Here is a 57,671-nt window from a genome sequence, read left to right on the forward strand (position 1 = left end):
CACCACCGTATACTTTTGCAAGTACGTTAGTGATTGCTGCAGTTAGGGTAGTTTTACCGTGGTCAACGTGGCCGATAGTACCAACGTTAACGTGCGGTTTCGAACGTTCAAACTTTTCTTTTGCCATGACGGAACCTATAAGTTTTGTGTATCTAGATTACATATAAAAATAATCCACACGCCACAACGGCGGCAGACTAAAATTATTAAGTACAATTATAAATGTTTTTATGACAAATCAAAGGAAGTATTTAGGAAGATCCGAAGACTGGTGCTGATAGGCAGATTTGAACTGCCGACCTCACCCTTACCAAGGGTGCGCTCTACCAACTGAGCTATATCAGCACACCAGAAAACTGGAGCGGGCAGCGGGAATCGAACCCGCATCATCAGCTTGGAAGGCTGAGGTAATAGCCATTATACGATGCCCGCTTTAGGAACCTGTTCTTAACTACCTCTAACCGTCAAGAATAAAGTGGTGGAGGGGGCTGGATTCGAACCAGCGAAGGCAGTGCCGTCAGATTTACAGTCTGATCCCTTTGGCCGCTCGGGAACCCCTCCACGTCAAAAAATTCTTGTCTAAAGCGTTGCTGTTTAAAAACTGGTGCCGACTATCCGAGTCGAACGGATGACCTACTGATTACAAGTCAGTTGCTCTACCAACTGAGCTAAGTCGGCACTGCTTTAGTACGGGGCGAGATATTAGAGGAATGGCCGGGACTATGCAACACCCAAAGTAAAAAAAATCACAGATAATTGTTTAAATGGTCACATTTACAGCAAAAACTTGTATTGCAGGCAAATTATTATGCAAACTGCTGATATTTACGCCAGTACATCAGGCCCTGCAGCACTAAAATATCGTTGTACACACAAGGGCGTGTTAAATGCTGTTGCATTAATTCACCATATCCGCCTGCACAAACAATCACAGGGTTGTCGTCAGACTGGCCCAAATAGTATTCCAGTGCCCCCAGGGTTGCGACCAGGGCACCATTTTTGACCGCGTTGGGTGTATTAGTACCCAACTCAGGCAAAAACAAACTGGCGTCATCACTGAAAACTTTCTGGGTATTGCTGACCAGGCTGCTGATCATCATATCCAGGCCAGGCAAGATCCAGCCGCCCAGATGCTGTCCGGCTTTATTAAGCACATCTATTTTGCTGGCGGTGCCACAATCGAGTATCACGCAGCTTTGTTGCGGATAAAGGTGATAACAGGCCACCACCGTCAGCCAGCGATCGATCCCCAGGTTCTCAAATTGCGGATAGGCACATGTTAGCCCACCCAATGTTGCACTGGTCTTAGCCTGATAATATGGAATAGCCAGTTGCTGCGCACGCGCAATCAGTGGTGCAACTAACGCACTCTTACCTACTTGCGCAATCAGCACTTCTTCTATCTCTGACCAGGGAATATCTGCTTCAGGCACTAAGGTGATAACCTCCCCTCCCAGCGTTGCCGTTTTCAGTGCCGTATTGCCCACATCTACCAGCAATTTCATGATGCTTCCTTACGCACTGAGATTTCGCCGCCATAATAGGTTTTTAGTTCACCATCCTGACGCAGCACTAGTCCACCTTGCAGATCTATGCCTTCACAAATACCCCGCCATTGTTTTTGACCTGTGGTTAAAGTCACGGCCTGCTCACGATGCACATTCAGTGCATTCCATTGCTCTGTCATCACGCTCAGCCCGTGGCGCTGATAGATCTCCAAGCGCTTTTGCAGACATAAAGTCAGCACAGCCACCAGCTGATTTTTATTCACCGCGTTTACGTGCTGGCTCAGATCCGTCCAGGCCTGGTCGATTTGTCCGGCGGCGCTGTCCGGCATCGCGACATTGAGACCAATGCCAATCACCAGATGGCAAGGGCCTTCAACCTGACCGTCCAGCTCAACCAAAATGCCCGCCAGCTTTTGCTCATTCAGATACACATCGTTTGGCCACTTCAACTGCACATCCAAATCAAACAAGGCTTTAAGCGCATCATGTACCGCCAGCCCGACGGCAATCGACAACCCCATGGCAGCCTGCATACCTTCATCCAGCTGCCAGTAACAGCTGTAATATAAGTTGGCACCAAATGGAGACTGCCACTGACGACCACGCCGACCTCGCCCGGCCTGCTGCATTTCCGCAACCAGCACTTGCCCTTTGGGAATAGACTGGTGGGCCTGAATACGACGCATCAGCTCGCTGTTCGTCGAATCAATAATAGAATGTACTTCTATCTGACATGGCGTGTCACTGAGCTGCGCCCAGCTCTGACGGATCTCAGCTTCTGCTAATAGAGGTAAACTGTTATTAAGTCGATAGCCCTTACCCGTCACTTTAAAAATGTCGATGCCCATTTGCTGTAATGATTTAATGTGCTTAGACACCGCCGCCCGGCTTATCCCCAACTGTTCGCCCAGTGCCTGTCCGGAGACAAATTCGCCGCACTTCAGGGCATGTAAAATGGCCCGCTTATTGCCATCGGGTGCTTTAACCATAGTGCGCTTCCTGTATTGTAATTTCCCCCTGCGGGCCTATCAGCCTGACCTCATGCTCCAGCACAATGTCAAAATGAGTGAGTATAGTGTGCTGAATATGGCTGATCACCGCCTTAAGGTCCTCACCATTGCTGTGGCCTTCATTGACCAGCACCAGGGCCTGGCGCTCATACACTCTGATCCCACCCCGCTGATAGCCTTTAAGCCCGGCGCGTTCAATGAGCCAGCCAGCGGCCAGCTTGCTATGCTGCGCATCGACCGGGTAACTGGGCAGGTCGGGATAACGATTGGCCAGAGCGTCGGCTTGTGCTTTGTCGACCACCGGGTTTTTAAAAAAGCTTCCGGCATTTGCCAGCACCTGAGGGTCGGGCAGTTTACTGCGTCGGGTTGCCATCACTTGTTCAGCGACCGCCTGAGGGGTCACCGTCTCGCAGCAGAGTGTTTTTAGCGGGCCATAATTCAGCACAGGCTGCCACTGCTTAGGTAGATGCAGAGTCACTTCAGTAATGATAAAACGATCTTTCAGCGCATGTTTAAACACAGAGTCGCGATAGCCAAGCTCACAGGTCGCTTTATCCAGGGTCTGCATGGTTCGACTGGCAATATCAAAGCCCCGTACCTGATACAATACATCGGCCAGCTCCACGCCATAAGCACCGATATTCTGGATTGGGGCTGCGCCCAGAGTGCCCGGGATCAAGACTAAGTTCTCCAGTCCGCCAATCCCTTGTGCCAGCAGGTGCATCACCAGTGCATGCCAGGATTCGCCGGCTGCAGCGCGTACAACATAATGAGTAGCTTGTTCTTCGATTGCCACCCCACGATTGGCCATTTGGATCACTGTGCCCTCATAATCGCTCAGGAACACACTGTTACTGCCCTCACCTAAAATATAAAACGGCGTACTAAAATCGTGATCATAAAGCTGCGCCGGATCGGTAATACGCAATAATGTGCGGCACGATGCCGGTAGCGAAAATGTGTGTAATGACTGCAAAGAGTACACGCCCAAACCCTGTAACAAATGCAAAATTGCCGCTAGTGTAGCTTATCCTAAGCTCCAACGCATCAAGGTGTCATTTTGGCACTTAAGTGGTATAACAGCGGCTCTACTCACATCATGAGCAAGGATAATAATGAAACTTTCTGCCCTAACCTTTGGTCTTGCCTTAGCAGGCTTGTCACATACCGCGCTGAGTGCTCAGGCGGTGGACGAACACACCTATGCCAACCTCAACGACGTGATCAGTACACACCTTCATCTGGATCTGGATGTCGACTTTGCAGACAAACAGCTGGAAGGTTTTGTGGAACACACGCTGGCATGGCAAAACAAACAAGCCAGAACCCTGGTGCTGGACACCCGTGACCTTGAAATAGACAAGGTGATGTACCAGGGCAGTAACGGCAAATGGTATCCTGCCTCTTTCACCCTTGCTAAACGCGATGATGTGAAAGGCGCCAAACTGACTATCCGCTTTAAGCAACAAGCGAAAAAAGCGCGCATTTACTACAACAGCTTGCCACAGGCATCCGGTCTGCAATGGCTGACGCCAGAGCAAACCGCCAGCAAGTCGCACCCATTTATGTACAGTCAGTCTCAGGCTATCCATGCCCGCAGCTGGATCCCCGTCCAGGACACCCCTGCGATGCGCGTGACCTACTCTGCGCGTGTTAATACACCCAAAGATGTGCGTGCAGTCATGAGTGCCGACAACAGTGGCGCGTTAATCAAAGATGGCGACTATTGGTTTGATATGCCGCAGGCCATTCCACCTTATCTTATCGCCATCGGTGCCGGTAACCTCGAATATAAAGAGATGTCGCATCAAACCGCCATCTTTGCCGAACCACAGATATTAGATGCCTCTGTTGCTGAGTTTAATGACACCCAGGCGATGATAGATAAAACCAACGCCATGTACGGCGAATATGCCTGGGGCCGCTATGACTTACTGATGCTGCCGCCGAGCTTCCCGTTTGGTGGCATGGAGAATCCACGCTTATCCTTTATCACGCCTACTGTGGTTGCGGGTGACAAAAGCCTGGTTAACCTGATCGCCCACGAGCTGGCGCATTCCTGGTCGGGCAATCTGGTCACCAATGCCACCTGGGAAGACCTGTGGCTGAACGAAGGTTTTACCTCTTATGTCGAAAACCGCATTATGGAAGAGGTGTTTGGTCGTGAGCGCGCGGTCATGGAGCAAGCATTGGATTCCGCCAGACTACGCACCGTTGTTGAGGAGTTGCCCGCACCAGATACCCGCCTGAACCTGCGTCTCAATGGTCGCGATCCGGACGATGCATTCAGCACCGTTCCTTATACTAAAGGCCAGCTGTTCCTGATCTACCTGGAAGAAAAATTTGGTCGTAAAGTGTTTGATGCCTTTGTTAAAGGCTACTTTGATGCCTACGCGTTTAAATCGCTGACCACCGCCGAGTTTGTTCAGTATATTGAGAAGCACCTCATCAACAAACATCCTGGCATTGTCAGCATGGATAAGGTCAATGAGTGGATCCACCAATCGGGATTACCGGCCGATGCACCGAATCCGACCTCAGATGCATTTGACAAAGTAGATGCCGCGACAAAGGCCTGGTTAGCTGGAAACAGCACGCTTAGTGCCATTCCCACCACCAGCTGGACAGTGCACGAGTGGCTGCACTTTATTAATAACCTGCCGCGCGACCTGGCACAGGATAAAATGGCAGCGCTCGATCAGGCGTTTGGGCTGACCAACTCAACCAATGCCGAGCTGGCCTTTGCCTGGTTTATGCTGGCCGTTGGCAATGGCTATGACGCCATTTACCCGGCCCTCGACAAGCACCTCAGTGGCATTGGCCGCCGTAAGCTCATCGTGCGCTTGTACAAGTCACTGGTTGCCAATGGCAAACGCGACTGGGCCTATGAAGTGTATCAAAAAGCCCGCCCGGGCTATCACCCGTTAGCACAAGGCACCATAGATGCCATCTTTGCTAACTAATTGATACCGGTAATAGTACGGCCTCATTGAGGCTGTACTTTTTCTAAAAACGCCGCGCGCTGAGCCGGGCTAGCCTGTTGCCACCAGAACTCCAGCATCGCCGCTGCATCGGGCTTACCAGCCTGAGGCGCTGCGGGTAAAGCGTCAGACAAAGCAGGCTTACTAGCTTGAGGCGCCACAGGCGGTTCGACAGGTAAAGAATCAGCGTAACCTGACTTAGTCGCCGGGGTGTTAAGCCTTTCTGCCACCTGCGGGACAGAGCGGATCCGCAGTTGCTCAGTCAGCGTTTTGACTGGTGTACGTGTCCCATCTGGCACTTTAAGCCACAGCTGTGGCTGCTTTGCAAACTGCTTAGCGGCTTTGAGTGTATCGGCCCGTTCAAACTCCACGTGATAACTTCCCTGCTCACTCACCTCAATAGTGATCCAAAAAGGCTTAGACTCAATCACTTCATGGTCGTCATAGCCGATTTCATATAAGTCCGTATACTTGACCCGGATCTGATGCATCCCATTGGAAAGCGTCAGATCTCGCACTTTGTTAAAAAATGAATGCTCTATTTCCTGCTGCCCGACCTGTAACGGCAAAAGTTCTTCCGGAAAATGCAACTGCGCCGCCATAACACGCCCACATAACAGGCTGACGCACAGAAAGTAAAAAATGCGTATTTTCTTCATAATTCCTCTTTATTTTGTTGTTAATGTGGCTGACACTTAGCTGTGAACCTAAAATAGCCACAGAGTAATTAAGCGTCCTGTTCGGACTAAAACACTCATTCACCGGAGATTGGTATCCGCTTGTCGAGTGACTAAACTCTGAACAACACTTTTCGCTTGTATCTTACTCTTTGCACGCTATGCTGATCAGCTAAACTTTCGTATACAAGGAAAAATAATGAGCCAAGAAACAATTTTTACCAAGATAATTAATCGGGAAATTCCCGCCGATATCCTGTTTGAAGATGAGTTGGCCCTGGCGTTTAAGGACATCAATCCGCAAGCACCCTTTCATGTTCTGGTGATCCCTAAAACACCGATCGCCACCATGAATGACATTAATGAAGAAAATGCACACCTGGTTGGGCATTTGTATCTGGTAGCAGCTAAACTTGCTAAAGAACACGGTTTTGCAGACGACGGCTATCGTGCGGTTATGAACTGCAATAACGATGGTGGCCAAACGGTTTACCACATTCATTTACATGTACTTGCAGGAAAAGAAATGGGCTGGCCTCCATACCAGGATAAGAAAAAAGTAGTAGGCTAAATTATTCTTTGTTAATGAATGTAATTTACTAACATATTAGCAAACAAAAAAATAAGAACATAAATATCAAAGCCTTAAGGTTTTACCTGAGGCTTTAATTCGACAACAAGATCAGAAATGCCACAATATATAGCAGAACAATCTATTTATTGATGATATTTCTAATACAAAAGGTCTGAGTCCCGTGATAGCATTGCGTAATCAGACAGAATGAGAGTGTTTTCCACATGAGCAGTACTGCATTTTTATTGCTAGACAAAGAACCTATTAACACCATAGGCGTCAATGTATTACAACCATTGCTGAAAACTCAGGGGTTGGACGTAATCACCGGGACAGATATTTCAGAAGTACCAGAGAACACTCGTTTACTCTTCATTGAAACGGCTGTCAATGATGCCTGGGGCAAGTTAAAAGAGCAGCTTGTCAACCTCAAGGTCAGTTGCGACATTGTGTTGTTTAACCTTGATGAAAACCCTGAACTGGCTAACCGTGCCTTGCTCAGTGGTATCCGCGGCGTCTTCTATACCACGGATAATGCGGATGTACTGATGAAAGGGATCCGCCTGCTGATGGAAGATCAGCTCTGGTATCGTCGTGAGATTATGTGTAATGCACTGAACCGCATGCTGCAGTTTAACAAAGACGCACTACACAAACTGACTGAAGGTGATATTGAGCCGGTTAAACTCACCAAGCGTGAAAAGGCTATCATTACCTTAATGAGTAAAGGGTCAAAGAACAAAGAAATTGCGGAAGATCTGAACATCAGCCCACACACAGTGAAAACTCACCTGTACAGTGCATTCAGAAAAACCAAGTGCCGTAACAGGATTGAATTATTGTCCTGGGCGCAACAAAATATCCCGGACGAAATCCGCTAGTTTACGTCTCATTGTGAATGTGCCGATGCTAACTCGGCACATTTTACCTTTTAGCACCGCTTTACTGATCCTATTCTTCCTTTTATGCTAGCAAAGTTCATTTATTGCTAGAGCGCACCATGCTGGATCCTAAAACTCTATATGTTACCAGCGTCGTCATGACTGCCATGATGACCCTTCTTAACTACCTGACATGGCGTGCGAATAAAGACACTCCAGGCACACTGGTCTACATTTTCTATCCTATGGTGTTGTTTGCCGGTATCATCGGCTTTGCACTTCACAGCCACTTTCAGCAGTGGCAAACCATAGGCATCGCTAACGGTCTGCTCTTTGCCGCCTCGATACTTCATTGCTGGGCAATTAGTCAGTTTCTTGGAGTCCGTGATAAAGCCTTTCAATTTTATCTAATCGTCACCGGTGTTTTATTTTGTGCTCTGGTCTATTTCAGCGCCATAGCGCCGGGTCTCAGGCAACGTATTCTGATCTCCGATCTCCAGCACATCGCCGAAGCACTGCTATTGCTGTACTACTTTGTCCGCTATGCCCACCCTTTATATCCTAACGGCAGCATTGTATATCTCATTGTGCTGAGCTTTATCCTTTGCGTTTTTACCGGTCGTACTGTGCTCATGGGGGAAATCCATCATGGTAACCTGCTCGACAGCCCCTGGTTTACCATTACCCTGTTTTTTAATGGCGTACTGGCACCTATCTTTTATGCCACCGGTATGGCTATTTTATGTAATGAACGGCGCGAACATAACCTTAACCGCCTGACAGAAAAAGCACAGCAAGACCTGGAAATCCGGGGCTTATTCCTGTCCACGGTCAGCCATGAGATCCGCACCCCACTCAATGGCATACTCGGCAGTGCTCAGCTGGTACTCAATCGCATTGGGGATCAGGCCAGCAAGGCATACTGCGAAGCCATTATTAATTCAGCTGAGTCTCTCAACCTCCTCATAGATAAAGTACTTGATTACGCCAGCCTGGAGCAAAGCGACGAAGTACTGGCCGCCGAGGACATTGAGTTTAAAAGCTGGCTCAACAATCTGTGTCTGCTAATGACGCCTATGGCAGAGCAACGCGGGCTAACCTTTACCTTGGTATACGATATGCCTGAGCAGGTTTGCTACTACTGTGATCAGCAAAAACTTCGTCAGATCCTGTTAAATCTGGTAGGTAACGCCATCAAGTTTACCGATCAGGGTGAGGTAAAGGTCTGTGTTGAGATGATCAAGGAAGGCAATATGGCTCACAGGGTACGTTTCAGTGTGATCGATACCGGCCCCGGCATTGAAGAGGAAGACATCGAGAAGCTCACCGAGCCCTATGTGCAAAGCAGTGCCGGTAAAACAAAAGGAGGCACCGGGCTTGGACTTGCCATCACTGCGCGACTGCTGGATAAAATGGGCAGCCAACTGGAAATCCTCAGTGAGCTCGATAAAGGCAGTTCATTTAGTTTTGATTTAACGCTGACAGTCGGAGAGCTCAGCCTGGTCGAGAAGCGCCATCATAATGTCGACTATGCCACCGGCCTGGACATTTTATTGGTCGAAGACTTGGATCTGAACCGTAAGATTGCCATTGAATTTATGGCCAGTGACGAACACAGGATAAAACTGGCCAACGATGGCGAGAGTGCCATCGAGCAGCTTACCGAACATACATTTGATGTGGTATTACTGGATATGAATTTACCTGATTTAACCGGTCAGGAGGTACTCAAGCGACTTAAAAACATTGAACACAAGAATCGGCGCACCCCATTTTTGGCCTTTACCGCCAGCCTCAGTCCGGAAGAAATCAAAGAGTATCTGGCACTGGGGATCCGAGATGTAGTCGGTAAACCCATCAAACAAGATAAGCTGCGTCAGGCCATCAGTAATTCGCAAAAAGCGCAAAAACCAGATATCAGTGTCGAACTGAGCGATACCCTCTATGATGAAAGCGCTGTAGGCTCACTCAGCGGCTTCAGCGAAGATGAAGTCTCATCCATCTATAACGAATTTGTTTTGTCTGCCCGGACTAAATTACGCCACATTCAGCAACTGCTGGATGAAGATGATCAACAGTGTATTAAGCTCTTGCATCGCCAGGCCAGCACCGCGCTCCAGCTTGGTTTTAATCGCTATGGTTTAATGCTTAAAAAAATCGAGCGCAGGCTTTTGGATAAAAAGCGCTGCGATGAAGAGCTATCCGATGCCATGGTGTTATGGCAGCAAAGCCTGGAAGCCTACCTGCAGTATGTGCGTCATCACACGCTCAACTAGGCAGCTTCATGCAAACGCGCAAAGCATTACTTTTATCGCCAGAATGTCGACTTTATGGGAAAAGTTAGTCATTCTAGCTGACACAGGGTGCTGTGCTACCCAAATAACAAGAAATCTGAAGGAAATTTCATTATGACACTACTTAAATCACCGCTGGCCATTGCCATCGGTGCGGCCATGATCGGCCTCAGCACGCCCTCAGTGGCGGCAACCACAGATAAAGCTGAACAAGCCAGTACTAAAGAGTGGAACGTGCTGACTCCCCCGGGTGACAAGCAAACCATTACCATAGACACCAACGAGACCACCTGGAGTAACCTGGATGTCAGCCCGGATGGCAAGTCCATTATTTTTGACATGTTGGGTGACATTTATGTGATGCCAATGAGCGGTGGTAAAGCCACAGCGATCACCAGTGACAGAGCCTGGAACTTCCAGCCTAAATTCTCTCCCGATGGCACAAAAATCGCCTTTATCTCGGACCGTGAAGGGGCAGAGAACCTGTGGGTAATGGACGTCAATGGCGACAACATGCGCAAAGTCTCTGATGAATCTCATAACCTACTGCATAATCCAGCTTGGTCACCAGACGGTCAGTATATCGCGGTTAAACAAGGTCAGGTAACGGGTCGTACGATTCCGGGTGGCTCAATCCGCATGTACCATATCTCAGGTGGTAAAGGTGTGGTGGTAAGAGATCGTTTGCATGGTGCTAAGTCGCAGAAAAATATCGCTGAACCGGCTTTCTCAACCGATGGCAAAAAACTGTATTACTCAGTCGACGCCACACCTGGTGTCACCTGGGAATACAACAAAAATGCCCTGGGATCTGTGTTCGAGATCCGCTCATGGGATCTGGCCACTGGTGAAGAAGAAACTGTGATCCGTGGCTCCGGCGGCGCGATTCGCCCAACACCGAGCCCGGATGGTAAATCATTGGCGTTCGTTAAGCGTATTGAAAATGGCAAGGTCATGCAAAGCGCCTTGTATATTAAAGATCTGAAATCAGGTATCGAAACTGAGATCTTTGCCGGTCTGGACCGGGACCTGCAAGAAGCCAATGGTGCACAGGGTAACACCCCGGCATTTGCCTATACACCGGATGGCAAAGCCTTAGTCTTCTGGGCCGGCGGCGTATTCCATAAAGTCGATATTGCCAGTAAACAAGCCAATGTGATCCCGACTCGCGTTGTTGCAGAGAAAGAAATCACACCTGCACTTAAATTTGCCGTCGACGTGGCACCGGATACTTTCAAAGTCAAGCTGGCGCGCTGGTCACAGATTTCTCCGGATGGTAAAACGGCGCTGTTTCAGGCATTGGGTCATTTGTACACCAAAGACATCGCTTCAGGTAAAGTACGCCGTGTAACAAAGCAAAACGACCACTTTGAGTTCTACCCAAGCTTCTCACGTGATGGCAAATACATCGTATACACCAGCTGGGACGATCAGGACCTGGGTGCCGTACGCATAGTATCAGCCAGTGGCGGCACAGGCCGAGTGATCACCCAAGACCCAGGTCACTATATCAACCCGAGCTTTTCACCAGATGGTAAACACGTCTTGTATCGTAAAGTGACTGGGGGCTACCTGCTCAGCGGTGACTGGTCGATGGAACCGGGCATTTACCTGACCAGTGCCAAAGGTGGTGAAGCCAAGCGCATCATCAAACATGGTGACAACCCCCACTTCGGCGCAGAAAAAGACCGTATCTATTTCAGCGTCATGAGCGATGGTACACACCGTGAACTAAAATCTGTTGACCTCACTGGTGAAAAAGAGCGTTCACACTTCAAGGGCGACTACATTTTTGACTACCGTGTTTCTCCTGATGGTCACTATGTTGCCTTCATCGAAAACTTCAACACCTTTGTGGCGCCATTTACCAGCACAGGTAAAACCCTGTCAATTAACAAAGGGACTAAGTCGTTCCCAGTGCAACAAGTCTCAAAATATTCTGGTGACTTCCTGAACTGGAAAGCAGACAGCAGTGCGTTAACCTGGGCTTTTGGTCCTACTTTGTATCAGCGTAAGCTCACAGATACCTTTGCGTTCTTAAAAGGCGCAGCAGCCGAGCCGGCAGAACTGACGGCGCAAGGCATTGATCTGAGCTTTGAGAAAAAGGCCGACAAGCCAGAAGGTATATTGGCCCTGGTTGGTGGTAAAGTTGTGACTATGCGTAACGCAGACGAGCAGCAAGAAATCATCGAAGATGGGGTGGTACTGATTGAAGAAAACCGCATTATTGCGGTGGGCACTCGTGCCGATATTGAGATCCCAAGTAAAGCCAAAGTGATGGATATCACTGGCAAAACTGTGATCCCTGGTCTGGTAGATGCACACGCCCACGGCAGCTATGGCAGCCATAACCTGCAACCGGAACAAAACTGGAATCAGCTATCCAACGTCAGTTTTGGTGTTACCACAATTCATGATCCATCCAATGACTCGAACGAAGTCTTCTCTATGGCCGAATTACAACGTGCAGGTTTGACCGTCGCACCGCGTATTTACTCGGTAGGCCGTATTCTTTACGCAGGTAATGCTCCGGGATATAAAACCCCAATCAGTAATCTGGAAGACGCACAATTCCATGTTAAACGTCTCAAAGATGCGGGGGCTATCACAGTGAAGAGTTATAATCACCCACGTCGTGATACGCGTCAGCAAGTGCTCGAAGCTGCCAAGCAAATGGAAATCATGGTGGTACCGGAAGGCGGTTCGAAGTTCCAGCAGAACATGAATATGATCATCGATGGCCACACCGGTCTGGAGCATGCGCTGCCGATCCCGAACATCTATTCAGACGTTACACAAATGTGGAGCCAGACCAAAGCCGGTTTCACCCCAACGTTTAACGTGGCCTATGGTGGTATCAAAGGGGAAGATTACTTCTACGACACCACAGATGTATGGAAGAACGAACGTCTGGCCAGCTTTGTTCCAGACTACATTCTGAACCCGCGTTCAGTGCGCCGTGAAAAGGCACCTGAACACCACTATAACCATATCAACGCTGCAAAATCCGCGAAACAACTGCGTGATAAGGGCGTAACGGTACACATTGGTGCACACGGTCAGCGCGAAGGTCTGGGTGCACACTGGGAGCTATGGTCAATGGCGCAAGGTGGCTTTACGCCATGGGAAGCGCTGCGCAGTGGTACCATCGATGGTGCCAAATATCTGGCAATGGACCACGACATTGGTACCATTGAGAAAGGCAAGCTGGCAGACTTAGTGATCATTGATGGTGACGTACTGAACGACATCCGCGAATCAGAAAAAGTCGCTTATACCGTTTTGAATGGTCGTATCTATGATGCTGCGACGATGAACGAAACGGGTAACTATAATGTGCAGCGTCAGCCGCTGTTCTTCGAAAACGGCAGTAAAACGCCAATGCATCCGGCAACGGAAGCGTATATGGAAGAAAAAGCACATAAATATCACTGGAAACACTAAAACCAGATCATTTCATTGCTAAAGCAGCCGAAAGGCTGCTTTTTTTTCGCCTACCTCTCTATCTGCGCATTTATCTTCTGGCAGCAATGCCTTACACACCTCAACTTGTCCCGCTCTGTGCGCTGGATATTGTCGAGAACTGTTCTAAACTGTGTCACTGAATAGGATACTCTGTCGTCAGGCTCATGCTATGATGGCGGCGCAGCGAGGCCGCGTTTACAGGCGCCACCAGCACAGCCTCACGGGTATATCAGCTAATACAAGGAGCAGGGAGCATGTCTGATCTCAGCCACTTCTTTAAGTCACTTAACCTGACACAAAAATTGATCTCGGCCTTTCTCTTGGTCGCCCTGATCCCAACCGCCATCGTCATCACTATGGCCCTGATGCAAGCGTCCGATGCTATGACCCGACAGGTCTATGCCCAATTGGGGGCGGTCGGTGAAATTAAAGAAAGCGCCATTGAGCGTCATTTCAATGGCGTGCAGGATAAACTGGTATCGCTGGCGGTGAACCCCTATGTCAAGCAAGCTGCCAGGGACTTCATCCGGGCCTATGCCGAAGTCGATAATGCCGTTGCAACACCCGCCAGCCTGACGCGCTTTTATCGCGAGCAGTTTGCGCCACGCTTTAAATCACTCAATGAGCAAGCCGCACCGCCCGCAATATTACTAGACGACTTGTCTCCTCAGGGGATCACTTTACAAACCCGTTACCTGGCCGAGAACCCGCATCCTTTGGGGGAAAAGCTTAACCTGCTCAGTAGTCCTGTTGACGACACATACGATCAAGTACACAGGCAATACCATGAGTTTTTTACTAAAATTGCCGACGTTTACGAGTTTTACGATATTTTCATTGTCGATAATCTGAATGGCAATGTTATCTATTCGGTCTATAAAGAGAGCGACTTTGCCACCTCACTGCTCTACGGCCCTTACTCAAAGAGCAATATTGCCAAAGCGTTTCTCTCAGCCCGCGAGTTAAGCCAGGAAGGCGATATGGCGTTTGTTGATTATGAGCAGTATTTGCCTTCTTACAATGCCCCCGCCAGTTTTGTCGCGGCCCCGTTAGTGATTGATGGTCAGGTATCAGCCACATTAATCTTCCAGCTCTCGATAGACGCCCTGAATACCATAATGACAGAACGTCAGGGACTGGGAGAAAGCGGAGAGACCTATTTAGTTGGTCCGGAAGGCCTGATGCGCTCAGACTCTTATCTGGACCCGGTTCATCACTCAGTCACGGCCTCATTTCGTCATCCAGAAAGAGGCACAGTGAATACCGAAGCATTCAAACTGGCTATGCAGGGACAACAAGGACAGAAAGTCGTACTCGACTATAACGGCAACCCCGTTTTGTCGGCCTATACCTCAGTAGAGGTGTTTAATGTGCGCTGGGCGCTGCTGGCTGAAATCGACGAAGCCGAAGCCTTTGCGCCAATCAATACCTTGCGCACCCAGTTACTTATGGTGCTGGCGGCCTGTATTATTATGATTATTCTGGCCGCGTTCTGGTTCGCTCGTACTCTGACTCGTCCGGTCCACGCGCTGGTAAATACCATTCGCAAAGTGGAACAAGAGGGTGACTTTGCTTTACGCACTGAGATAAATACTTTGGATGAAATTGGCCGATGCGGCCAGGCGTTTAACTCCCTGCTGGACGCGTTGCAGCTATCTATTTCAGAGACAAATCGAGTAATGAACCGCATGGCCGCAGGTAGATTTGACGACAGGATCAGTGTGCCGTGTAAAGGGGAGCTGGATACCCTGAAGCGTGCTACGAATGACTGCGCGCAAAGCCTTCAAGCGGCATTGAGTGATGTGGGGCAAGTGATCCATGCAATGTCAGAAGGTCAGTTTGACAAGCAGCTCCAATCCGAAATGAGTGGCGACCTGGCAACCCTCAAACAGCATATCAACACCTCTATGCATTCTATCAATTCGACTATGACAGAAATTGTCAGCGTGATGTCAGAGATGGAGCAAGGTCACTTCCGGGGGCAAGTACAAGTTGAGGCGCAAGGTAGCCTGCAACGGCTAAAAATAAGCGTAAATAACTCAGTAAGCAGTGTTGCCGGGGCCATTGACGGGCTCGCCGCTATGATGAGTGCACTGCGTCAGGGCGACTTTAGCCAGCGTCTTGAGTTACCGCTACGCGGCCAGCTTGAGGAACTCAAAGACGACACTAACTCCAGCGTGGAAAATCTCGCCGCCATTATCGAAGACATCGGTCACACTATGGCTGCCGTCAGCGAGGGAGACTTCAAACAAACCGTATCAACGCCAGCTCAGGGGCAGCTCGGGGAGCTCAAGGAACACATTAATGTCTCGGTACGCAGTGTCGATGAGGCCATCAGTGAAATTTCATCGGTCATGATGGCAATCAGCCATGGTCGCTTCGACCGCACTATCAATTCTCCTATGTGCGGTCAGCTGGATACACTCAAAGGCGATATCAACCACTCAGTGAATAATCTCAGCCGCGTCATAGAAGAGCTGGCCAGCGTCATGTCGGCGATGAGCCAGGGAGATTTTACCGTCCAGATTGGATCCGACTTGCAGGGCCAGTTATTGCAGCTGAAAGAAGACGTCAACGCCTCCACAACCACTGTATCTGACGCCATCAATGAGGTCACACGGGTATTGGGCGCGCTGGCTAAAGGACAGCTGAATGAACAGATCAATGGCCACTACGAGGGCGTATTTGAAACACTGCAACGCGATGTTAATGCCACCATCGCCAAGCTAACTGAAGTGATTGAAGGGATCCAATATGCGGCGGGTCAGGTGACCCAGAGTGCCGGAGAAATAGCAGCCAGCAACACAGAGATCAGCCAGCGTACCGAAGAGCAGGCGGCCAACCTGGAAGAAGCCAGCGCCAGTACCAGCCATATGCTCGAGGAGCTGACTTTAGTCGCCAAACAATCAGGCACCGCAGTGGAGCTGGCAAGTAATGCGGAAACCATAGCCAAAGAAGGCGGCTCTCTGTCACAGGATACCGTGGCAGCCATCGGTGAAGTGAACCGGGCCAGCAAAGACATCAATGAAATTGTGTCAGTGATCGATGCGCTGGCTTTTCAAACCAACTTGCTGGCACTCAATGCCGCCGTAGAAGCAGCACGGGCAGGTGAAAATGGCCGGGGTTTTGCGGTGGTTGCAAACGAAGTGCGTGAGCTGGCGGGTCGCAGTGCCGCTTCTGCCAAGCAAATCAAAGAGATAATTGCCAATAGCAATGAGAAAGTGGAGCAAGGCACGCAGCTGGCCAATCATTCGGGTGAGAAGCTTGATCAAATAGTCGAAGCCGTCGCCGATGTGAGCCAAAACATAGTGAAAATCAATCTGTCGACCACCACACAGCAGCAATCGATCAAAGAAGTGGATATCGTTGTGCAACGCCTGACGGACTTAATTCAGGAGAACTCGGCTATCACGGAAGAGACGATGGCGGCAGCACGACAAATGTCAGAGCAGGCCAATGCGATGCGTGAATTACTCGGTTACTTTGAAGTGAATGCGTGTCAACAGAGCGCCCTGGCGTCACCTGAACAGGAGCTGCTGATCCACAGCTATAACGCCTCTTAAATCTGCACAGAGGTCCATCAGTGTATGTACAGCGCGGTTTAGGTTTCACCGCGCTGTATCTGGTTTCTTATTGCAGGGCAAATGAGTCCGCATCCAGATGCGCAGGAAAGCCCAGCTTGAAGGACTCCAGCAACGCCCTATCCAGGCTGACCACCAGCACGTCGGCTTTATCATCCGCGATACCCGCCAGTAGGGCACCGGTGTAATCATATGCGGCTGTCCCACCATTGTGTGCTGTGCCATAGCCATCCTCACCAACCCGGTTACAACCCAGCACATAACACTGGTTTTCAATCGCTCTGGCTTGCAATAACGTATCCCAGATGCGACGTCGGGCAGCAGGCCAGTTTGCCACATTGATCATCACATCATAGTCATTGCGATTACGCTGAAATACTGGAAAGCGCAGGTCATAACACACCTGAGGTAAGATCCTGAAGCCATTTATCTCGAATACCACACGCTCCTCTCCGGCAATGACATACTCCCCTTCTTTGCCCAGACAAAACAGGTGGCGTTTATCATAGTAGCGCACTGTGCCATCCGGCCAGCACCAGTAAAAACGATTGGCTTTCTTGTTACCTTGCATCACCAGTACGCTGCCCGCCACAACTGCCTGCCAGCGCTGCGCCTGCTGTTGTAAAAAAGCTAGGGCCTTACCCTCCAGGGGAGGTTCTGCGCAGGGTTCGGCCAACGCAAAGCCTGTCGCGAAGGTTTCCGGCAAAATGATTAGATCACAGCTGTGTAATTGATCCTGTTGGGCTTGCAGCTGAGTATCCAGCTGAGCAAAGTTATTCTGAGGTGCCAGCCAGTCAATCGACTGCTGCACCAATGCAACGGTTAAAGTTGACATAGGCGCTTCGCAGCCTCCTGTAAGGTGCTGTCTTCTTTGGCAAAGCACAAACGGATCACCTTATCTGTACTGCCGCCGGCATAGAATACACTGAGGGGGATCGCCGCAACTCCGACTTCCTCCGCAAGATATTCGCAAAAACGCACATCGTCCAGTGACGAAATGGCACTGTAGTCCAACAACAAGAAGTAGCTGCCTTCACTGGGCAAAATGGTAAATCGGCCCGGCTGAAGTGCTTCAACCAGCAGATCACGCTTATGCTGATAGAAATCAGACAATGCATCGACATGTTCCGGCTCCTCTTTGAGCATATCAGCCAGCGCCAGCTGCGCCGGGGTAAAGCAAGAGAAGGTGACATACTGATGGATCTTACGAAACTCATCACTGAGCGCCTCAGGTGCAATACAGTATCCCAGCTTCCAGCCGGTGCAATGAAAGGTCTTACCAAAACTGGCCACCACCATGGCTCTGGCTGCCAGATCAGGGTCCCGCAACGCACTCATATGCGGCTGAGCATCAAAGGTAATATGCTCATACACTTCATCGCTGATCAGATACAGGTCATGCTCATTTACCAGCGCCTTTAGCGCTGTCATGTCCGCGGCCTTGAGCGTTTTTGCACTTGGGTTATGCGGTGTATTGATAATAATCGCGCGCGTTTTTGCTGTCACCGCGGCCGCAACCTGTTGCCAGTCAACCCGATAATCAGGTGCCTGTAGCGCGATATGCACACTGGTACCGCCGGCCAGCTCAATGGCTGGATGATAAGAATCATACGCAGGATCGAACACTATCACTTCATCACCCGGGCGCACCAGCGTCTGAATGGCAACAAACAGTGCCTCTGTGGCACCTGCTGTCACGGTTACCTGAGCGTCTGCCCGGATCTTGGCCCCGTATTTTCGTTCAACCAGTGCGGCAATTTGCTGTTGCAAAGCAGGCATGCCGGGTGAAGGCGCATACTGATTCATACCCGCCTGAACATACCGGGCCAGTCCGAGCTTGAGCCGCTCAGGCGCATCAAACTCAGGAAAACCCTGAGACAAATTGAGTGCGCCATGCTGATTGGCCAGCGCGGTCATTTTTGAAAAAATACTGGTGCCTACATGAGGTAATTTACTTTCCACGGCCAAGTCCTCGTTTGCGTGTGGTGTAACGGCCCAAGCGATGCTATCATTGCTGTAAATAGAAGTATAGCCGTCTAAAATCATCCACGATATTACTCGTGAGAGGTAAGCGTATGCAATCAGCACAAGCAAAACATGCCCTGATAGAAGCCGGAGGCTGGCTCAGCGAACAAGGCTGGGTACCGGCAACCGGAGGCAATTTCTCCATTAGAACAGAGCAAGGCTTTGTTGTCACGGCCAGTGGTCATGACAAGGGCGCATTACAACCTGAGCATTTTCTGGAATTCGACATCGAGGGCACACAAACAGCCGGCACTGGTAACCCCTCGGCTGAAACCGAGCTACATCTTGCGCTTTATGCACTCAGCCCTCGCACCCATTGTATCTTACATACTCACTCTGTTGCCGCCACAGTCTTGTCACGCCTGACAGCACATCACAGCCTGGACATCACTGGGTATGAAATGCAAAAAGCCCTGCATGGCTATACCAGCCACCTGGAAACTCTGGCCATTCCGGTATTCGATAACGATCAGGATATTCCCGCCCTGGCTGGTCGGGTAGCTGAATATCATTCCCATACGCCTATCCAACACGGCGTGCTGATCCGCGGGCATGGGTTGTATGCCATGGGCGGTGATATCACCGAAACCCGTCGCCATATTGAAGCACTGGAATTTTTGTTTAACTGCGAACTGACGCGCCGACAACTGGAAAAAAACGGATGATCAAAGCAATTCTAACCGACATCGAAGGCACCATTACGCGCATCTCTTTCGTTAAAGAGATTTTGTTTCCCTATGCCGCGAACAACCTGACAGATTTCGTCACTCAGTATGCGCAACAACCCGAAGTCAGTGCGCAATTGGACGCCGTGCGCGCTGAACTGGGCGAGCCACGCGCTTCGCTGGAGCAGGTTATTCAGGCGCTACTTAGCTGGATCGCCGAAGATAAAAAAATAACCCCGCTGAAGCAATTACAGGGCATGATCTGGCAGCATGGTTATCAGAATGGCGACTTTACTGGCCATATTTATCCGGATGCCTACCAGTTTTTGTGCACAGAGCATGACGCCGGCAAGGCACTTTATGTATATTCATCCGGCTCCGTTCAGGCTCAACAACTGCTGTTTGCGCATTCAGACTATGGCGATATGCGACCTATGTTCAGTGGCTATTTTGATACCCGGGTGGGTGCCAAACAACAGCCTGAAGCCTATCAAGCCATTGTCAGTCAGTTATCTTTTGCGGCGCACGAAATTCTCTTTCTAAGTGATGTCGTGGCCGAACTGGATGCCGCCAAAGCAGCCGGATTGCAGACCTTACAGCTGTGGCGCGATGCACAGCCACGTGCACAACAGCACAAATATATTGAAGATTTCAGCCAATACCATGCACAGGAGTCGCTATGAGCCAGTTGACCGTTTTCCACGACCAGCACCAGAATAAAATAGAGTTCCAGAGTGAAGCACATCACCAGATAGCCGCCCAACTGAGTAAAGTAGGTGTACGTTTTGAACAATGGCAGGCCGCTTATGATGTCGCTCAGGCCACCTCTCATGACGATATTCTTTCGGCTTATCAAGCAGATATTGCGCGACTAACAGCACAAGATGGATATCAAACGGTAGATGTGATCTCCTTACCCAAAGGTCACCCCGACGCAGCCTCACTGCGTCAGAAGTTTCTCTTTGAGCATACTCACAGCGAAGATGAAGTCCGCTTCTTTGTGCAAGGACAGGGGCTATTCTGCCTGCATATTGGCGAGCGGGTGTACCAGGTGCTGTGTCAGCAGGGCGACCTGATCTCAGTCCCTGCCAATACACCTCACTGGTTTGATATGGGCAGCGATCCTGAGTTTACAGCGATCCGGCTATTCAACAATGAACAAGGCTGGGTAGCACAAAGTACCAGCAGCCCAATCGCAGAGCGCTTTCCGTTACTGGATTAAAACGCCCTTACGGCACGGGTCTTCTCATACCGTGCCTAATACGCCAGCTGCAACCTCTTGCGGATAATATACCCCGGTATCGAGTACCCAGGCCGTGACTAACGCGGCAGGCGTGACATCAAAGGCAGGATTGTACACTTTCGCCTGCTCCGGCGCCCACTGGCAACGACCAAAGCTGCCACTCACTCCTGTGACTTCTGTCTCTGCGCGCTGCTCAATAGGAATGTCCTGCCCGGATGCACAGCTGCTGTCCAGCGTCGTCACTGGTGCTACAACATAGAAAGGGATCTGGTGATAATGCGCCAGTACAGCCAGGTTATAAGTCCCCACCTTATTAGCAAAATCGCCGTTAACCGCAATGCGATCTGCGCCGACGAGAATCTTATCGACTTTGCCCGCAGCCATAAGGCTGGCTGCCATATTGTCGCAGATCAGCGTGTATGGGATCTGCCACTGAGCCAGCTCATAGGCCGTCAGGCGTCCCCCCTGTAATAAAGGCCGGGTTTCATCAACCCAAATATGAATATTCGAGTGTTGCCTGGCTGCATGATGGATAACCCCTAATGCCGTACCAACACCTGCAGTAGCCAGTGCCCCGGTGTTACAGTGAGTGAGAATATTGTCTCCGGACTCAACCAGTTCAGCTCCGAATGTGGCCATTCGATCGCACAAGGCACAGTCTTCCTCAAACAGACGCTCCGCCTCAGCAACCACGGCCTGCGCATACTCAGGTTGTTGCAGCGCCTCGCGCAGTCTGGCCATACAATGCATCAGGTTTACTGCGGTTGGACGCGTAGCGGTCAATTCATCAATGGCGTCGTTCAATTGCGCTTTACTGCTGCCCTGCTCTGCCAGATAAGCCACCAGCAAGCTGGCCGCCAGGCCAATCAAAGGCGCCCCGCGTACTTTAAGTGCTAAGATCAGCGACTTCATCTGCTCCACATTTTCGCAGTGATGCCATAGTTGCTGATGTGGCAGCAGATACTGGTCCAGCACTTGAACCATGCCATTTTGATATTTAAGACTGCGTGCGATTAACTCTTTCAACCTTGCTTCCCCCGGCTTGCTCCTGAGTAATGCCAATCATCAACCAGACCTGCTCGTTCAGCGTGATCCCATAATGAAATGGCTGGCAACTATTCTACATCAAGATCTAAAGATGTATAGACTTCTAAACGTTCGAAGGTATAGAATGCTGATCTAATTTTATTCTATGTGGATGATCCGGATGAGTGCTTATCAGGCGTTTGACAATGAAATGGCCATTGAATACATCAATAACCTGGGGGGGATCTTCCCGCCAGACGCCCAGCTGAACTGCTATGAGTTTGGCGATGGCAACTTAAACCTGGTGTTTAGGGTCACGGATCAACACAACCACAGTGTGATCCTGAAACAGGCACTCCCGTATGCCCGCTGTGTTGGTGAAAGCTGGCCATTGACACTGGACAGGGCGCGTATTGAAGCCAACGCATTGCTCCGCCATGGTAAGGTCTGCCCGACGCACACCGTTAAAGTGATACATCATGACAGTGTGCAGGCCGTCACCATACTCGAAGATTTAGGCCACCTGCGCATATTGCGTGGGGAGCTCAATGCCGGGCGTACCTTTGCGAATCTGGGGAGGGATGTTGCCCGGTACCTGGCCACAGCCAGCTTTTATCACAGCGATTTCTACCTCAGCGCGACCGAAAAAAAATCCCTGGTACAGACTTTCACTAATCCGGAGCTTTGCGCCATCACGGAGGAGTTGTTTTTTGATGACCCTTATCAGGACTCTGAGCGCAACCACTATCCCGATGCGCTGAGCCCTGAAGTCAGTAAGCTTCGTCGCAATAAAGCGCTCAAACTGGCCATAGCGCAGCTCAAAACGCGCTTTTTGTCTTCGCCCCAGACACTGTTGCATGGTGATGCCCACAGTGGCAGCCTGTTTGTTGATGACACAACAACCAAACTTATTGACCCGGAATTTGCCTTTTTCGGCCCCATTGGGTTCGATCTGGGGTCTTTCATCGGCAATTTGCTGTTGAACTTCTGCGCCCAGCATGGCCGCATCAGCGAGCCATCGAAACGCCGCGATATTCATACATATTTGCTGCGCACCATAGATATCTGTCTCAACGAGTTTGAGCAGCAGTGGCTCAGTTTGTGTAAACAACAGGGTAAAGACAGCACTTTGCTGGTAGCAGGATATGCTGAACACTTTTTACATGAAGTCTTTCAGGATGCCATCGGTTACTGTGGTTGCGAAATGATCCGACGGACAATAGGTCTGGCCCATGTCAGCGATCTGGATGAAATTGAGGATGAACAGGCTCGTCTTCGCGCCCAGCGCCTGGCTCTGGAAGTGGGTGAACAACTGATCCTGCACGCCCGTAGCTGTCACAGCAAAGAAGCTTGCTACCAGCTGATCATCAGTGTATTGCAGTAATTCAGAGCCGCAAGCAATGCAGATCAACCCACAATTGCGGATTGATCTGCATGTGGTTTAGCGGGTTTGATCCGCTTGTTGCGCCGATGCAATATAGTTATCGATCTGGGATTCCAGCACGCTTAATGGTACTGAACCATGACGCAGGATCTGATGGTGGAACTCACGAATATCGAAGGCATCACCTAATGCCGTCTCGGCTTTCGCACGTAGGCGCTTAATAGTCAGCTCTCCAACCTTGTAAGACAGGGCCTGCCCCGGCCAGGAAATATAGCGATCGGTCTCGGTTTTAACATTGTGCAGTGACAAGGCGGTATTATCGCGCATAAAGTTCATTGCCCTTTCGCGGCTCCAGCCGTACATATGCATGCCGGTATCCACAACCAAACGGGCCGCCCGCCACATTTCATAGGTCAGACGTCCAAAGTTACTGTACGGATCCTGATAGAACCCGGCTTCCAGGCCCAGGTACTCCGCGTACAATCCCCAACCTTCACCAAATGCCGAAATATAAGAATCGCGACGGTAGTCAGGTAAATAATCTAACTCCTGATTCAGTGAAATTTGCAAGTGATGCCCAGGCACAGCTTCATGCAAAGTCAGTGCTTCAAGTACATACAAGGGACGTTTATCCAGGGCATAAGTATTCACCCAGTAGTAGCCTGCATCTGTATCCTTGTCCGCGCCCAGATAGCGACCTGTGGTGTACTTAGGTGCGATCGCATCTGGTACCGGGGCCACACCATACGGGCGGCGCGGCAGCGTATGGAAGAGTTTAGGTAGCTGAGCGTCCATTTGCTTCGCAATATACGCCGCTTCCTTAAGCAGCTCTTCGGCACTGTTGGCGTAGAATTGAGGGTCTGTTCTCAAAAACTGCACAAATTCGGCAAAGCTTCCTTCAAATTCGGTTTGCCTGATGATTTGCATCATTTCACCTTTGATCCTGGCAACCTCTTTAAGTCCCAGTTCGTGGATCTCTTTGGGTGTCATTTGCGTGGTAGTGAAATGTGCAGTGCGATTACGATAAAACTCGACACCATTTGGTGTACTGGAAATACCGATGTCATCCCGTGCACCCGGTCGATACTCTTCGACAAAAAACTTTAAATACTCGCGATACGCGGGAATAACCTGCTGTGCCAATACCGTTTTTGCCCGCGCCTGGATCGCGGCAAACTCCTGCTCAGGCAAATTATGCTGATTGACAGCAAAAGGCCTGAAAAACTGCGATTGCGTTACATCATCGACAATAAACGCTTCAATAGACGATTCATATCCTGTCAGCACCGCTTTGGGCTGAGTCAGCCCCACTGCCAGCCCCTTGCGCATCCAGTCAATATTTTGCTGGAAATAACGTGGCACTTCAGCGAGCTTATTCAGATACACCTCATATCCCGCAGGCCTGCTCAAATCCACATCATTAAACAGCCAGGGCAGACTACTGTGAAATCCACTTTCAGACTTGAGCGGCATGTAATGTGCGTTGAAACGGTAGCGATCGACCTGATCCTGGATTTGGGCGCGCAAAATCGTCAGATTGATACGGTTGTCTTCACTTAAATTTCCCGTGTTTAGTGCGTCTAATCGCTGAAGAAAGCGTTCACGCTCCGTATTTTGAGTCGCCAAAGCGGTCGCACTTAGATCGGGCAACTGAGTTTTAATCGTGTCTCGATTGTCGTTACGAAACGTCATAACTTGCTCAGCCAGACTGGTAAATTGCTGATCGGCACTGACCTGAGTCAGCTCACACCCCGTCAGTCCCAGTGCCAAAGTCACAGCGCACACAGTGCGAGATAGAGTGGTTTTCAGTGAAGCGTTCACGCGAGTGATCCTTTAACAATAATGTGAAATTTACGCAACACCTAAACATGCCAGTAAGAGGCTTGCAACTTAAAACGACCAGTCACTGATTGACGCCTGTCAGGGTTCAATCAAGCAGGCCCCAAGAGACCAAGGAAAAAGTGATTACTAATTCATCAGCCCTGAAGAAAAGCAATAAATTTGCCTCTGAACATTGAATTTTGCTTTGCAAAACCCGGAAGAGCGATTAATGTAGCCGCAACGAAGCTGGCACCTCAGAGGTGCGATATCAGACGCTTCGGCAATTCGTACAACAGCAACTGATTATTGTGGTAAGTGAAATGATGTTCCATGATTCCATGGCAATGGCACAAGAAAAAATGACTAAAGTTTGTCAGTTTCTGGAACAGAATCAGTTGCCCCCTACGCCATTGAATTACCATATAGGCTATGTCTATATCAGCCAGACCAATCGTGACCTGACCGAACGTCTGGATCGGGACATTCGTAACCGTGTTGCTATAGATAGCATTTACATTGAGCAGCTCTATTATGAGTACCTGCAAAAAGAACATCAGACTGAAGCCAATCTAATCCAGCAAGTCGGCGGTATGATCGATCAGCTCAATGACTCAGCGCAACAGTCACAGCAAAGTCTGATCGGCTTTGCTAAGCAAATCAATCACTGCCTTCATAATCTGGATGAACACAATGTCGTGAAAACCCGGGCTGCCCTGAAGGATTTTGGTGGGCATACCGAGCAACTACTGAAACAACACCAGCAGTTTAAAAATGCCTTGCGAAGAGCACGTGAAATTCATGAGAAGCAGCAACAGCAGTTACTGAAACTGCGTAAGCAGCGCATTTTAGACCCGCAAACCGGTCTTTATAAACGCCATTATCTGGGGCATAAAACGCAACTGTGGCTAACTCAGGATAAATCAATCTGTGCCATTTCAGTGCTGATCGAAAATCTGGATGCCTTCAGCCAGGACTTTGGTGAACTGGTTGGCGAAACGGTGCTGCAACGTGTCGCTAAACGGATCCAGAAGTACGTGCTACAAAGTGGCCTGCCGGGCAGAACGGGTAAACAAGAGTTCACCATTGTACTGGCTGACTGTGAAGTCGACACTGCGGTGGTGGTGGCAGAAAAAATACGCCGCGGCGTGACCCGACTCAAGTTTGTCAGTGCCAAAGGTGATGTGTCGTTTCCGGATATCGATTTGGCCATTGGGATTGCACAACATCAACCGGAGCATGATTTCAACACCCTGTCACAACGTGCCGCCTTTGCCGCCAAGAAAGCCCAGTCTCTGGGTCAGAATTATTATATATCCGCGCCCAATTAGTAACGGCGAGCAGGCCACCAAAGTGCAATAGGACATCTACACCTGGGGTTATTGATTAATCTGGTTAAATTGCTGACACCGATTGCGCTCACTGAGTGCGATCAAGTACACTATTGACACCCAGATCCGGCACAAATAACGCACATGAAAGAAGCAAATCGCGACACCACACACTTTGGCTATAAAACAGTAGCAACGCAGGAAAAGGCCTCCATGGTGGCTGATGTTTTCCATTCCGTGGCTGCAAAGTATGATGTGATGAATGACTTGATGTCATTTGGGATCCATCGCTTATGGAAGCGCCAGACCATTGCGTGTTCAGGTGTCCGTCAGGGCCATAAAGTTCTGGACCTGGCCGGTGGTACCGGTGACCTGACCGCGAAGTTCAGTGAACTGGTTGGTGAATCAGGTCAGGTTATCCTGGGTGATATCAACGACTCAATGCTGCGCGTTGGACGAGACAAACTGCGTGACCTCGGTCGGGTCGGTAATATCGAATATGTGCAGATGAATGCCGAAGCCCTCCCCTTCCCGGACAATAGCCTGGATGTGATCACCATTGCTTTCGGACTACGTAATGTTACCGACAAAGACAAAGCACTACGCTCCATGTATCGCGTATTAAAGCCCGGAGGCAGACTACTTGTTCTTGAGTTTTCAAAAACAGACAACGAGGCACTGTCCAAGCTCTACGACTTTTATTCGTTCAACATTCTGCCAACCATGGGCAAATTGGTTGCCAACGACAGTGAGAGCTATCGCTACCTGGCTGAGTCCATTCGTATGCATCCGGATCAGGAAACACTCAAGTCAATGATGGAAGAAGCCGGTTTTGAACAGGCAAGCTATCAAAACCTCACGGGCGGTATCGTGGCACTCCACCGAGGCTTTAAATTCTAACTCCGGGGAACAAAGGAAACTGTATGTGGATCACGCTGCTCACAGCCGTTGCCGAAAGCGCACTGGAAAAACTGCTGGACAAAGAGCCGTCTCTGGCCGTTCAGCTTTCCTCTGTAGAACATAAAACACTGGCCATTACCTTAACGGATCTGGGGTTGTGTTGTGCGCTACATTACGTAGGGGAGCAACAAGGTAAGCCGTGCTGTTTCGTCTACGGTCATTATCAGGATCAGGCTGACTGCCACATCACCACGACCTTATCGACCTTAGGTGAAATTTCCGATCCAAGCCAGCTAACGCGCCTGATCCGTGAAGAAAAGCTGGACCTGGATGGCGATCTGCAATTGGCACAAAGTTACAGTAAAGCTTTTTCTGGGTTACGTATTGACTGGGCTGAACACTTGTCCGCTCACCTTGGCGATGCGCCGGCACAACTGCTTGTAGAACGCTTTAATTTAGCCACCCAAACCGGGGCTGGCCACCTCAAAACACTGCAACGAACCTTTGCTCAGTTATGTCAGGATGAGCTTAAAGTGGCCGTTCATCCACTTGAAGTTCGTCAGTTCAAATCCCATACGCGACAGTTGGCGCAACAGCTCGCAGCACTGGAACAACGTATTAACGCCTTAAGCGAATTATAAGGAGCTGGATTTGTCCATCGCTCGTCTGTATCAAATCGGTAAAACGTTTCTCAATTATGGCCTTGACGACTTGCTGCCAAGGCAAAAACAGCCTTGGTATGCCCGGGCAATAAGGCGCAGTCTGTTCTGGCTGCCAAACCAGCATCGCGACAAACCCCTCGGCGCGCGATTAAGACTGGCACTGCAAACTTTGGGGCCCGTGTGGATCAAGTTTGGCCAGATGCTATCCACACGCCGCGATCTGCTGCCGCCGGATATTGCTGAAGAGCTCGCCCTGTTACAGGACAAAGTCGCTCCCTTCCCCGGCGATCAGGCACAGTCTTTAATAGAAAAAGCTCTGGGGCTGGACACCATTAGCGACGGTTTTGTTGAGTTTGAGCAAACACCACTGGCATCTGCCTCCATCGCACAAGTTCATTGCGCCAAACTGGTGGTTGATGACGAGCTCAGAGAAGTGGTGGTCAAAGTGATCCGGCCAAATATTGAAAAACAAATACTGGCAGACTTGTCGCTGATGGAACGTTTTGCCCGCTTACTGGCTAGCCTGATCAGCGCTGGACGCCGATTGCGACCCGTGGAAGTGGTCAGGGAATATCGCAAAACCTTGCTGGATGAATTGGATCTGATGCGTGAAGCTGCCAACGCTATTCAGCTGCGCCGCAACTTTGAAGGATCTGACTCACTGTATATTCCTGAGGTATACAGTGACTATTCCAGACGTAATGTGCTGGTAATGGAGCGTATTTACGGCATTCCAGTTTCAGATACTGAGTCGCTGCTGGCGCAGGGCACCAATATGAAGGTACTCGCAGAGCGAGGCGTCGAAGTGTTCTTTACCCAGGTGTTCCGCGACAGCTTTTTCCATGCCGATATGCATCCGGGCAACATCTTTGTCTCTCGGGAAGACCCCCATAATCCGAAGTATATTGGCATTGACTGTGGCATCGTTGGCACTTTGAATCGCGAAGACAAACGTTATCTGGCAGAAAACTTCATTGCTTTTTTCAACCGCGACTATCGCCAGGTAGCACAATTGCATGTCGATTCTGGCTGGGTACCTGCGGATACGTGTGTTGAAGAATTCGAGTTTGCCATTCGCACAGTGTGTGAGCCAATCTTTAACAAGCCTCTGGCCGAAATCTCATTTGGTCATGTACTGGTCAATCTGTTCAATACAGCGCGACGCTTTAATATGGAAGTACAACCACAGCTGGTACTGTTACAAAAAACCCTGTTGTATGTAGAAGGTTTGGGTCGCCAGCTATACCCGCAATTGGATCTATGGAAAACCGCCAAGCCCTTTTTAGAAAAATGGGTGCAGGATCAGGTCGGTCCGCTGGCTGTTGCGAAAAAACTCTATACTAATTTGCCGTTCTGGGCAGAAAAAATGCCAGAACTGCCGGATCTCATTTATCAGAACCTGAAACGCAGTCAGCGCCAGAGCACGCCAATTGCACCCAGTCAAGGCAGCGATACGCGCGCACTGCTGCTTGGCATAGCCGCTGCTGCACTCACTATCGTGGCTGGTTTGTGTTTTATTGACGAACGCCAGCTCGCCAGCGGTGTCTGCTCAGTACTGGCAATCGCAATATTTATCAAAGCTTGGCGTAAAACAGGGTGATATTTTACACACTCGGCGTATAATCTTTATTAATTCAATAACACAATAAACGGAGTAAACATGGGTTTTGGTGGTATCAGTATTTGGCAATTGCTTATCATTCTGGCCATTATTGTGCTTTTATTCGGCACTAAAAAACTACGTGGCATCGGCAGTGATTTAGGCAACGCAGTAAAGGGCTTTAAAAACGCAGTTGCAGAAGACGAAGAAGAAAAAAAGTCGGATAAAGCTGAAAATAAAGAGCAACTTACCGATCAAGCGGCACAAGCTAAAACAGCCAGCGAAAAAGAAAAAGACAAGGTGTGATCTGACATGGGGATGTGGGAACTCGTTGTAGTGATGATCGTTGGCCTGATAGTGCTTGGGCCTGAACGCTTACCTGTTGCAATCAGAACAGTGAGTCGCTGGATCAACACCGTCAAATCTGTCGCCAACTCTGTTAAAGCAGAGGTGAACGAAGAATTGCGCGTACACGAGTTGCATAGCAACCTTAAAAAAGCCGAAGAGCAAGGTCTGGATAACATCGCGCCGGGCCTGAAGCAATCGGTGGAGGAGCTACAACGCGCGGCAGAATCAGTGCGTCACAGCTATGGCAAGTCTCCAGATTCGTCAAAAAACGACAAAGATCCGTCCTCTCCAAACTAACTGTCTACGAGTTTTTGCATGTCAGATATGACAAACAGTGGCTTTATTGGCCACCTTATTGAGCTTCGAAATCGTCTGATCAAGGCGCTGCTCAGTGTCCTGATTATATTTGTGTCTTTGGTTTATTTCGCCAATGATATTTATGCCTTTGTGGCGGCTCCGCTGGTTGAAAGTTTACCCGCTAACAGCACCATGATTGCGACGGATGTTACGGCTCCTTTCTTTGCGCCATTTAAGCTGACGCTATTCGTGTCACTGTTTTTGGCGGTCCCCATGATACTGCATCAAATTTGGGGATTTCTGGCACCCGGTTTGTATCAGCATGAAAAGCGTATGTTGATGCCTATTTTACTGTCCAGTATCTTGTTATTTTACGCCGGCATCGCTTTTTGTTACTTCGTTGTGATGCCCATTATACTTGGCTTTTTTACGGCCGTCGGCCCGGATATGATGACCCTCTCTCCGGATATCAGCAGTTATCTTGGCTTCATTCTGAAACTGTTTTTTGCGTTTGGCGTCGCATTTGAAATCCCGGTAGCCATCATGTTGCTCTGCTGGAGTGGTGTCACAACCACCGACAGCCTGGCACAAAAGCGCCCCTACATCATTGTTGGTGTCTTTGTGATAGCAATGTTCTTAACGCCACCAGATGTGTTGTCGCAAACCCTGCTAGCCGTGCCCATGGCACTGCTTTTTGAAGTCGGTTTGCTGCTAGCAAGACTCTATAGTAAAAAACCAGCAACAGAGGAACAAAGCCATGAATAACCCCCAACTGATGCTGGCGATCACCTGCATATTATCCACGGTACTAAGTATATTTCCCGCACAGGCTAAAGGGCCATTACTGCATAAAGTGAAAACATGTAGTCAGCTCGAAGCAGATACACAGCGTCTGGCCTGCTACGATAAACTGGCCGCGGATATTGCCGCCAGGCCACACCCTGCACCTCGCCATACTGAGACCAACAGTAAAACCGCATTTGGACTGGAACACAAAAAAGAAGGCGACCAAGAGATCAGTGCCACGCTTTCTGACGTCAGTAAGTCACCGAACGGGCAACGCCGCTTTACGCTGGACAATCAACAGCGTTGGCAACAAATTGGTACCCAGGCATTTTTTGCGAAAGAAGGCGATGCTGTGGTTATTCGCCGCGGGTCATTCAATTCTTTTATCATGCAGAAAGTGGGCTCAAACCGCACAATTAAAGTGAGAAGAGTCGACTAAATGCATACGTTAATAGACGCCGGTGTTAACTTAACCAGTACACAGTTTGATGCCGAGCGTGACACCATAATGACCCGGGCCGCCAACCAGGGTATTGAGTCTATGTTGTTGATTGGCTGCGACTTACAAAGCAGTGAACACAGTCAAGCTCTGGCAATGCAATATGGTCAGTATGCCACTGCGGGGGTTCATCCTCATGACGCCAAAGACGTACCTGACGATTTTATTGTGCAATTACGCAATCTGCTCACGCAAGAACGGGTCGTAGCCGTTGGCGAGTGTGGACTCGACTTTAACCGTGATTACTCCCCGCGTCCGGTTCAGCAACTGATCTGCGGGGTACAGCTGGAACTGGCTGAGACGCTGAATATGCCTGTCTATCTGCACGAACGCGACGCCTTTGACACATTCAGTGCAATGCTGGATGACTTTTCTTTGCGTGGAGTGCTGCATTGCTTTACCGGCGATAAACGTGCACTGCGTCATTACCTGGATTATGGCCTCATGATTGGTCTGACCGGCTGGTTATGTGACGAGCGCCGCGGTGAAACCTTACGGGAGCTGGTACGTTACATTCCCGAAGATCGGATCCTGCTGGAAACCGATGCGCCATTTTTGCTCCCCCGAACACTCAAGCCTAAGCCAAAATCGCGTCGCAATGAACCTGCGTATTTACCTGAAATCGCACATCATGTTGCCGCACTCAAAGACGTCTGTGTATCGGAACTGGCGCAACAAACCAGTAAGAATTTCAAAACGTTGTTTTTAGCTAACGGGATAACTGGCTAATGCTGTGGCGCTTGGTATTACTCGTGATTCTGCTGTCAGGCGCCGCTCAGGCACTGGAGGTTTCAGCTGAGTTCAAGCAACATCAATCGCTCTCGTATCAATACACCTACAGCCAGGCAGAAAATATTCAGGCTTTACTGCTTAGTCAACCACAGTGGCAGGCAGGTCGAATCCAGCCCTTAAAGCCGCCAGCCAACACCCATGCCTGGATCCGAGTTGCTCTGCATAACCCAGGCTCCATAGAGGTGCCCCTGTTGCTGAGTATAGATAACAACTTACTGGACAAGATCACAGCGTATATCCGTCATGACGAGGCATCCTTTCTCACCCTTGCCTTAGGTGATGCGCTCCCGCTAATGCAACGCCCGGTTAAACATGAAGCGCAGTTGATCCCCCTGGAACTGCCGGCCCACAGTCATAGTCAGGTGTATTTGCAGATCAGCCATCATGGCGCCCTGAACATGCCGCTGAGCCTTTGGCACCCTATTGAATATTTAAAGTATAAGAGTAAATTTAATCTCTTATACGGCATTCTGGCCGGATTTATCCTGGCTATGATTGCCATTAATTTCACCCTCTATAGCTTTACCCGCCGGCGATACTTTTTACATGGTACGGTGATTATCGGGCTATTTTGGCTGCTTATTGTGCATCTTTATGGATTTAGCTATCGCTATCTGTACGGAGACAATGTCTGGTTGCAGCAATACGGGCAAAGCTTGCTGGTGATGCTTTCGACCCTGGCCCTGATCCCCATTCAGCGCAGCAAAGCCTTGCCGAACCTGCTACAGGCAAAACACGACAGTAAACTGACCCGATTGCTGATCCTGGGTGTGATACTGACTTTACTCAGTCAACTACTGCCACTGCCTATGGCCACCTTTGCCGCTTATGGTATGGCGCTTACTTTGGTGCTGGGCTACATCATTTGCACAGTACGAAGCCGGTATCGTCGCACAACCAAAATGACCGCGATACTAATTTACACCATTATGCTGGTCACGCTGAGTTATCAATTTGGTTTTGAGTTAGGAATCTTTGGCGGCGTACAGCTGGACCGCCCGGTGACCTATGTCTGCTACCTGGGACTGAGCCTCTATCTCAGTTTCGTTCTGACCCGCCAGTTCATATTAGAGCGCGAAAAGCACATAAAGACCCAACAACATAAACTGGCCCGTACTCAGGCAGAAGACGCCTTACTCAAAGAGAAGCTGAAACTACAAGAACAGGCACAGCAGGAGCTGGAAAACAGCATAGACGAGCGAACTTTTGAACTACAGGTCACACTTCGGGAACTCGAGGAAAAAAACCATGAGCTTGAAAAGCTCAACATGGAAGATCCGATGACCAAAGTGAAAAACCGCCGCTACTTTGATAAACGCCTGATGATGGAAGTTCGTCGCTCACGCCGTGAGCAAACCACGCTGAGCCTGATCATCCTGGATATAGATTTCTTCAAGAAAGTGAACGACAACTATGGTCATTTGGCGGGGGACCACACCATTTGTGCCTTTGCGCGCCTGATTGAACAACACCTGAAAAGACCCCATGATGAAGTCTTTCGCTATGGTGGCGAAGAGTTTGTGATCCTGCTGCCCAACACCTCACAGGACGGCGCCCTGGAACTGGCTGAGCAGATCCGACTGGCGACTGAAGCACATGAGCTAAAAGTGGCTGGCCACCATATTAAATTTACTACCAGTGCAGGGGTTTACAGTGCCATTGCACAGGACACCGGCAACCCCACTCTATTTACCGATTTGGCTGATAAAGGCTTATACATGGCCAAACAGCAAGGCCGCAATCGGATCTGTATTTACCAACCTAAGCAGGAGACTTAACGTGGCTCAGTCAGGACTGGATCTTTTTCCTTATACGCGCATGCGCCGTATGCGTAAAAACGACTTTTCTCGCCGTATGATGTGTGAAAACACACTAACGGTAAACGATCTGATCTATCCGGTATTCGTTCTGGAAGGCAAGAACCGCAAAGAAGCCATTCCTTCTATGCCAGGCATTGAGCGCCTGTCAATCGACCTACTGGTGGAAGAGGCAAAAGAACTCGTAGCATTAGGCGTACCAGCCATTGCGATTTTTCCGGTTACTCCGGCCGACAAAAAATCCTTGCACGCTGAAGAAGCCTATAACCCTGAGGGACTGGCTCAACGCACCGTACGCGCCCTGAAAAGTGAATGTCCCGAACTAGGTGTGATCACCGATGTGGCACTGGACCCGTTCACCACCCATGGCCAGGATGGCATCATCGATGATGAAGGCTATGTGATCAATGACATCACGACGGAGATACTGGTTAAGCAAGCGTTGTCTCATGCCGATGCAGGTGCGGATATTGTCGCCCCATCAGACATGATGGATGGACGCATTGGCGCCATTCGGGATGCACTGGAAGAAGCCGGACATATCCACACCCGTATTATGGCTTACTCCGCCAAATATGCCTCCAGCTATTACGGCCCGTTCCGTGATGCGGTCGGTTCAGCTGGGAACCTTAAAGGGGCAGATAAGAAAACCTATCAGATGGATCCAGCCAATTCAGATGAGGCACTGCGCGAAGTTGCACTCGATCTGCAAGAAGGTGCCGACATGGTCATGGTTAAACCGGGTATGCCCTACCTGGACGTCGTACGTCGGGTTAAAGATGAGTTTGGTGTACCCACTTTTGCCTACCAGGTCAGTGGCGAATATGCCATGCATAAAGCAGCCATAGATAATGGCTGGCTGGCAGAAAAACCGATCGTCATGGAATCATTACTCGCATTTAAGCGTGCTGGCGCCGATGGCATTTTAACCTACTTTGCGAAGCAAGCCGCTATCTGGTTGAATGACAAATAAATAATAGGTAATTATTAAAAAAGGAGCAATAAATTGCTCCTTTTTTGCATTTTTCTGATTAACATTGTGTCATTTTTGTGTAACATAGCCCCCGTAAGCTTATGTACCCATTTGGGTTTAAACTACACACGGGAAAAAACATGATAAAAACAAAATTCACTCCACTGGCACTTCTTGTGGCCGCAGCAACTGCCCCTGTGCAGGCTCAGGTCATCATGTCAGAGTACATTGAAGGTAGCTCAAACAACAAAGCAGTTGAGCTTTTCAATACTTCAGAAAACGCAATATCGCTCGATGGCTACACACTGAGTTATTATTCAAATGGTGGTACCGATCCATCTAATACGATTGAGCTAAGCGGTGAAATTGCTGCAGGCGGCACCTATGTTATTGCTAACAGCAGTGCAGTCGATACTGTGCTCAACGCTGCCCAGCTTACTATTGGCGGCAGCTGGTACAATGGCGACGATGCAATTGTACTGCGCAATGGCGACACCGTGTTAGACAGCTTTGGGCAGGTTGGCTTTGACCCTGGCAGCAAGTGGGAAAATAACGGCGTTGCAACCCAAGACAAAACACTGCGCCGCAATATCGAAGTAACAACAGGCCGAACAACATTTGATGCCGAGTTTGATCCTAGCGCCGAGTGGGTACAGTTCGAAAAAGACGATTTCAGCGGCCTGGGTAGCCATAGTGGCGACGCTGGCGGTGGTGACGGCGACGATGATAAGCCAGAGCCGTTGGTTTGTGGCGACGCAAGCACAAAAATTAATGAAATTCAGGGCAACACAGATGAAAGCCCGCTAAAAGATCAGGTTGTGACGATTGAAGCCGTTGTAACAGCTGATCTTCAGGAAGACAACCAGCTTAAAGGCTTCTTCGTCCAGTCACTGGCAGCGGATATGGACGAAGACAGCATGACCTCAGAAGGTCTGTTTGTATACTACAAAGATGTCGATGTTAAAGTAGGCGATCAGGTTCGCGTACAAGGTACCGTTCAGGAATTCTACAACGCAACGCAATTAGGCAATGTCACGCAACTTGAAGTATGCGGCAGCGCCGATGTTCAGGCACAGATGCTGACTCTGCCTGTGAAAGAAGTAAGTGATCTGGAAGCGGTTGAAGGCATGCTGGTTAGCCTGTCTCAGGATATGGTCGTAGCGGATACATACAACCTGGGCCGTTACGGTGAAGTTGGCCTGGCAACAGAGCGTCTTTACCAGGGCACACAGGTGGCAATGCCTGGCGATGCAGCCAACGCATTAGAAGCTGAAAACACCAAAAAATTCCTACTGATGGACGACGGCTCTACTGTTCAGAATCCAGAAATGATCCCTTACCCAAGCACAGGTCTGGATGCCTATAAAACAATCCGCCTGGGTGACACAGTCACTAATCTGGAAGGGGTTATTGCCTATAGTTTTGGTCAATACCGTCTAAACCCAACAAAAGCGCCGACTTTCAACAACACCAATGAGCGTACTGAAGCTCCTGAGCTCAAAGGTGAAGGCGATCTGCGTATTGCCAGCTTCAACGTATTGAACTATTTCAATGGCGACGGTCAAGGTGGTGGCTTCCCAACTCCTCGTGGTGCAGATACAGCTGAAGAGCTGGTACGTCAGGAAGCGAAACTGGTCTCCGCAATTACCGCGCTGGACGCTGACGTGATAGGTCTGATGGAACTAGAGAACGACGGTTTCGGCGAGCATAGCGCAGTCGCAGACCTGGTGAAGGCCATTAATGCTGAATCTGAGTACACCTATGCCTATGTCGACTTTAACGCCTCTCAGATTGGTACAGACGACATTACAACCGGTATTATCTATCGTACTGACACGGTTGAAGAAGCGGGCACAGCCAGCTTTACCACTGCAGCGCCATTTGACTATAGCAACCGCCCACCAACAGCACAGAGCTTCCGTAAGTTAGACAACAACGAAGAATTCACGGTTGCGGTTGCGCATCTGAAGTCTAAAGGATGTGGTAGTGCAGAAGGTGACAATGCAGACCAGGGCGACGGTCAGGGCTGTTGGAACGCTATCCGTACCGAAGGCGCCAATTCATTCGCAGATTGGCTTGCAACTAACCCTACCGGTAACGACGATGCTGATGTGATTCTGGTTGGCGACATGAATGCATACGCAATGGAAGATCCAATGCGCGCATTCGAAGACAAAGGCCTGAGCAATGTCATAACGCACCTGGATAGCAATACACTCGGCTATTCTTACAACTACTCTGGTCGTCTGGGCAGCCTGGACCATGCCGTTGCTTCTCAGTCGTTACTGAGCAAAGTAACCGATGCAACAGATTGGCACATCAATGCCGATGAGCCGCGTATGCTGGATTACAACACGGAATACCGTACCGACGCACAAATCGCTGAGCTGTATGCCGACCACGCTTATCGAGCATCAGATCACGACCCAGTGATCATCGAAGTGAAAACCGTTGCAGGCGAACCGCCGGTCGATCCTCGCCCGGTCATTGCTGAAGGCCAGCACTTCACTGTTGATGAGAATACACAATTACAAACAGTTATTGGCATGCTGGACTTCTCTGATGCAGATTCAGCAGTCACGCCTGTAGAACGCTTTATTGTCACCGGCACCAATGTCATCACAGTAAACGCATCAGGCCAGCTGCTTGTAGCAGGTGAGTTAGACTACGAGTACGATAATCGTATCGAATTTATGGTTCAGGCACAGGACAGTGCAGGCAATCTGTCAGAGGCAGTTGAAGTGGTCGTCAATGTCAGAGACGTCAAACAAGGCGATGACAACGACGATGATGATTCAGGTAGTTTCGGCTGGCTGGCGCTGTTTGCTGCGCCTCTGGCATTACTGCGTCGTCGCACTAAGTAACCCGACACTGTAAATAGACAGACTTAATCATCAGGTTAAGTCTGTACTATAAAAATAGAAAAAATGCGCCAGAAGGCGCATTTTTTTGTTTGCTCTCAGTTTTTACACCAGGTCACCTTGTGTGGTGATTTGGTATGTTCAAGCTTTAACTTGGTTGCTATTTTCCAATATCGGAACAGATAGCAGCTGAGCAGCTTTTTGCAGCTCAACATCATCAATAGACCAGTAGGGAAATGCTAATTTTCGGTTGTTACTAAGCACAACCCTTAAACAACGCAACGGACCCAGCTTTTGTCGCTCGAGTGATACTATTTCATCTGCGTGCACATACTGTGTTTTCATCCATGTGCGATAACAAATTCCTGCTTTATCGATATGTACAAAGCGCTTATTGGTGAGTGTCGACACTACAACCAATGCAACAACCAATAGCGCCAAAACCATCAATGACGACGCAATCCCATTTAGGGCGACCAAAGTCATCATCCCATAACACAGTGAAATACCACACAAAGTGGCTAACACGGCAAACCAGCTGATATCCAAATCTATGGTTCTCATGAGTACCTCCCAATTTTACTCAATTACAGGCAGAATCAACAGAATCTGAGTTCTAATGATAAAGTTGCAGAGTTCCTAAATCAAGTCCATTTGTGTTATTTTTAGCAATAATTAGCGATTAATTTCCACGCAGGATGGGGGGTATGATTTTATTTATATTTGTGCCCAAGTAGCATGCGAACTATTTAGATGAGTGATAAGGGGAGTTTTGGAGTCACGGGATTCAACACGCCGCATCTTACAGTAACAAGCATTAAAAAGGCCGCAAATGCGGCCTTTTTTCAGAAATCAGTCTACTAATTACTTAGCAGCTTTTTTCTCTTTCTCTGCTGCAATGACTGCGTCAGCAACGTTTGCCGGGCAAGGTGCATAGTGAGAGAATTCCATTGAGAACTGACCACGACCAGACGTGATAGTACGCAGGTGACCAATGTATCCGAACATTTCAGATAGTGGTACTTCACCTTTGATACGTACGCCAGTTGCGCCAGCTTCCTGGTCTTTGATCATACCACGACGACGGTTAAGGTCACCGATTACGTCACCTACGTTGTCTTCTGGAGTGAACACGTCAACCTTCATCACAGGCTCAAGAAGCTGAGGGCCTGCTTTAGGGATTGACTGACGGAATGCGCCTTTCGCTGCGATTTCGAACGCGATTGCTGATGAGTCAACTGCGTGGAAACCACCGTCGAACAGCTCAACTTCAACGTCTAGTACAGGGAAGCCAGCCAGAACACCTTCGTCCATCATCATCTTGAAGCCTTTCTCAACTGCTGGCCAGAATTCCTTAGGAACGTTACCACCAACAACTGAAGATGAGAAAGTGTAGCCAGAGTTAGGCTCACCAGGCTTGATGCGGTAGTCGATCTTACCGAACTGACCAGAACCACCAGACTGCTTCTTGTGCGTGTAGCTGTCTTCGATTTCCTGTGTGATAGTTTCACGGTAAGCAACCTGAGGCTGACCAACGATTAGGTCTACACCGTAAGTACGCTTAAGGATGTCAACTTTGATGTCCAGGTGAAGCTCACCCATACCTTTAAGGATGGTTTCGCCTGAATCTTCATCAGTTTCAACCTGGAATGACGGATCTTCTGCAACCATCTTACCAATCGCGATACCCATCTTCTCGTTACCACCTTTATCTTTAGGTGCTACCGCGATAGAGATTACCGGATCAGGGAAGATCATCGCTTCAAGTGTACATTCGTGCTTAGGATCACACAGCGTGTGACCAGTTTGAACGTTCTTCATGCCCACAACCGCGATGATGTCACCCGCTTGTGCTTCAGTCAGTTCGTTACGCTCGTCCGCCTGCATTTCAACCATACGGCCGATACGCTCTGTTTTACCAGTTGCAGAGTTAAGTACAGTGTCACCTTTTTTCATGCGACCAGAGTAGATACGGATAAAGGTCAGGGCGCCGAAACGGTCATCCATGATCTTAAACGCAAGCGCTTTAAGCGGCTCGTCAGCATCTACAGTTGCTACTTCACCAGTAGGCTCACCTGTTTCTGGATCAGTCAGAGGCTGAGGGTCAACTTCTGTAGGCGCAGGCAGGTAATCAACAACTGCGTCTAGTACCAGCTGAACACCTTTGTTCTTGAACGCTGAACCACAGTAAGTTGGGAAGAACGCCAGCTCACGAGTACCTTTACGGATACACTCTTTGATTTGCTCTACAGAAGGCATTTCACCTTCCATATACGCTTCCATCAGGTCGTCGTCTTGCTCAACCGCAGTTTCGATCAGCATTTCATGGTACTCTTCAACTTTGTCAACCATGTCTGCTGGAACGTCTTGCACTTCGTAATTTTCTGGAAGACCAGTGTCATCCCATACGTATGCTTTCTTAGAAAGTACGTCTACAACACCACAGAACTCGTCTTCGATACCAATTGGCAGCGTCATAACAAGTGGGTTAGCAGCAAGTACATTTTCAACCTGACCTACTACACGGTAGAAGTCTGCACCCATACGGTCAAGCTTGTTTACGAAGATAACACGTGCAACTTCTGATTCATTCGCATAACGCCAGTTAGTTTCTGACTGAGGCTCAACACCGCCAGATCCACAGAATACACCGATACCACCGTCTAGTACTTTCAGTGAACGATATACTTCAACTGTGAAGTCAACGTGTCCAGGAGTATCGATAACGTTTAAACGGTGGCCTTTCCACTCACAAGTTACCGCTGCTGATTGGATTGTAATACCACGCTCAGCTTCCTGCTCCATGAAGTCAGTAGTAGACTCACCGTCATGTACTTCACCCGTTTTGTGGATTTTACCAGTAAGCTTTAGAATACGCTCAGTGGTGGTAGTTTTACCCGCATCAACGTGCGCGAAAATACCAATGTTTCTGTATTTCGATAAATCTGCCATTGTTTTACTCTATTTAAAGTAGAAAAATTATTCGGCGGGAGTATATCACCTCTTTAGGCGAACATCATCCTTCACGTCGTCTAAAATGCAATCAATTTGAGAAAAAAGTGGTTTATCGTGGAATGTATTTTGCTTATGGGGCTTTTGTATGCTCCAAAACACCGTCAGATAAAGGCTGCCCCTGTTTTAATGGGTAATAAAAGCCCCGCGAATAGCGTAAATAAGTGGCCATTTCGATGACTTAAATGACCTGCTTACTCCACTCTTACTTACCCAAATCAGGGGCTAAACGACTCAATACGGTTCAGGCAAAAACGCCTGCCTGCAAGTCATTTAAAACCAAATAAATAGCCCGAGAATAAGCCCCACACCTAATAATGGAACCAGCACCGTCAGTACCGCTAATGGCCAGTACGCATCCTGATGCTTCTCTCCGCAAATTGCACGAACGGTCGTCACAACATAGCCATTGTGTGGCAAGGTATCGAGCGCCCCAGAGCTGATAGCCACCACCCGATGCAGCTGATTTGCATCAACGCCCAAGTCCAGATAGTGCGGCGCAACTAAGGGCAACGCAATAGCCTGCCCGCCCGATGCCGATCCCGTCAGTGCCGCGATTACACTCACTGCAATGGCAGCGCCAAGCAGTTCATTGCCGGGGATACTGGTCATCAGAGCAACAGCTTCATTAAACGCCGGCGTGCCTTTGGCTACCGCGCCAAAGCCCACCACCGCAGCCGTATTCCCGATTGCTACCAAAGCGCCGGTAGTGCCAAGATTGACCGCCTGAGATAAATTGCGAAAGTGCTTAAAATTAATCGCTAAAATAGTGAGTACCCCACCCAGCAGAGCAACGATCAGCGCATTTTGTTGCAGTGCACCATGCAAGGTAAAGGACAATATAAGTACGACCAGTAAAGGTAATAAACCCGTGATTGGATGCGGCAAGCACCTCTGAACCTGCTCGGGATCATCCTGGCGGGCCACAAAACTTTCACCGTTCGCCACTGCGCGACGGATCATCCAGCTCAGCAGCATATAACCTAATCCCGCCATAAAAATGGCTACAACCAGACTCTCCTGCCAGGCTGCATAGGGCGATGTACCCAGGTACTTAATAGGGATCCAGTTTTGGATTTCAGGTGAGCCTGCAGAGGTCATCGTAAAGGTCACGGAACCAAATGCCAGTACGGCCGGGATAAAGCGCCGGGGCAGATTTGCATCTTTAAACAAACTCAAAGCCATGGGATAAACGGAAAAAGCCACGATAAACACACTGACCCCCCCATAAGTCAGTAGCGCGCAAGCCAGTACCACGGCAAGTACCGCGTACTTCATCCCGATTTTGCCTATCACGTAATGGGCAATGGCATCAGCCGCCCCAGTGTCTTCCATGAACTTGCCAAACAAAGAGCCCAGCAGGAACATCAAAAACCAGGCTTGCAAAAATCCGGCAAATCCGGCCATATAAAGAGACACAAAGGGTTGTCCCGAGGTGCCATTGAAAATGGCAATATCACTGGTCAGGGCCACAATCAATGCACACAAGGGCGCAGCGATAAATAAGTTGACCCCGCGCAGGGTAAGGCCTATCAGTAATGCCAAAGCACCAATTAAGCCAAGCAAACTTAGCATAAATATCCTGTTTATTTTTTGTTATTTAAGGTTAGTTATACGGCAATTTGGCACTGGGATCGAGCACCCATCATGGAATATGTCTGACACATACAGTCGACGGTAAAACAATCAATAAGGAGTCTAACAATGCCTAAGCGCCACATCTTTCTCGGTTCGATACTGGCACTCACAACCAGTGTTGCCATTCAGGCATCTGAACGCGCAACCTGGCTGTGGAAAAAAGGGGGCGACCCGCTGGGTGCTTCCTCTATGATCACCGCACAATCTGAACAACAAACCTTGATTGATTTACTGCAGCAACAGAATATTTCTGTTGTTTATGGTTCCTACGGGCAATATACATCGACTCACCCTCAGGCCGTCGCACAGTGGAATCAAACACTTGCAACACAGGGGATTCAGTCACACTATTTGATGGCACAAAACACCTGGGTTTTTCCGAGCAACCATAGCAAGATGCTGAGTAAGTTGCAGACCCGTTTTATCGACTATCAGCACCATGCTGCACCAGATGCCGAATTTACGGCGCTTCACCTGGATATAGAGCCCCATGCCCTAAATGAATGGAAGCAAGGCACAGCCCAGTCACGACAGGCTTTGTTGTGGCAACTCATTGATACATTTAAAGCAATCAGAGCCTTACTCGATACTCAGGAGATGGCACAGATAAAACTTTATGCTGATATTCCAACCTGGTATGACAGCTCAACCAATATCAACTGGCCAGATCGGGGAAGCGCTTTTTTTACGGAACTGGCCAATGTGCTGGATGGTATTTCAATTATGGCCTACGAGCGGGATAGCAGTGATTCAATCATGAATGCCACAGCTGATGAACGTGCACTGGCCTCGCCAGCATTTTCTGTGAGGCTTGGCGTGGATGTCAGTGAAACCTGGGAAAATCCGGCACATTTACACCAGGTCATTAACCAGCTGGAAGCCGCGCAGCAGCGCGTCGATATTCACGATGCCACCGACTACTATTACTGGTTGCAGACTAACTAAAGCTGCGGTTTTTGCTCACCCTGATGATCGCATGTCAGTGTTACACGCACATGCGATGCCCTGGTCTGTGCCCGCTCTTTACAGTAGTAACCCGCTTTTTGGGTAAAGTGATGCAGTTCCTGTTCATCATCACGCTGATCCGCATCATTCCAATCTGTCTCATAGGTCACCGAGAATGAGGTGGGGCTGAGCGCGGAAAACTGAAAGTTGGTGTTCGTTAAACACGTGCTTGGAGATGTATCGTAATTACATGCACTCAAAGGCATACCGACACCAGATTCAGACATGTTCATGACGATGACTAAGTCAAATACATTTAAGTCGTGTGACGCTAGCTCTTCAGGCGTTACGTCTGTTTCAAGCACCAGAGTTGCAGCATTGTAATTAAACGGGCATCCTTTATCAGCATAGTCACAAGGCAACACGTGCGTCTTAGTTGATACCCCAAATGCACCTTTTGACATTGCCTGTTCAAAATCTCGCACTACCTGCCTCTGAAAGCGCTGACTTTTGCACGACGCATCAGCGCATTGCGCCCAAAAGCGCAAACGTATCTCTTGTTCTGTACGAGACACAGGTTCAGCATCCAAATAAATCTTGTAGCTCTGTGAGCCGAATGTAAGCAGCTCAGCTTCTATATCAAAGTACTCTGTCGCAAACACCGGCAGACTAACTGCCGCAATTATGGCTCCCGGTAAGATAATGGTATTCAATTCATAAGTTCCTTTTAACTGTACTAACAAGAAGCAGAGTAACACCTCTCATCATGTTAAAAAAGTGTACATTATGAGTAAATTAATAAAACACATAGTACGAACCAGCAAAAACACAAATGAGAATTATTTTCAAAAGTAATTGACAGGCACACAAATCTAATTGATAATCAATCTCAACAAAGTGACGTGACGGTTCATTTTGTTACTCTAATTGTTTCTCGACCCTGAAACGCGTGTTGCGCACGATAACAGCACTGGTTGTTGCTGAGTTACATTGACGCCCCTTGGTGTAACTCAACAACCGCCTTATATTTTACTTGCTACATTGCTCATATCGGTGACGGTAGATATGAACTCAAAAAGCCCTCCTCAGGGCTTTTTTCATTTCCGGATTAAAAACAGCTCACTCCAGAGTGCTTTTCTGCACACATCACCTAAAGCACAGCGCTGAAAGATGGCATGACAACGAACTACGTTGAATTCACAGCCCAAACTAAATGAGAATTATTTTCAAAAAAGAATTGACAGGCACAAAGATCTAATTGATAATCAATCTCAACAAAGCGGGATTGACGGCTCACTTTGTTGCAGTACATATTTTGTTTCTCGACCCTGAAACACGTGATGCACACGTTAACTGCGCAGGTTGCAGGTGAATAACATTAACGCCCCTTAATGTGGTTCACAGGCAACTAACTCACTATTTTACTTGCTACATTGCTCATATCGGTGACGGTAGATATGAACACAAAAAAAGCCCTGTACAGGGCTTTTTTTATGCCTGAAATTTACCAAATTAGCGATCTGCCACTAACGCAAATGATAATTAATTTCAAATGAGTGTTGACAACCGGAAAGATCTAATTGATAATCATTATCAACAAAGCGAGATTGACGACTCATTTTGTTGTAGTACTTAATTTGTTTCTCGACTCAGAAGTACGTGTTGCTTACGCACAAAGCTCTGGTTGCAGGTGAAAAGCATTAACGCCCCTTGATGTGGCTCACAGGCAACCAACTCACTATTTTACTTGCTACATTGCTCATATCGGTGACGGTAGATATGAAATCAAAAAGCCCTGCCCCGGGCTTTTTTTATGCCTGATTTTTGCTCACCCAGCAGGGATTAACGACGATTTTTCCGTGCACGAGCACGACGCTGGCGCTTTTCTTCCTCTTTGGCCGCCTTTTTCGCTTCTGCCGCCTGACGCAGTTGCGCAACCATTTCTTCCTCTTCATCACGCATTTGCGGGGTTTCCATGGTGATGCGACCTATGATGGCATCGCGGAGCTCGTTGATTAGGATCTCTGACATTTTGTGCGTATCCACCTGGTTGCCACCACGAATACACCCCCGCTTTCGCCCGGCCATTTCAATAAAGGTCCAGTCGCACTCAGGCAACTCATCAATTTTATATCGAGCCTGTAAAAGCTGTGGATATGCCTGCAGCAGATATTCGGCGGTGTAACTGGCCACTTCTTCATAGTTGATTGCAGTATCACGAATGGCACCGGTTGCAGCAAGGCGATAGCCCGAGTTTTCATTTTCAACTTTTGGCCATAACATGCCCGGTGTATCGTACAGCATTATGCCGTCTTCGAGCTTAATGCGCTGCTGGGCTTTCGTCACCGCGGGTTCATTGCCCGTTTTCGCGACGATACGCCCTGCCAGAATATTGATCAGTGTCGATTTGCCGACATTAGGAATGCCCATGATCATCGCCTTGAGCTGCTTATCCTGACCGACTTTATGCGGCGCCAGCTTTTTACATAACGCGTTAATACGCTGAACGTCATTGCCTTTGTCATGGCCAAATGCCAGGGTTTTCACCCCATCTTCACGTTCAAAATAGTCCATCCAGGCCTGTGTCAGTTCTGGATCGGCCAGATCGGCTTTGTTCAGGATTTTGATGACCGGCTTGTCGCCACGCAGCTGTGCGACCATAGGGTTTTCACTGCTATAAGGAATGCGGGCGTCCAGTACCTCAATAATCACATCCATCTGCGGCATGATCTCTTTGATCTCATTGCGCGCCTTGTTCATATGTCCGGGGAACCACTGGATACCTGTTCTGCTCATCGTTTTCTACCTTATTAAATCTGCTTGTGTCGGGTTCAATGGCTCGAAAAACACACTATTTAGTTTGCCCAGCCGCACGACACATGAATAACGCATAGTGTACTATAAACCGCGATATTGGGGATAGAATAAGCAGCCACACATCTCTGGCAGTAAGGAGTATGTATTTTGAACGGTAACTGGGCCAGTGCGGCGTTAAAAAGTGTTTTTTACACTGGCCTGCTGCTCTTGCTGGGTATGGCGACCCTGATGGTTGATGATTTACTCAGCCCAATGAAAATGGTGGGTTTGCTTACCAGTTTCGCTTTATTATCCGCGTTTTACCTTGCTTTCTCTTTGGTCGGCTGGCTCGTCATCGGTTTGCCGGTTCACTGGCTGTGCAGCCGCTATACCCAGGGTCACCTTTTGTACTACGCAACTCTGCCAGGGGCTGTTTTACTTCTCACTCTTATCTACAAAGGATCATGGCTATTGCCTGGCTGCGCGCTTGCTCAGGCCTGTCTGTTCCATTACCACCTGAATAGTCGCTAGCGGACATCCACACCACTTTCCCCGTACAAACTGGGCATTTACCGATATAATGGCATTTTTGCTTTATTGGACAGGCAATGGCACTCAAATCAACTATTTTAAAGGCCAATCTCTCGCTCAGCGATATGGACCGTCATGTATATCAGGACATCAGTGTTACCTTGGCACAACACCCATCGGAAAACGCCCAGCGTGTGATGGTGCGGCTGCTGGCGTTTGCGCTGGAGTACCAGGACGGACTCAGTTTCAGTAAGGGCCTATGTGTCGAAGATGAGCCGGATATCTGGCTGAAAAACTTCAGTGATGAAATTGAACTGTGGCTTAGTGTGGGCTTACCCGAAGAAAAGTGGCTTAAAAAAGCCAGCAATCGTTCTAAACAAGTGGTACTTTATACCTATGGTGAGAACAATCAGGGCCCATGGTGGCAAAAAAACCAGAACACACTGCGCCAGTACACGAACCTTAAGGTCATCAGCTTGCCTTACAGCGCCACTAGCGTAATGGCTGAGATGCTAACTCGCACAATGGCCTTGACAGTCACGGTACAGGACGGTGAAATCTGGTTCAGTGATGAACAACACAGTGTGCATCTGATCCCGGAAATATTGCAGGGATAATCTCACCCGGATGCACAAGAGGTAAGCACAATGGCAGTAACCAGAGTCGTCGTTTTACATGGATTGTATATGTCAGGATTTGTCATGCGCCCGCTGTGCGAGCGGCTGGAAAAGCTCGGCTTCGAGATCCTCAACCTCAGCTATAACACGCTGACGCCAGACAAACAGACTATCTTTGCGCAGATAGATGCCTTTGTGGCGGGCCATGATGCTGCGCTGGTTTGCCACTCAATGGGTGGACTGGTTGCCCGAGATTATCTCACCCACCAGTCTGAGGCCAGCCAGGCTATCAGCAAAGTCATCACGCTGGGCACCCCGCACAAGGGCAGCTATATCGCCAAGCATATGCATGACCATGGTTTTGATATGGTGCTCAGAAACAGCGTGGAATACTTGCTCAGTCAGCAGCATAACTGGCCATTTAAAGCCAAGTTATACAGCATCGCCGGAGATCTGCCAATTGGCCTGATGCCGCTGCTGAAAAAAGGCAGTCGCTCAGATGGTACTGTGCTGTTGGATGAAACTAAGTTAAAAGGCATGGCCGAGCACAAAATCTTTCGTCTCAGCCATACCACCTTAATTTACTCTCGTACTGTACTCAACTACATCGTTGAGATACTGCAGCGATCTCAGTGATCGCCATTTGCTGCAATTTTATAAGCCACCAACGCAATGATCCCGACAATCAGGGGGATCGGCGCAGCAATATAGCCGAATGCGTCTGAATTCGCGTAACTCGCACCTGCCAGGTGGCCGACCAGACCAACCACAAACGTCAGTAGTGCAATAACAACCACAGCAATTTCGGATTTATGTTGAGAAGGGGTTTTACCTTGCATGATACGCTCCTTGGGTGTTGCACCTGTATGCAGTGCTCTGACACGCCTAAAAAAACCTGAATGAATGGCACAGATGTGCGTTTCAGATAACCTCGGTTCAATCCACATCTTCTGCCTGTTGAGATCATTATGCGCGCCTTAGCCGGGGAAATTTTGACCTGAATCAAATTCCCACAGCGGTGAAAAAGCAACCTATTTACTGCTTGAGATAGATCAACTTAGTGGTTGTTGTTATGGCCTCAAGTATCAAAGTGGCAAACTTTAAGCATCATTAAGTGCAGATTAAGCCGCTGTTGTATAAGCTTTTGTCCAACAGTGTGGCGCAGTCAGTACGGTGCTGTCTTCAATAATGTTGATGCCTGCAATCGACTTTTCCCATTTGGCATCTGCCGTCTTTTTAGTCACACTAAGAATCACTCAGACGCAACCTGTTTGCGTCTTCTTTTTTAACCGCAATACAGGAGTAAACTATGAGCAACAGCATTGGATTAGACAGCCAGAAGAGTCAGGCGTTAGTAAGCAACCTCAATACCCTGTTAAGTAGTTATCAGATCCAATATATGAACGCCCGCAGTGTTCACTGGAACATTAAAGGCCGAAATTTCTTTGAGCTGCACGTCAAGTTTGAAGAGATATACAATCAACTTTTGCTACAGGTAGATGAAATCGCGGAGCGTATTCTGACCATAGAAGGCACGCCGCTGCATGCTTTCAGTGATTATCTTGAGCACAGCCAGATCAACGAGGCCAAAGGGATCAGTGATGGCCAGGAAGCGGTGAAGTACCTGCTGGACGGGTTTACCACCCTGATAAAAATGCAGCGCGCCATTTTAGAACAAGCTGGCGATGCAAGCGATGAGGGTACGGCTGCAATGATGAGCGACTACATCAAAGAGCAAGAGAAACTGGTGTGGATGCTGAAAGCCTATTTAGCTTAACAGGCTCAAACAGTTTGCAAAATGGAGGGGCTGGGCCTCTCCATTTACTTTATCATTCAATTATCGATGCACTCAGCCAGGGGGCAGCATCACGATAATGAGGGTGCTGAATCAGATAAGCATCCGCATCAAGATAAAACAGCACTTTCACAGGTTGCTCCTGCCACAACCGCGTCAGCAACTGACGAGACAAAGCATTCACACCAATAAAATCGATTTCCTGATAACCACGTTGCGCCACTTCTGAGAAATAGCTTTGCAGTGCCTCCATACTGTCCGACGTTGCCAGCTCACACTGAGCCAGGTTGATCACAACCCGCTGCAGCGACCCCGCAGGAAAGGATGACACTTCAGTCACTGCCTGTTGCTCGAACGCCCGAACCCCTTCTCGGTTAAAAGCGCCGATCAGATTCACAAAAATCACTGGCGGGGCAATATTAATTTGCCATTTTCCATGTGCTGCAAACATACCTGCTCTCCAAGTCTATTTTTCACATGATATGCCAGGTGGCTGACACACAGACTGATCTGCATCAGTCTGCTTCAAAACGCAGGATTAGCGAGTCAGTAAGCCAATGAAAAAGGCCATTTCCAGCGCCTTTTCATGCAAGCTTTTAAAGCGACCCGATGCGCCACCATGCCCGGCATCCATATCGGTTTTAAACAACAACAAATTGTTATCCGTTTTCAATTCGCGCAACTTGGCCACCCATTTCATCGGCTCCCAGTATTGCACCTGAGAATCATGCAGTCCTGTTGTTACCAGAATATTAGGATAGTCAGCGGCGCGCAGGTTGTCATAGGGTGAATACGCTAAGATAGTACGGTAGTCCGCCTCATCGTTCGGATTCCCCCACTCATCATATTCGTTGGTCGTCAGCGGGATGCTCTCGTCCAGCATAGTGGTTAGCACATCCAAAAAGGGCACATGACAACCAATCCCACGATATAACTCTGGTGCCTGATTCACCACGGCCCCCATCAGCAGACCGCCGGCACTACCACCAGAGGCAAACACTTTATCCGCAGCACCATATCCTTGCTCAACCAAAGCCCGGGTAACGTCTTCAAAGTCGTTAAAGCTATTTTGCTTATGCGCTTTTTTACCTTGCTCGTACCAGTTACGGCCAAGCATCTCTGAACCTCGAATATGCGCAATGGCATACACAAAGCCGCGGTCCAGCAGGCTCAATGTGTTAGTCGAGAAATTCGGATCTATGGTGATGCCGTAAGCGCCATACCCATATTGCAGCAGCGGGTTAGTGCCATCTTTACTGAACTTATCTTTGCGATAAACCAGTGACACCGGTACCTCGACCCCATCACGTACAGGGATATGTAATCGCTCAGAAGCATAATAGTCAGGGTTAAAGTCACCCAGTACTTTCTGTTGTTTCTTCAGGGCCTTTTTACCCCCGACAAGTGCAAAGTCATAAACACTGCTAGGGGTTGTCAGGCTTGAGTAGTAGATCCTGACAGTTTCGGCCTCTGGCTCGGGGTTATAGCCCAACCCGGCAAAAAAGCAGGCATCGTCAAACTTAAGCTGATAACTATTACCCGCGTAATCATGCACAACAAAACGGATCTGGCCAAGCTCTCGCTCTGTCACCACATAGTGACTGTGGAACAGCTCCATGCCTTCAAGCAGCACGTGTTCACGATGCGCAATCAACTCTTCCCACAAGTCAGGGTTGGCCAGCGTCTCTTTGGTCGCACGTAACAGGCGGAAATTTTTGGCTTCCCGGTTAGAGACCAGGAAGTAATGCTCCCCCAGCTTATCAAGACCATATTCATGACCTGTGGTTCGGGTCAGTAAGCGCTCAAACTGACCTTGTGGCTCATCGGCCGACAACGCCAGAATATCTGTGGTTTCCGTAGCGGCCAGATGAATGTAGATCTCGCTTTCATCGCGACTCTTACCCAGACCCATATAAAACTGACGGTCCTGTTCTTCATACACCAGCTGGTCATCGCTTTGCGGTGTGCCTAATACATGGCGATAAACCTGATAGCCCAGCAGGGTTTGCAGGTCTTTACGTACATAGAATACGGTTTTATTGTCATTGGCCCAGACTACTTCCCCTTCGGTTTCAGTCAGTACGTCACTGCGCATCTCACCGCTTTGTAAGTCTTTAAAGCGCACGGTATAAATGCGCCGGCCGTCCGTATCTTCACTGTAAGCCAGCACATTGTCATTTGGGCTAACGGCGATATCACCCAGTTCATAAAACTCGTAAGCCTTGGCGAGCGCATTGACATCCAGTAATAATTGCTTGTCAGTCATGGCTTCATCGCTGCCACGGTAATGACGTGAATATTCATCGTCGCCACTGACCTCACTCATATACCAAAAGCGCCCGTCTTTGACGGGCACCGTATTGTCGTCTTTTACAATGCGGCCTTTCATTTCTTCAAACAACTGGTCCTGCAATGCTTTGTGATCGCCCATCACTGCCTCACAGTAGGCATTTTCGGCATGCAAATGGTCCAATATCTGCTGGTCCTGACGATTATCGTCACGCATCCAGTAGTAGTTGTCTGTCCTTTGATCCTGGTGGTGGGTCATGGTGTGTGGCACTTTTTTAGCCACGGGCGGGGTCAGCGTTTTGGTCACTCACTTGTTCCTAATTTGTTAAAAACCATTGTGACCCTAACATAGCAAATAAACGCCTGAGATGTCATTTAATTCACTTCGAGCCGCAAGATTCTAGCTGTAAAAAAAAGGCCAGCAAATGCTGGCCTCTGAACCGTCTGTCACAACGCGTGCAATTAGCTCGGGCGCTTATCCACGTTAAGGTTAAGCAATTGCTTTAGCCTGTTTAACATTAAAATGAAGACTTCTAAGATGAAAGCAAACACCTTAATCAGCAGGGCTCTTACATCAACCAAAATGATATACAGGCAAGGAACCAGAATAAGTGTGATTAACGTTGCAAACAGCACTGCAAAGCCCAGAGATACCGCCATAGGAATAACAAACTTCGCTTGCAGGCTGGTCTCAAAGATAATCGGCACAACCCCCGCAAAGGTGGTGATTGAGGTCAAAGTGATCGCACGGAATCGCGCACAACCCGCTTCAACTACCGCATCTTTGAGTTTTACGCCTTCTTTGCGCACCTGATTCACATAATCCGTCATAACCAGCGAGTCATTGATAACCACACCCGCCGCGGCTATCAAACCATAGGTCGACATCATGCTCATATCCAAGCCAAAGAACCAATGTCCCCAAATAGCGCCGACCAGGCTGAACGGGATTACAGACATTATGATTAACGGCTGACCATAGCTCTTAAGCGGGACTGCCAGCAAGATATATACAATGAACATACCGGCAATAAAGAACATCATCTGCTCATTAGCCTGTGCCTGATCTTCTTCAATATCACCACCCAGTTCGGTCTTCACCTCAGGGAACTGCTCCATCAGTTTAGGCAGCAGATTTTTATCGATGTTTTCAACGACCTGGTTTGGCTCAATGACCTGTTCGTCAATATTGCCGTAGATATAGACCGTACGATAGCCATTTTCACGACGGATATAGCTCACCCCCGGGCGTTCAACAAATTCAACCACATCACCCAACATGACATCTTTGCCCTCAGGGGTTGTGATGACCGTGTGCTTCAGTGACGAGAAAGCCTCCCGGTCCAGTCGCGGATAACGTACCATGACCTTGATCTCTTCGCCGTCACGGATCACCCGCTGGGCTTCGCCACCATAGAAGCTCATGCCCACCTGGTTACCAATATCTGACAGGCTCAGTCCTAAATCATATGCAACCTGCTTCAATGCCAGCTGTACCTCTTTACTTTCGGGGTCAATACTGGAGCTCACATCAAACAAACCTTTTTCCTGCTGTAGCATCGCAATGAACTGACGGCCCGCAGCGTTGAGCATATCTATGTCCGGACCATACAGCAGATAACCGAACTCACCCTGTCCCTGACCTTCATCGTTCACATCATCAATGACGAGCAAAGACTTTACACCTGCGATAGAAGGCATTTTTTCGCGCCAGCGACGAGATAGTTCGAAGGCATCAAAGGGGCGGTCTTCTTCTTCGACCAGAACAGCCAGTACGTTACCCTCGGTACGTCCTTCGTTCCACACCATGATGTCCTTGATCATACCCTGACCAAACTCTCGCTCCACCTCTTGTTCAACATCCAGCATCATTTTTTCGATGGTGCTGAGCGCTTGCAATGTTTGCAAGTCAGACGCATTGTCGTTCAGCGTCAGTTTCACCATAGGGTAATCGTGTGGCACTTTAGGCATTTGAACAAAACGAACCTGATTAGAAGTGATCAGCGACACACTCAATACCAGCATACCGATAAACCCACACAACACGGTCCAGCGCCATTGCACACATTTTTCGACCAGGGTGCGATAAGGTCCATTAACGAATGCGAAGAAGCGTTTGTTAAATTTGGCACGCCAGCTACCTTCACGCATAGGCTTGAATTTAGTATGACCAATATGCGCAGGTAAGATCCATTTAGACTCGATCAGGCTGAATGCCAGACACAACATGACAACGATGGCGATAGACTTAAAGAATGCCGCTTCGGGTCCACTTGAGAGCACCATAGGCGCAAATACCGCCATGGTCGTCAATACACCAAAGGTGGCAGGTGTCGCAACACGCTTAGCCCCGATGACCACATTGTTCACGCCCGGCCCTTTACGTTCTATTTCCGTATAGGCCGCTTCCCCTATGACGATGGCGTCATCGACCACGATCCCCAGAACCATAATGAACGCAAACAGGGAGACGATATTCATACTGATCCCAAACACTGGCATCATCATGATCGCACCCAGGAAACACACAGGCAGACCCACCATCACCCAAAACGCCAGTTTAAAGCGCAAGAAGATGGTCAGCATAATCGCAACCAGGATAGCCCCCTGGAACATGTTCTTTTTCATCATATCCAGACGCGCTTCAAGGTAGTAAGTCATATCAACAAAGGCAGTCAGTTCAACCCCTTCCGGTAAGGTCTTGTTCTTTGCTTCAATATAAGAGTGGATTGTATTGGCAATTGGCACCATGTTTTGATCATTGGTTGCCCTGACCGACAGATACGCCGCATTGACACCGTTAAGCTTGAAGTAGAATTCGCCTTCAACAAACGCATCTTTGATCTCAGCTACATCCTGCAACAGCACTTTCGCGCCGTTTGCTCCTACCTTAACCGGAATACGGCGGAACTCATTGCCGCGGTATTTCTGGTTCTCAACCCGTACTGAGATCAGGCCAGCATTGGTGCGGATCTGACCTGCGGATACGTTGGTTGAGTAACGGCTAATTGCAGCCGCCACTTCTTGCATCGACATGTTGTAACGACGCAATGCATCCGGGTCGACTTCAATGGCGATTTCGTACTCAGGGGTATTGCGGTCAACCAGAGAAATATTAGACAACTGCAACAGTTCATCTTCAACTTCTTTAGCCAGCGGCTTGAGCTGCGTTAACGGCAGATCAGCAACCAGTGCCATCTGCACAACATCTTGCGTAAACTCAATTTGCTGTACTCGTATCGGTTCCATCGACGCCGGGAAGGTGGCAATACCATCGACCCGCGAGCGCACTTTATCGGCCACATCGGCCAGCTCGGCGCTGGTGTCTATTTCCAGCTGAACGCTTCCTCCGTTACGGAACGAACGATAAACGGCCTTGTCTATCTCCGTCACGTCCTTAAGCGCTTCTTCGACTTTAATCAGGATACTCTCTTCGATTTCCTGTGGTGAAGCACCTGGGTAAGTTGCATTAACTGAGATCAGATTCAGTTCAATGCTCGGAAACATTTGCCGCTGGATCGTAAAGTAACTGATGATCCCCATGATGAGGATAAAAGCCATCATCAGATTGGCAGCGACCGAGTTATGTGCAAAATAGGCGATTAGCCCTGTTTGCCTGGGTGTGTGTTGTTCACTCATTGTCCGTCCCTGCCGTTATAGCTTTTCCAGGCTGGTGCCCTGTGTGTTTGACTGATCGGCCCCTGCCACTTTTACAGCCATACCGCGCTGTGGATATTCAGGTAAAGTCACGACCACTTTGTCACTGTTATTAAGCCCTTCTGCAACCAGGAAATATTCCCCTTCTTCACGGACAACTTGTACTTGTCTGGGTTCCAGTTCAGCATTGTCATTTAACAACCACACGGTTTGGTTATTCACCAGCTCCTGAGGCAGTCGGTAAATCTGCTTGAGGGTTTTGCCCAGGAAGCTCACCTGAACATAAGTACCAAACTTCACTTTAGGCTGATCGCTGTTCAGACCATATGGGTCGTCAATGCGAACTACCAGGTTGCTCATTCGAGTCTGGGTGTCTACCGTCCCCAAATCCCGGTCAATGTATGCTTCGCGAGAAAAGCCACTCACCCCTTTGTTGAATATGGTCGCTTTTGTCCCGCTGACTGTTTCTGGCAAAAATACAGAGTCGAACCCGGCAATCGGGATCACCACTTCAGCTTGCTCAATGTTATTCAGCTGCGCCACAACGCTGCCTGTTGAAACAAACTGACCCAGACCTACGTCACGAGACACAATTAACCCATTGAATGGAGCGACAACGTCACAATTGTCCAGGTCACGCTGTGCACGCATCAGCGCCGCTTTGGCCGATTTAACCGCGGCCTTCGCGCTCATTACCTGGGGCTTACGTAAAAACAGATCGGTATGCTTTTTGTTGGGGAAGCGTTTGGCTTCATCTGCCGCTACCTCAGCCTGTGCCTGCTCTTCGATCAACGCAGCCTGTGCACTGGCCAACTGGGCTTCCGCTTGCAGTACCGCGGCTTCGTAGTTGTCTTTCTCAATGCTAAGCAACACATCGCCCTTCGCTACTACGCCACCTGCCACAAAGCTGGGGTGCCAGTAAACGACCTCTCCTGCTACCTGAACAGACAATTGCGTTGTTTCCAGCGGCATGACTTCGCCATAGCTTTGGATCAGCACCTGATGATCCTGTGCCTGAACCGACTCAACCTGTACCACCGGGCGCGTATCTACGACCTGTTGTTCTTCTTCGCTTTTCGCCACCGCATTCACGGCTGCGAAACCTGCCCCCCCAAGGCCTAACGCAACAAAGGGAAAGATCCATTTTAGTGCTTGTGCTTTCATGACTTTACCTATTGATATTTTCCTACCCACTATCTTACCAACATACTGACGTTCAATAACGTGACATTTGTAAGAATCTGTTACTAATTCAGAGAAAACTTTTCAGTTGACTTTTAGTGTGGTGGTAGTCCAAGAATAAAACCATTAAAAACATAAAAGTAACTGCAATTACAAAGCTTGCAACCACTCCGGGCAATGCCATACCGAATAACCAGCACAACGAACAAAGTAACAAAAAAGACACAAAAGCAACTGGTATGACCTTGCAGACACGACCAATAAGCTGCTCTGTCATTAATGTGCCCGCCTTTGCACCCAGTTGCCACTTTATTTGCCATACCGGTTTATGCAGCAATGCCAGATAGCCCAGCAAGCCATACAGGCCTACCCCAACCAGCAAGATCATGAGTGCACTCAATGCACTGCCGGTGTAGGCACTTAACCTGGCAGATTTGCTCATAGCACGAGTCTGTCGGGTCATATCGACGACCTGGAACACGCTTTGTGTATTGTCTTGTACGCGTAACAACGCATTCAGATCAGATTTTGCCAGCTTTTGCCCGGGCACCATCCTGACCACCAGATTGGTGACAAAGAAATTATGTGGCAAATAAACAATGTCCGGGGTGCCCAGCGCGGGAGAGTAAATATCCGCAACAATGGCCTGTAGCCTTACCGGGCGCTGATTGCGTGAATACAAGGTGATGCCAACGTCTTCGAGCGTTAGTCCCAGCCTGGTTGCCAAACTCAGGGAGAGGATCACGGCCTCAGCAGGCGCGTCCAGGGTGAGTTGCTGTGCGCTGAACTCACTGCCCGCCAGTATATTTTGTCCGACAGTGGCAAAATAACCCTCACCACTCCACTGCCCAAAAGCAGTCAACTGCTGCGCAGAGTCGGGGCGAGTCCCTATGGGCTCAACCCAGGACATCTCCAGCGGATGATTCGCAGCAAGGCTCACAGCTGCTATCTGAGGCTGAGTTAGCAGTGCCTCAATATTAGCCTCACTAAGCAGACGTCTGGCCCGAGCTTTTTGTTCGCTACGCTCAAAGTCCAGCTGTTGTAACTGTAGGTGCACCAGGCCATGGTCATCAAACCCCTGGGCGGTATTCATTTGTGTTCCATAATGACTTAACAGCCAGATACTAAAGCACAAGACCACAGTCCCTACCGTCAGCTGGCCATTAACCAGCAACACGCTGAGCCAACCAGGCAACTGCCTGACCTGACCT

The 57,671-nt window shown here is 49.0% G+C and carries 48 protein-coding genes and 4 tRNA genes (1 of these 52 running past the window's edge); 27 read left to right on the forward strand and 25 right to left on the reverse strand.

The window, feature by feature from the left end:
- The 8 genes from NH568_RS16915 to murB all read right to left on the reverse strand — a co-directional run.
- Positions 1–127, reverse strand: a 127-nt coding sequence (locus NH568_RS16915; protein ID WP_228553369.1) for a GTP-binding protein, incomplete at its 3' end; no start/stop codon positions are given.
- A gap of 142 nt (positions 128–269) precedes the next feature.
- Positions 270–345, reverse strand: a tRNA-Thr gene (locus NH568_RS16920).
- Between the two features lie 12 nt (positions 346–357).
- A tRNA-Gly gene (locus NH568_RS16925) sits at positions 358–432 on the reverse strand.
- Between the two features lie 44 nt (positions 433–476).
- Positions 477–561 (reverse strand) — tRNA-Tyr (locus NH568_RS16930).
- Between the two features lie 41 nt (positions 562–602).
- Positions 603–678 (reverse strand) — tRNA-Thr (locus tag NH568_RS16935).
- Positions 679–806: 128 nt separating this feature from the next.
- Positions 807–1,505: a type III pantothenate kinase gene (locus tag NH568_RS16940; protein WP_253049077.1), complete on the reverse strand. Its 699-nt coding sequence runs from the start codon at positions 1,503–1,505 to the stop codon at positions 807–809.
- On the reverse strand, positions 1,502–2,497 hold the full coding sequence (birA, locus tag NH568_RS16945) for a bifunctional biotin--[acetyl-CoA-carboxylase] ligase/biotin operon repressor BirA (RefSeq protein ID WP_253049080.1): 996 nt from the start codon (positions 2,495–2,497) through the stop codon (positions 1,502–1,504). The genes NH568_RS16940 and birA overlap by 4 nt, the downstream gene beginning before the upstream one ends.
- Positions 2,490–3,503: a UDP-N-acetylmuramate dehydrogenase gene (gene murB, locus NH568_RS16950; protein WP_253049318.1), complete on the reverse strand. Its 1,014-nt coding sequence runs from the start codon at positions 3,501–3,503 to the stop codon at positions 2,490–2,492. Before murB ends, birA begins: the two co-directional genes overlap by 8 nt.
- Positions 3,504–3,633: 130 nt before the next feature.
- On the opposite strand from murB, the gene NH568_RS16955 reads away from it, so the two are divergent.
- The gene (locus tag NH568_RS16955; protein WP_253049083.1) at positions 3,634–5,481 is read left to right on the forward strand and encodes a M1 family metallopeptidase; all 1,848 of its coding nucleotides are present in this window, start codon (positions 3,634–3,636) and stop codon (positions 5,479–5,481) included.
- Positions 5,482–5,504: 23 nt separating this feature from the next.
- Here NH568_RS16955 and NH568_RS16960 read toward each other — a convergent pair whose 3' ends face one another.
- Positions 5,505–6,158, reverse strand: coding sequence for a DUF2057 domain-containing protein (locus NH568_RS16960; protein WP_253049086.1), 654 nt, complete (start codon positions 6,156–6,158; stop codon positions 5,505–5,507).
- A gap of 217 nt (positions 6,159–6,375) precedes the next feature.
- Here NH568_RS16960 and NH568_RS16965 point away from each other — a divergent pair, with 217 nt between their 5' ends.
- The 5 genes from NH568_RS16965 to NH568_RS16985 all read left to right on the forward strand — a co-directional run bounded on the left by NH568_RS16965 (position 6,376) and on the right by NH568_RS16985 (position 16,953).
- A complete protein-coding gene (locus NH568_RS16965; RefSeq protein WP_253049089.1) occupies positions 6,376–6,747 on the forward strand; it encodes a histidine triad nucleotide-binding protein in 372 nt (123 codons plus the stop codon).
- A 227-nt stretch (positions 6,748–6,974) separates the two neighbouring features.
- On the forward strand, positions 6,975–7,631 hold the full coding sequence (locus tag NH568_RS16970; protein ID WP_054016069.1) for a response regulator transcription factor: 657 nt from the start codon (positions 6,975–6,977) through the stop codon (positions 7,629–7,631).
- A gap of 119 nt (positions 7,632–7,750) precedes the next feature.
- A complete protein-coding gene (locus tag NH568_RS16975; protein ID WP_253049092.1) occupies positions 7,751–9,907 on the forward strand; it encodes an ATP-binding protein in 2,157 nt (718 codons plus the stop codon).
- A 132-nt stretch (positions 9,908–10,039) separates the two neighbouring features.
- Complete coding sequence (locus NH568_RS16980; RefSeq protein ID WP_253049095.1) at positions 10,040–13,369, forward strand: amidohydrolase family protein; 3,330 nt, start codon at positions 10,040–10,042, stop codon at positions 13,367–13,369.
- 275 nt (positions 13,370–13,644) lie between these two features.
- Complete coding sequence (locus NH568_RS16985) at positions 13,645–16,953, forward strand: methyl-accepting chemotaxis protein (protein ID WP_253049097.1); 3,309 nt, start codon at positions 13,645–13,647, stop codon at positions 16,951–16,953.
- A 67-nt stretch (positions 16,954–17,020) separates the two neighbouring features.
- Here the strand turns inward: NH568_RS16985 and NH568_RS16990 are convergent, their stop codons facing one another.
- Positions 17,021–17,806: an amidohydrolase gene (locus tag NH568_RS16990; protein WP_253049098.1), complete on the reverse strand. Its 786-nt coding sequence runs from the start codon at positions 17,804–17,806 to the stop codon at positions 17,021–17,023.
- Complete coding sequence (locus NH568_RS16995; protein WP_253049320.1) at positions 17,794–18,888, reverse strand: methionine aminotransferase; 1,095 nt, start codon at positions 18,886–18,888, stop codon at positions 17,794–17,796. Before NH568_RS16995 ends, NH568_RS16990 begins: the two co-directional genes overlap by 13 nt.
- A 158-nt stretch (positions 18,889–19,046) precedes the next feature.
- Here NH568_RS16995 and NH568_RS17000 point away from each other — a divergent pair, with 158 nt between their 5' ends.
- The 3 genes from NH568_RS17000 to NH568_RS17010 are packed head-to-tail and all read left to right on the forward strand — an operon-like array spanning position 19,047 to position 20,883.
- Positions 19,047–19,661, forward strand: a complete 615-nt coding sequence (locus NH568_RS17000) for a methylthioribulose 1-phosphate dehydratase (protein WP_253049099.1) — start codon at positions 19,047–19,049, stop codon at positions 19,659–19,661.
- A complete protein-coding gene (mtnC, locus tag NH568_RS17005; protein ID WP_253049102.1) occupies positions 19,658–20,344 on the forward strand; it encodes an acireductone synthase in 687 nt (228 codons plus the stop codon). The genes NH568_RS17000 and mtnC overlap by 4 nt, the downstream gene beginning before the upstream one ends.
- Positions 20,341–20,883: a cupin domain-containing protein gene (locus tag NH568_RS17010; RefSeq protein ID WP_253049105.1), complete on the forward strand. Its 543-nt coding sequence runs from the start codon at positions 20,341–20,343 to the stop codon at positions 20,881–20,883. The genes mtnC and NH568_RS17010 overlap by 4 nt, the downstream gene beginning before the upstream one ends.
- Positions 20,884–20,907: 24 nt before the next feature.
- Here the strand turns inward: NH568_RS17010 and mtnA are convergent, their stop codons facing one another.
- Entirely contained in the window at positions 20,908–21,930 is a 1,023-nt protein-coding gene (mtnA, locus tag NH568_RS17015) for an S-methyl-5-thioribose-1-phosphate isomerase (RefSeq protein WP_253049108.1), read from the reverse strand.
- A 181-nt stretch (positions 21,931–22,111) separates the two neighbouring features.
- Here mtnA and mtnK point away from each other — a divergent pair, with 181 nt between their 5' ends.
- Positions 22,112–23,314, forward strand: a complete 1,203-nt coding sequence (gene mtnK, locus NH568_RS17020; RefSeq protein ID WP_253049111.1) for an S-methyl-5-thioribose kinase — start codon at positions 22,112–22,114, stop codon at positions 23,312–23,314.
- A gap of 57 nt (positions 23,315–23,371) precedes the next feature.
- Here the strand turns inward: mtnK and NH568_RS17025 are convergent, their stop codons facing one another.
- Complete coding sequence (locus tag NH568_RS17025; RefSeq protein ID WP_253049114.1) at positions 23,372–25,135, reverse strand: DUF885 domain-containing protein; 1,764 nt, start codon at positions 25,133–25,135, stop codon at positions 23,372–23,374.
- 320 nt (positions 25,136–25,455) lie between these two features.
- Here NH568_RS17025 and NH568_RS17030 point away from each other — a divergent pair, with 320 nt between their 5' ends.
- From NH568_RS17030 to NH568_RS17085, 12 genes are all read left to right on the forward strand, one after another.
- The gene (locus NH568_RS17030; protein ID WP_253049117.1) at positions 25,456–26,463 is read left to right on the forward strand and encodes a GGDEF domain-containing protein; all 1,008 of its coding nucleotides are present in this window, start codon (positions 25,456–25,458) and stop codon (positions 26,461–26,463) included.
- A 144-nt stretch (positions 26,464–26,607) separates the two neighbouring features.
- On the forward strand, positions 26,608–27,363 hold the full coding sequence (gene ubiE, locus NH568_RS17035) for a bifunctional demethylmenaquinone methyltransferase/2-methoxy-6-polyprenyl-1,4-benzoquinol methylase UbiE (protein WP_046005834.1): 756 nt from the start codon (positions 26,608–26,610) through the stop codon (positions 27,361–27,363).
- A 23-nt stretch (positions 27,364–27,386) separates the two neighbouring features.
- Positions 27,387–28,004: an SCP2 sterol-binding domain-containing protein gene (locus tag NH568_RS17040; protein WP_253049120.1), complete on the forward strand. Its 618-nt coding sequence runs from the start codon at positions 27,387–27,389 to the stop codon at positions 28,002–28,004.
- Between the two features lie 10 nt (positions 28,005–28,014).
- The gene (ubiB, locus tag NH568_RS17045; RefSeq protein ID WP_253049125.1) at positions 28,015–29,625 is read left to right on the forward strand and encodes a ubiquinone biosynthesis regulatory protein kinase UbiB; all 1,611 of its coding nucleotides are present in this window, start codon (positions 28,015–28,017) and stop codon (positions 29,623–29,625) included.
- A gap of 60 nt (positions 29,626–29,685) precedes the next feature.
- Positions 29,686–29,931, forward strand: coding sequence for a Sec-independent protein translocase subunit TatA (gene tatA, locus NH568_RS17050; protein ID WP_054016084.1), 246 nt, complete (start codon positions 29,686–29,688; stop codon positions 29,929–29,931).
- 6 nt (positions 29,932–29,937) lie between these two features.
- Positions 29,938–30,270 carry a Sec-independent protein translocase protein TatB gene (gene tatB / locus NH568_RS17055; protein WP_253049127.1) on the forward strand — a complete coding sequence of 111 codons (333 nt, stop codon included), beginning with the start codon at positions 29,938–29,940 and terminating at the stop codon, positions 30,268–30,270.
- An 18-nt stretch (positions 30,271–30,288) separates the two neighbouring features.
- Positions 30,289–31,035 (forward strand): twin-arginine translocase subunit TatC, encoded by a 747-nt coding sequence (gene tatC, locus NH568_RS17060; RefSeq protein WP_054016086.1) that lies wholly within the window; start codon positions 30,289–30,291, stop codon positions 31,033–31,035.
- A complete protein-coding gene (locus tag NH568_RS17065; protein ID WP_253049130.1) occupies positions 31,028–31,495 on the forward strand; it encodes a hypothetical protein in 468 nt (155 codons plus the stop codon). Before tatC ends, NH568_RS17065 begins: the two co-directional genes overlap by 8 nt.
- The gene (locus tag NH568_RS17070; protein WP_253049133.1) at positions 31,496–32,284 is read left to right on the forward strand and encodes a TatD family hydrolase; all 789 of its coding nucleotides are present in this window, start codon (positions 31,496–31,498) and stop codon (positions 32,282–32,284) included.
- Positions 32,284–34,125: a diguanylate cyclase gene (locus NH568_RS17075; RefSeq protein ID WP_253049136.1), complete on the forward strand. Its 1,842-nt coding sequence runs from the start codon at positions 32,284–32,286 to the stop codon at positions 34,123–34,125. Before NH568_RS17070 ends, NH568_RS17075 begins: the two co-directional genes overlap by 1 nt.
- Position 34,126: 1 nt before the next feature.
- Positions 34,127–35,137 carry a porphobilinogen synthase gene (gene hemB / locus NH568_RS17080; protein ID WP_253049139.1) on the forward strand — a complete coding sequence of 337 codons (1,011 nt, stop codon included), beginning with the start codon at positions 34,127–34,129 and terminating at the stop codon, positions 35,135–35,137.
- Positions 35,138–35,277: 140 nt separating this feature from the next.
- Complete coding sequence (locus tag NH568_RS17085; protein ID WP_253049142.1) at positions 35,278–38,001, forward strand: ExeM/NucH family extracellular endonuclease; 2,724 nt, start codon at positions 35,278–35,280, stop codon at positions 37,999–38,001.
- A gap of 138 nt (positions 38,002–38,139) precedes the next feature.
- Here the strand turns inward: NH568_RS17085 and NH568_RS17090 are convergent, their stop codons facing one another.
- The 3 genes from NH568_RS17090 to NH568_RS17100 form a co-directional block, all read right to left on the reverse strand.
- Positions 38,140–38,562, reverse strand: coding sequence for a hypothetical protein (locus tag NH568_RS17090; protein ID WP_253049144.1), 423 nt, complete (start codon positions 38,560–38,562; stop codon positions 38,140–38,142).
- A gap of 300 nt (positions 38,563–38,862) precedes the next feature.
- Positions 38,863–40,950, reverse strand: coding sequence for an elongation factor G (gene fusA, locus NH568_RS17095; RefSeq protein WP_253049147.1), 2,088 nt, complete (start codon positions 40,948–40,950; stop codon positions 38,863–38,865).
- Positions 40,951–41,283: 333 nt separating this feature from the next.
- Positions 41,284–42,585, reverse strand: a complete 1,302-nt coding sequence (locus NH568_RS17100; protein ID WP_253049149.1) for a GntP family permease — start codon at positions 42,583–42,585, stop codon at positions 41,284–41,286.
- Between the two features lie 129 nt (positions 42,586–42,714).
- Between NH568_RS17100 and NH568_RS17105 the strand changes: the two genes are divergently transcribed.
- Entirely contained in the window at positions 42,715–43,593 is an 879-nt protein-coding gene (locus NH568_RS17105) for a hypothetical protein (protein WP_253049151.1), read from the forward strand.
- Here the strand turns inward: NH568_RS17105 and NH568_RS17110 are convergent.
- The gene (locus NH568_RS17110) at positions 43,590–44,306 is read right to left on the reverse strand and encodes a hypothetical protein (RefSeq protein WP_253049154.1); all 717 of its coding nucleotides are present in this window, start codon (positions 44,304–44,306) and stop codon (positions 43,590–43,592) included. The two genes, NH568_RS17105 and NH568_RS17110, sit on opposite strands and share 4 nt — an antisense overlap.
- 1,129 nt (positions 44,307–45,435) lie before the next feature.
- Positions 45,436–46,389 (reverse strand): ribosome biogenesis GTPase YlqF, encoded by a 954-nt coding sequence (ylqF, locus tag NH568_RS17115; RefSeq protein WP_138546011.1) that lies wholly within the window; start codon positions 46,387–46,389, stop codon positions 45,436–45,438.
- Positions 46,390–46,557: 168 nt separating this feature from the next.
- On the opposite strand from ylqF, the gene NH568_RS17120 reads away from it, so the two are divergent.
- The 3 genes from NH568_RS17120 (at position 46,558) to NH568_RS17130 (ending at position 48,173) form a co-directional block, all read left to right on the forward strand.
- Positions 46,558–46,920 carry a hypothetical protein gene (locus NH568_RS17120; protein ID WP_253049156.1) on the forward strand — a complete coding sequence of 121 codons (363 nt, stop codon included), beginning with the start codon at positions 46,558–46,560 and terminating at the stop codon, positions 46,918–46,920.
- Between the two features lie 77 nt (positions 46,921–46,997).
- Positions 46,998–47,537, forward strand: a complete 540-nt coding sequence (locus NH568_RS17125; RefSeq protein ID WP_253049158.1) for a YaeQ family protein — start codon at positions 46,998–47,000, stop codon at positions 47,535–47,537.
- 30 nt (positions 47,538–47,567) lie between these two features.
- Positions 47,568–48,173: an alpha/beta hydrolase gene (locus tag NH568_RS17130; RefSeq protein WP_138546008.1), complete on the forward strand. Its 606-nt coding sequence runs from the start codon at positions 47,568–47,570 to the stop codon at positions 48,171–48,173.
- Here the strand turns inward: NH568_RS17130 and NH568_RS17135 are convergent.
- Complete coding sequence (locus NH568_RS17135) at positions 48,167–48,376, reverse strand: hypothetical protein (RefSeq protein ID WP_010384994.1); 210 nt, start codon at positions 48,374–48,376, stop codon at positions 48,167–48,169. The two genes, NH568_RS17130 and NH568_RS17135, sit on opposite strands and share 7 nt — an antisense overlap.
- Before the next feature lie 282 nt (positions 48,377–48,658).
- Positions 48,659–48,781 carry a hypothetical protein gene (locus NH568_RS24050; RefSeq protein WP_283235369.1) on the reverse strand — a complete coding sequence of 41 codons (123 nt, stop codon included), beginning with the start codon at positions 48,779–48,781 and terminating at the stop codon, positions 48,659–48,661.
- Positions 48,782–48,846: 65 nt separating this feature from the next.
- On the opposite strand from NH568_RS24050, the gene NH568_RS17140 reads away from it, so the two are divergent.
- Positions 48,847–49,314, forward strand: a complete 468-nt coding sequence (locus tag NH568_RS17140) for a Dps family protein (RefSeq protein WP_253049161.1) — start codon at positions 48,847–48,849, stop codon at positions 49,312–49,314.
- A 52-nt stretch (positions 49,315–49,366) separates the two neighbouring features.
- Here NH568_RS17140 and NH568_RS17145 read toward each other — a convergent pair whose 3' ends face one another.
- The 5 genes from NH568_RS17145 to NH568_RS17165 all read right to left on the reverse strand — a co-directional run.
- The gene (locus NH568_RS17145; RefSeq protein ID WP_253049164.1) at positions 49,367–49,783 is read right to left on the reverse strand and encodes a hypothetical protein; all 417 of its coding nucleotides are present in this window, start codon (positions 49,781–49,783) and stop codon (positions 49,367–49,369) included.
- A gap of 87 nt (positions 49,784–49,870) precedes the next feature.
- A complete protein-coding gene (locus NH568_RS17150) occupies positions 49,871–51,928 on the reverse strand; it encodes a S9 family peptidase (RefSeq protein WP_349288018.1) in 2,058 nt (685 codons plus the stop codon).
- A gap of 155 nt (positions 51,929–52,083) precedes the next feature.
- On the reverse strand, positions 52,084–55,260 hold the full coding sequence (locus NH568_RS17155; RefSeq protein WP_253049167.1) for an efflux RND transporter permease subunit: 3,177 nt from the start codon (positions 55,258–55,260) through the stop codon (positions 52,084–52,086).
- 15 nt (positions 55,261–55,275) lie between these two features.
- Complete coding sequence (locus tag NH568_RS17160; protein ID WP_253049170.1) at positions 55,276–56,442, reverse strand: efflux RND transporter periplasmic adaptor subunit; 1,167 nt, start codon at positions 56,440–56,442, stop codon at positions 55,276–55,278.
- Positions 56,443–56,530: 88 nt separating this feature from the next.
- Positions 56,531–57,671, reverse strand: the end of a protein-coding gene (locus NH568_RS17165) for an ABC transporter permease (RefSeq protein ID WP_253049174.1). The gene runs 1,253 nt beyond the window's last position; the window shows 1,141 of its 2,394 coding nt (coding positions 1,254–2,394); the start codon falls outside the window, past its right edge — the gene reads right to left on this strand; the stop codon is at positions 56,531–56,533.

It is taken from the genome of Pseudoalteromonas sp. XMcav2-N (assembly GCF_024124545.1).
GTDB lineage: Bacteria > Pseudomonadota > Gammaproteobacteria > Enterobacterales > Alteromonadaceae > Pseudoalteromonas.

Bases quoted from the DNA above. Each gene is read 5' to 3' on its own strand.
- NH568_RS17140 (WP_253049161.1), top strand. From the start codon at position 48,847: ATGAGCAACAGCATTGGATTAGACAGCCAGAAGAGTCAGGCGTTAGTA.
- NH568_RS16985 (WP_253049097.1), top strand. From the start codon at position 13,645: ATGTCTGATCTCAGCCACTTCTTTAAGTCACTTAACCTGACACAAAAA.
- NH568_RS17085 (WP_253049142.1), top strand. From the start codon at position 35,278: ATGATAAAAACAAAATTCACTCCACTGGCACTTCTTGTGGCCGCAGCA.
- NH568_RS17075 (WP_253049136.1), top strand. From the start codon at position 32,284: ATGCTGTGGCGCTTGGTATTACTCGTGATTCTGCTGTCAGGCGCCGCT.
- NH568_RS17030 (WP_253049117.1), top strand. From the start codon at position 25,456: ATGATGTTCCATGATTCCATGGCAATGGCACAAGAAAAAATGACTAAA.
- NH568_RS16970 (WP_054016069.1), top strand. From the start codon at position 6,975: ATGAGCAGTACTGCATTTTTATTGCTAGACAAAGAACCTATTAACACC.
- NH568_RS17155 (WP_253049167.1), bottom strand. From the start codon at position 55,260: ATGAGTGAACAACACACACCCAGGCAAACAGGGCTAATCGCCTATTTT.
- NH568_RS17105 (WP_253049151.1), top strand. From the start codon at position 42,715: ATGCCTAAGCGCCACATCTTTCTCGGTTCGATACTGGCACTCACAACC.
- mtnC (WP_253049102.1), top strand. From the start codon at position 19,658: ATGATCAAAGCAATTCTAACCGACATCGAAGGCACCATTACGCGCATC.
- NH568_RS17070 (WP_253049133.1), top strand. From the start codon at position 31,496: ATGCATACGTTAATAGACGCCGGTGTTAACTTAACCAGTACACAGTTT.
- NH568_RS16975 (WP_253049092.1), top strand. From the start codon at position 7,751: ATGCTGGATCCTAAAACTCTATATGTTACCAGCGTCGTCATGACTGCC.
- ubiE (WP_046005834.1), top strand. From the start codon at position 26,608: ATGAAAGAAGCAAATCGCGACACCACACACTTTGGCTATAAAACAGTA.
- NH568_RS17040 (WP_253049120.1), top strand. From the start codon at position 27,387: ATGTGGATCACGCTGCTCACAGCCGTTGCCGAAAGCGCACTGGAAAAA.
- NH568_RS16955 (WP_253049083.1), top strand. From the start codon at position 3,634: ATGAAACTTTCTGCCCTAACCTTTGGTCTTGCCTTAGCAGGCTTGTCA.
- NH568_RS17125 (WP_253049158.1), top strand. From the start codon at position 46,998: ATGGCACTCAAATCAACTATTTTAAAGGCCAATCTCTCGCTCAGCGAT.
- NH568_RS17010 (WP_253049105.1), top strand. From the start codon at position 20,341: ATGAGCCAGTTGACCGTTTTCCACGACCAGCACCAGAATAAAATAGAG.
- NH568_RS17160 (WP_253049170.1), bottom strand. From the start codon at position 56,442: ATGAAAGCACAAGCACTAAAATGGATCTTTCCCTTTGTTGCGTTAGGC.
- NH568_RS17135 (WP_010384994.1), bottom strand. From the start codon at position 48,376: ATGCAAGGTAAAACCCCTTCTCAACATAAATCCGAAATTGCTGTGGTT.
- NH568_RS16960 (WP_253049086.1), bottom strand. From the start codon at position 6,158: ATGAAGAAAATACGCATTTTTTACTTTCTGTGCGTCAGCCTGTTATGT.
- NH568_RS17145 (WP_253049164.1), bottom strand. From the start codon at position 49,783: ATGTTTGCAGCACATGGAAAATGGCAAATTAATATTGCCCCGCCAGTG.
- NH568_RS17100 (WP_253049149.1), bottom strand. From the start codon at position 42,585: ATGCTAAGTTTGCTTGGCTTAATTGGTGCTTTGGCATTACTGATAGGC.
- tatA (WP_054016084.1), top strand. From the start codon at position 29,686: ATGGGTTTTGGTGGTATCAGTATTTGGCAATTGCTTATCATTCTGGCC.
- ylqF (WP_138546011.1), bottom strand. From the start codon at position 46,389: ATGAGCAGAACAGGTATCCAGTGGTTCCCCGGACATATGAACAAGGCG.
- NH568_RS17090 (WP_253049144.1), bottom strand. From the start codon at position 38,562: ATGAGAACCATAGATTTGGATATCAGCTGGTTTGCCGTGTTAGCCACT.
- NH568_RS16990 (WP_253049098.1), bottom strand. From the start codon at position 17,806: ATGTCAACTTTAACCGTTGCATTGGTGCAGCAGTCGATTGACTGGCTG.
- tatC (WP_054016086.1), top strand. From the start codon at position 30,289: ATGTCAGATATGACAAACAGTGGCTTTATTGGCCACCTTATTGAGCTT.
- NH568_RS17000 (WP_253049099.1), top strand. From the start codon at position 19,047: ATGCAATCAGCACAAGCAAAACATGCCCTGATAGAAGCCGGAGGCTGG.
- tatB (WP_253049127.1), top strand. From the start codon at position 29,938: ATGGGGATGTGGGAACTCGTTGTAGTGATGATCGTTGGCCTGATAGTG.
- birA (WP_253049080.1), bottom strand. From the start codon at position 2,497: ATGGTTAAAGCACCCGATGGCAATAAGCGGGCCATTTTACATGCCCTG.
- NH568_RS17130 (WP_138546008.1), top strand. From the start codon at position 47,568: ATGGCAGTAACCAGAGTCGTCGTTTTACATGGATTGTATATGTCAGGA.
- mtnK (WP_253049111.1), top strand. From the start codon at position 22,112: ATGAGTGCTTATCAGGCGTTTGACAATGAAATGGCCATTGAATACATC.
- NH568_RS16980 (WP_253049095.1), top strand. From the start codon at position 10,040: ATGACACTACTTAAATCACCGCTGGCCATTGCCATCGGTGCGGCCATG.
- NH568_RS16995 (WP_253049320.1), bottom strand. From the start codon at position 18,888: ATGACCGCGCTGGCCAATCAGCATGGCGCACTCAATTTGTCTCAGGGT.
- NH568_RS17065 (WP_253049130.1), top strand. From the start codon at position 31,028: ATGAATAACCCCCAACTGATGCTGGCGATCACCTGCATATTATCCACG.
- NH568_RS16965 (WP_253049089.1), top strand. From the start codon at position 6,376: ATGAGCCAAGAAACAATTTTTACCAAGATAATTAATCGGGAAATTCCC.
- NH568_RS16940 (WP_253049077.1), bottom strand. From the start codon at position 1,505: ATGAAATTGCTGGTAGATGTGGGCAATACGGCACTGAAAACGGCAACG.
- fusA (WP_253049147.1), bottom strand. From the start codon at position 40,950: ATGGCAGATTTATCGAAATACAGAAACATTGGTATTTTCGCGCACGTT.